Genomic DNA, 56,017 nt, shown 5'->3' with positions numbered 1-56,017 from the left:
TGTGAGACTTTTTCACTCAGCAGGCAGAGCATTTCCCACATCAGGGTTGCGCCTACCAGTGCAGTTGCACCGCTCGGATCAAAGGGCGGTGATACTTCCACCAGATCCGCACCGATCAGGTTAAGCCCCCGCAGGCCCCGTACCATTTGCTGGGCCTCAACAGTGGTCAGGCCACCGATTTCCGGGGTACCGGTACCCGGCGCGAAGACCGGATCAAGGCAGTCAACATCGAAGCTGATATAGGTGGCCTGATCGCCCACAACCTCTCTGGCGACTTTAAGTGCGCCGGCAACTCCCAGTTCGGTGAACTCTTCCATACGCATCACACGGATGCCCTGTTCCAGCCCCCAGTCATCATCGGTTTCACTGTACAGGCCACCGCGGATGCCGATCTGCACGATGCGTTTCGGGTCCAGCAGACCTTCTTCAATTGCCCGGCGGAACGGTGTGCCGTGGGTGTATTTACAGTCACCGAAATAGCGGTCCCAGGTATCGGTATGGGCATCAAAATGCACCATGCCCAGCGGCCCGTGCTTTTTCGCCAGCGCCCGTAATACCGGCAGGCTGACAAGATGATCCCCGCCGGCACCCAGCGGCATAATGTTATGTTCGACCATTTCGGCCACGAAGTTTTCGATCATATCCAGCGTGGGTTCAATCGCCAGCGGATTTACCGGCGCATCGCCAAAGTCGGCACAGCGGGCCAGCTTAAACGGGCTGATATTCAGTACCGGGTGAACTTTACGCATCAGGGCCGAGGCGTCGCGGATCTGGCGTGGCCCGTGGCGGGCGCCGGCGCGATTGGTGGTACCGCCATCCCAGGGGATGCCGTACAGGCCGATTTCGGCATCGGGTGCTTCGGCAATGCTGTAGTGGGGCAGGCGCATGAAGGTGGCAATGCCTGCATAACGGGGTACTGACTCGGATGCCAGTGGGCTGAAACGATTGTCCTGGGTAACTGACATATGAGTTCCTCACCTCAATGATCAAAAATTCACTGTAAGACGGGGACAGGTGTCGTTAAATGGCAATTATGACGGGTAAAGTTTCCGGTTTTGGAAACTAATCCGCCTTTTCAAATGCTCCCAGTAACGCAGCCCTTAACAGGTTTGGCCGGGCGTCACGGCGGACGATGATTTTAAACGGCACCTGATAACTGAGAGTTTCTGGCAACAGAGGACGCATCAGGCCTTTTTCCACCCACAGGGCAGCGTAGTGATCCGGCAGAAAGCCCACGTACTGACCACTGAGAATCAGGGTGGCGATGCCCTCAACCTGATAGGAGGTGGCGGCGGCTTTTAGCTGGGGAAACTGTTCTTTGAGGAGGAATGAGTGGGTATAGCCGGGGGCGATAAAATCATGCTGGCTGATCCGGGACATGTCGATGTCTGCTTCCGGCAGTTCAAACAGCGGATGACGGTTGCCGCAATAAAACAGTGACGTTTCCGCATGCAGGTTATGGTATTCGAGCCCGGGCAGGATGTGATGCTGGGGGATAATCCCCATATTGGCCCGGCCCTCAATGACCGCCCGTTCCACTTCATTCGGGGAGGCAACCTGCAGATTAATTTTAACTTCGGGCTCCTGCTGGTGGAATTTACCCAGTACTTCCGTTACTGCGGAATTGGCGTCCGTGAGCATGTTGTCGGTGAGGCCCAGAGTGAGCTCGCCGACTAAACGGCTGTGGACGGCATTCACATTGGCGCGGAATTTTTCCAGATCGACTAACAGTTCCTGCGTGGCCTTATACACCAGCCGGCCATGTTCGGTGAGCTGAAAGCCAGAACGTCCCCGTAAACACAGATGCATATCCAGCCGGGTTTCCAGATCAGACATTTGCCGGCTGATCGCTGAGCGGCCAATATTCAGTTCCACTTCGGCTGCAGAAAATCCGCCACATTCCACCACGGTTTTGAATACCCGTAACAGTTTCAGGTCGATATCGGCAATCTGTCCGGAGAGGCTGGTACGTTTCATGGCGGTCATAACTTAGCGGCTGAGGTTGGTCTTAGAGTAACCGAAAAAAGCCCTGCCGGCATGAGCCGGAAGGGCAATTTTACTTATGAAGCGAAGTTATAAAACCTAAGGATTAAACTTCGTCGCGGCCCAGCAGGCGCAGAACGCGGTTCAGTTTGTCCTTACCGCCAATGCTTTCATAGTGCTTAGGCCATACAGCTGTGGTGGCTTTTTCAATCCACTCTTTTTCACCGTTGGCAGGATCATTAATGATCATGCCTTTTTCGATCAGCTGCTGTTTGATACGGGCTTCGTTGGCGGTCAGGAATTCAGCGCTGTCTTTAGTCGCTGCTTTGCCGGCTTCAACGATGGCCTGCTGTACTTCAGGCGTTTGCTCCTGATAGACGCTTTCGCTCATGATCAGTGGCTCAATGGAGAAGATGTAGCGGATATTCGTTACGTACTTCTGCACGGTATCAAACTTCATAGCATCTACCGTGACATAAGGGTTGTCCTGACCGTCTACAACGCCTTGCTGAAGCGCTGTAAATGTTTCAGACCATGCCATAGGTGTCGGGTTACCGCCCCATGCCTTGTAGGTATCAATCATGATTTCGTTTTTCGGTACCCGCACGATCACTTGTTGCAGGTCTTCCAGTGTCTCGATTGGCTGCTTGGAGTTGGTCAGTACCCGAAAACCGGTATAGGCCCAGCCAACGATACGTACACCGGCATCTTTAACTGTGTTTTCCACCAGTTCTGCACCCACCTCACCCTGGGTTAGCAGCTGGGCTTCATCCAGGCTCTGGATGACATATGGCAGGGTGAAAATGCCCACGGTCGGGGAGAAGGGGGTGACGTTGTTAATGGCCAGAATTGAGAAGTCCAGGGTACCCAGACCCGCTTCAACAACAGTGTCCTGTTCGCTGCCTAACTGGCTGTTCATGAACAGTGTCCCGGTGAATTCACCGTTGGTTTTGGCTTCCAGCTGTTCCACAAATTTCAGACCAAATGCATGCTGTGAGCTGCCTTCGGAATCGCCACCGGCGATTTTCCAGTCAGTGGCTGCAAAGCTGCCGGTACTGCTACCAATGACCAGCGCGGCGGTCAGAGATACGGCTGTGGATATATTATTTTTATATTTCATACAAACCTCAGATAGTGGTGTTGGGCTCCGGAGACCTGCAGCGGTCTGGCCGCTATTTTCGGCAAGTCTGTGCTTCATCCTGCGGTAAAGATCCTTGTAGATAAATGCAAACATTCAGGTGTTTAGTTGCTGAAAGCGGAAACAGTGTGTGTTGTTTATATGCCTTATAAGAGCGTCGCCTTTTCCGTTGCTACCGTTACGGTCATGCTGTTGAAAGAACGGCTATTTCTCATTAGTGGGTCTGATATATAAAAAATAGTGGATCTTTTTAACGCCCAATATTGCTCTATTCTACCTCCATCAATCGGGTGCATGACAGCATAAATCTGACAGGAGGTAGCTGATGAACATCACGCAGGAAATTAAATTACAGCCGTTACCTGCAACGCAGAAGCCGATGAATGTATGGCGCCGGCTGTTACGTTTGTCGGACCGGTTTCTGCACAGTTATATGGCATATAAAGCTGCCGAGTTGCAGCGGATGTATGATTTGCCTGTTACAGAGAATGGCCGTAACCGGCAGCTCTGAGAACCTGTTCGCGTGTGTAGCGACTTTCCGGTGTGCCCTTCTGCAATTGAAGGCCACCGGTTTTTTTTTGTCTGTCTTTTTACTGCTTTACCTGACTACAGCTTCATAGTTTAGGCTCGCCGTTTTACACTGAGCTGAAAGGAAAAGATGATATGCCAGACACTATGTTGCAAGACGCCGACTTTATGACACAGTTTGAAGACTGCAGTTTATCACCGGCTCATTTTGATCACCGCGGCCATATCCGTATTGCCTGGCTGTATGTGGATAAATATGGTCCGGCGGTGGCGCTGGAAAAACTGGTTGCAGGCATCCGCCGTTATGCCGGCAGTCTGGGGGCGGATGATAAGTTTCACTACACCATTACCGCTGCGCTGTTGCAGATACTGGAACAGCGTCAGCGCGAATGTCAGGCGGCTGACTGGCAGACTTTTATTCACAGGAATACCGATTTACTGACCGATGCTCAGCAGTTGTTGCTGCGTCACTATCGTCAGGAAGTGTTGTTTTCAGAAGCCGCAAAAGCGGGCTGGGTTGAGCCGGACCTGCAGCCGTTTGCCGGCGTTTAACTGAAGCGGCTGCGGGACGTGCAGCCGAAAAGGAGGGGGTTATGTATACCGTTGGTGAACTGAGCCGCCGGTTTGGCTTATCCCGCAGCAGCTTGCTGTACTACGATAAAATCGGCCTGTTAAAACCTGGTGGCCGCAGTGCGGCGAATTATCGCCTGTATAACGGGCAGGATCTGCAGCGGCTGGAAGATATCTGCCGTTACCGGCAGGCCGGTCTGACACTGGAAGCCATTGCCCGGTTGCTGGAAAGTGAACCCCAGTCGGCGGGTAATATCCTGCAGCAGCGATTACAGCATCTTAATCAGGAAATTGCCGGGTTACGGGAACAGCAGCAAATACTGCTGACCTTGCTGGGCGATCCGGCGATGCAGGCACAGACCCGGGCGCTGGATAAAGATGCCTGGGTGGCGGTGCTGGAAGCCAGCGGAATGGATGAACAGGCGCAGCATAACTGGCATATCCAGTTTGAACAACAGATGCCGGAAGCCCATCAGGACTTTCTGGAGTCGCTGGGGATCAGCGCGGATGAAATCCGGCGTATCCGGCTATGGTCAGGAATGGCTGATCAGGAGGGTGGCTGAACAGACGGGAGTTTCGCGGTCAGTACTCTGTGCTAAAACAGAGGCCTGACCGCGATAACCCGGAGTGTTGCGTATGGGGGTTAGCCCATCAGGTGTTGCAGGCTTTCCAGCGTACGCTTGGTCTCTTCAGACAGCGGCATGACCGGCATGCGGCACTCTTCAGTGCACAGGCCTAACAGTGAGGCTGCATACTTAGGACCGGCAGGGCTTGGCTCTGCAAACATGGCATTGTGTAACGGTGCCAGCTTGTCGTGAATGGCCAGTGCTTCTGCAAAGTTACCTTCCTGACAGGCTTTGTGCATCTGTGCACACAGCGTCGGTGCAACGTTAGCCGTCACAGAAATACAGCCGTGACCGCCGGAGGCGTTGTACGCCAGTGCAGTCATATCTTCACCGGACAGGTAAGAAAATTCTTTGCTGATCTGCAGACGTTCCTGGCAGATGCGGGACAGATCACCGGTGGCGTCTTTTACACCCACTACCCGTGGCAGTTCAGCCAGGCGGGCCATGGTTTCCGGCAGCACATCGACAATTGCCCGTGGCGGAATGTTGTAGATCACAATTGGCAGATCAACACTGTCGTGCACCAGTTTGAAGTGCTGGTACAGGCCTTCCTGGTTCGGACGGTTGTAGTAACCGGCAACACACAGCAGGGCATCGGCGCCGGCATCCTGTGCATGACGGGCGTATTCAACCGCTTCCACAGGGTTGTTGGAACCGGCACCTGCGATAACAGGTACACGGCCGGCGGTTTCTTCCACAACGATTTCGATAACACGCTTGTGTTCCTGTTCGTTGAGGGTTGGCGATTCGCCGGTGGTACCGACAGGCACGAGGCCGTTGGTGCCACGTTCGATCTGCCAGTTCACCATTTTACGTAAGGCATCTTCATCCAGCTGGTTGTCGCGTAATGGGGTGATAATGGCGACATAGGATCCGCGGTACATGTTCAACTCCTGGGTTGTTATTGGCCACAGCACACAAGCAAAAAAAAACCGGTGCGCCTGCGACCGGTTTTCGTATGTGATTTTTTGCTGTCTTTCGCTACTTCACACGCACGCCGAATCGCCAGGAATTTTGCCCGGTTTATCGTTGCGTTTATCAAAAGAAGCGAAAGTTGCCAAAATTAAATCCGTGTTTACTATTGGAGCAGGAATTTAGCCGGTCTTAAGGCCGCAGTCAAGTTGTTCAGAGGCTTAGTTTGGGCTTCTGCGACTTTGGTATTTATATCCTCTGAAAAGCTGCTGCAGATCACGGTTTTACAGGCCTTACGGGCTGTTTCTGTATATTGTTCTGTATACAGTTTTGCGTGTTTCAGATAATGATAACGATGGTAAACCGGAGCTGGCTGTCCACTCAGTTGTCAGTATCAGGTGGGGTTTTGCTGCACTGGCCACAGTCGCGGCATTTTATGCCGTCATGTATCGGGAAAATGGGCAGGTCCAGTAACATGATTGAAAGGAAGGTCCAGCGGCGGCCAAACTGATAGTATTCAGTGTTGTGGCTATGGCAAGCCGGGCAGGGAGCTGTATCGCAGCCCTGTTCTTCTACCAGCGCGGCTTCATTTTCTTCTGCGAGAATTTCCAGTGCGGTTTCTGCCTGAGCCTCGGGTACCTGAAGCCGGACGCCTCCCATCGCATTGGAATATAACCATTGCATGTTGATGGTATGTTCATCTGCGATAAAAGGGGTCAGGCCGGCACATTCCAGTTTGGCCCGGGCAATGTGAGCTTCGTAGGGGAAAGAAAAGCGTGCGACGGTAATCATATCTGTTCTGCTCCCTGTTGGATGCCGGGCTTAGCCCGTTAGCGGTCTTCGCTGGGGCTGAGCTGAAACTGGTTACGGTAACTGCGGGTAAAATGCGGGGCTGAGCTGAAGCCGCAGGCGATGCCGATTTCAGCAACACTCAGGTGCGACTCCCGCAATAATTGCTGCGCCCGTTCCAGCCGGATCTGCATGTAGTAACCGGTGGGGGATTTATCCAGATGGCTGCGGAACAGCCGTTCAAGTTGCCGCACTGATAAATGTGCATGTTCCGCCAGTTCACTGGGTGAAAGCGGGTTTTCGATGTTGGCTTCCATCTTGGCCAGAACCTTTAACAGACGCGGGTGATGAATCTTAAGACGGGCTGCCAGGCCGATGCGCTGTTTGGCCGATTTTTGCCGGATACCGCTCTGGATAAACTGTTCGCAAACATTAATTGCCAGGTCATGACCAAATTCTGCCTGAATAATGTGCAGCATCATGTCGATGGCTGCCGTGCCGCCGGCGCAGGTAATCAGGTTTTTATCAATTTCAAACAGTTCGTTGCTGATTTCCACCCCGGGGTTATCTTCCTGAAACGCCGGAACAGCTTCCCAGTGCAGGGTAAAGCGCTGATTTCGCAGTAAGTTCGCGGCGGCAAGCACATAACAGCCGGTATCCATCGCACCAAGCACCGAACCTTTACGGTAGAGTTTTTTCAACCAGGATAAGGTGGTTTCATTGATGTATTTTTCCGGGTTAAAGCTGGCACATACAAACAGGTTTTTCGGGGTTTCGACATCCTGAATAGACTGGGTTTGCTGGATGGCTAACTGGTTACAGGCGTTCACGCTTTCGCCGTCATCCGATAACAGCTGCCAGCGAAAAATCTCCCTGCCCGCAAACCGGTTCGCGACCCGCAGCGGTTCGATGGCAGACAGTAACCCAACCATGGCGTACTCCGGCAAGAGTAAAAAAGAGATTGTAAAAATGCCGTCGTGGTCGGGCTTGAGGATCATAGGCGGATTTTCCGGTTGGTCAAACTGAACTCAGCGGTGACGGTGCCTGCAGCTTTTATACTGCTCACTGAGGCTGCGTTACCGAGAGTACCATATCTTTACAAAATATAACTTTACAAAAATTCCCTGAAAAAAGTGAACGTTTTCTATCACATAGCGTGTTTATGTCGTGCAGACGGCGGGTTTTGTCGTGGGAAGAAAGGTAGCCGGTCAAGGGATGGAGTGGTTTGTCTGCGCGGGTGAGCAGTGGGCAGGTTTCAGCAATCCCCCGGCTGACGCTGTCGGCGAACCTTGGCCCACCACAGGTTTAGCCATGTTCATGGACGCTGTGACCGTTAAGCTTGCCGCTAAGTTTTCATTGTGTTGCAACGGTATTTTACCGGTTATCAACATTTCATCGGATACCCTTTCTCAGTAAGTCAGTGGGTTGTAAAGGACAGGTTGAGAATGAAAAACGTTGCGGTATTTGTGCCTAATCGTGATCAGTTTGGCAATATCACCACGCAGATCCCCATGCTGTATGCACTACAGAAGCAGCACCCGGAGGTGTATATAACGGTGTATACCCGGTCCGGGAACAGTCAGGTGCTAGTGGATGCCGGTGTTGCTGATGATCTGATTAACTATCAGGGCTGGAATTTTCTTAAGGTACTCAAAAGTCTGAACCGCGGGGGCTACGACGCGGTATTCAATGTGTATTCCGGCTCAGAGAGAATCCACCTGGCAGTACTGGCTTCCCGGGTGCCGGATAAATATGCATTCAGTGATTCAGGCCTCATCCATAAACTCAGCCTTTATACGCAACACATGCTGGTAGATAAGGGCCAGCAATATATCGCGATCAATAATCTTGAACTCGCTAATGTGGCATTAGGCACTGACTTTGATACCACCATCATTAAAGAGTTAGGCAGGGGCGTTTCCGGAGAGAAAACCTGCCTTACCCTGGTGCCGGGGGGCGGTGCCGGGGCGTTTAAAGTCTGGCCGGTTGAAAAGTACTGTGAGGCGGCGAAACAAATCTTTGATGACGCGGATAACATCCGCAGGATTGGCGTTGTATTAGGCCCGCAGGAGGCTCAGAAAGCCGGACAGATCGGGGAGCTGTTGGCGGGTTATCCTTACGACATCATTGTGTCTCCGCCGGTGCGCGAATTAATTGATCTGGCGAACGTTTCGGCACTGACGCTCTCAAATGACTGCGGCCCGTGTCATATTTTCCAGATGATGAAGGTGCCGATGATCATGATCTGGGGATGGCAAATGAACCCGGATCAGTGCCGGTCGCCTTACCATACCCTCACAGACTGGTATCAGAACAGTGATGATTCCTGGTGCGTATTCCCGACAGAATCAGAAAAAAAGATTGCCACTATTTCGGTTGAGCGTGTGACTTCGTTGTCATTAATGCAACTGGCAAGAAACACGCTGACGGTTCAGCCTTAAACACCGGTGACGGATTATACGTGCTGGTCGAAACCGTCAGTACCGGTTGTCTGATTATCGACGAAATCATCCAGTTCTATCACATTGCCGTCCGGATCACGGATGAAAATTGCTTCCATATGGGGGATCTCAAAACTGCCGGTAACGGCAATGTTACTGGTTTTCATGAATTGCCGGGCGTCGCTGAGGGAATTGACGGTCAGGGCGATGTGGGTAATCCCGGTATATTTCTCCGGCAGGTCCATCAGGATATTACAGTCACCACTGATTTGCGGTGCCCCCAGCAGGTTGAGTACTACGCCGCTGGGGTGACGCATCACGACCGGATGGCCTTCATCAAAGCCGGTGTCGGTCATGAACTGGAATCCCAGCTGTTCATAAAAGCTGACCGAGCGGGACTTGTCGCGGATGCGGATACCAATATGATTAACGTTTTCAATGTGCAGCATACAGATTCTCCTTTGACGGCGGAGGTTTTTTTACGAACAGATGCTGTTAATAATAGTCGCCGCGAGGCTCAGGAGCAGGAAATCTGCCAGGGCAGGTTGTCGTCCGTTTGCACGGCAGGATGGTCAGCAAGGGGGGCGCTGCAGCGCCAGCCGGTCGCCGCCGGAATGCGCATACTGCGATACTCGTCGATACCGGTCGGCAGAATACCGGTGATGCCCAGTGATCCGCCATGCCGGGCCGCAGCCTGACTCAGCGCGGCGCACAGTTGTTCAGCAGATACTTTGCCGTGCCTGTGGGTCACATAAGGCGGTGCCGGCGCTTCGCTGCTGCGGTCAATAATGACAATGCCGTTGTCGGTATCCGCCTGACTGAGCAGGTTCCATGAATGGGCGTCGATGGCGGCATAGTCTGCCAGACCGTCGCGGATCAGCTGCAGGCTGGCTTCATGGGAACCGCTGATCAGATACTGGTCCGCCTGCCAGCCCTGTGCAGCAAACCACTCCAGCAAAGCGTTACAGCCGGAACGGGAGCTGGGTGAATTGACCACCAGACGTTTCCCCGACCGGGGTGAGGCAGCCGTGACGATATGGCTGAAATAATTGCCCGGCTGGCAGTCAAGATCGCTGAATACCGGCCGGGCAACGGGAATCAGTTCACCGGCATGCGGGGTAAACAGGTCCGGGCCGCAGCACTGGCTGATCAGCAGGTCCGGGCTTTGCCACTGGCTTTCCAGCGGGGTTGTCCGGTCCAGCTGCCGCGGTAACAGGTCGCTGCCTTCCTGCAGGTGACTGGCCAGACAGGCACGGGCCGTTCGCCAGAAATCATCTAGCTGCGGGTGGCTGGTGCTCAGGTCATACCAGGGCAGGCTGGCGATCAGTGTCACAGGCGTTTGGTCTTCCGGCTGAGAGTTGAGAGTGCTGATTAAGATGCGCTCTTAAAGGTATAGCTGCCGCGCAGGATACACCCTTCCCGCTGATTACGAAATAGTCAGCGTTGCTTCCCTGAGCCAGTCGGTAAAATGAATCACTTTAGCCAGCCCCTGCCGGTCATTGACGATATCCAGCCAGTAACCGGCGGGGCCGGAGACTTCGGTATCGCTGAACTGAATCAGGCTGCCATCGGCCAGTTCGTGGCTGATCATCTGTTTGTCGATGATGGCAAAGCCTGCGCCGCCTTTAACAGCATTGATGACCTGATCCAGCGTGCTGAATTCCATGCCCCGGGCAGGGTCAATCCGGTCCAGTAAACCGGCGGCCTGCAGCCAGTTATCCCACACCGGTAAACGCTTACCCTGATGCAGAATATGCAGCAGGTTATGATTTTCCTGCTCCAGATGCCGGGCCTGTTCCAGCAGTTGCGGTGCACACACCGCAATATGCTGCTCCAGCACCAGCAGCTCACTGTAATGCTGCGGACGGGCGGTCTGGCCAAAGCGGATCTGGCAGTCAAAGATGATCTGATCGTTAGCCTGATCCTGCACCGACAGTTCCAGTTCCCGAAACCGGTGATGGAAATCGCTCAGCCGGGGGGCCAGCCAGCGGGTGGCGTAGGTGGGGGGCACCAGTATATTCAGTTTTTGCCGCTGGTTCGGGTCACGCAGTTCCTGTACTGCACCTTCCATCAGGTTGAATGACTGTTCCAGTTTGCTCAGTAACTGGCGGCCGGCGTCGGTGAGTTCCAGACGGTGATGCAGGCGAATAAACAATGGCACCCCCAGATAATCCTCAAGCTGTTTTATCTGCCGGCTGACGGCTCCCTGCGTCACGTTGAGAACGTGGGCCGCCTGAGTAAAGCTAAGCTGTTTACCTGCTGCTTCGAATACCCGCAGGGCATTCAGGGGAGGAAGTGCGCGCATAGTTGTATTCTGGTCACTGACTTTTCCCTGAGATTAGCAGTTTAGCCATGTGGATCAAGTGGTTAATGTTCAGATACTGACCCATGTCGCATCGGGGTATGGTGTCTGCAGCGGAAATCATTAGAGTGATTGGCAGCAAGGTTAATCACTTTCCGACAGGAGTATAAAAGATGCAGACTCAGGCACTGATCGAAGCCTATTATGCGGCGTTTAACCGCGGTGATATGGATGCGTTTCTGGCGTTACTGACCGACGACGTACGGCATGGCATTAATCAGGGTGGCACTGAAGTGGGCAAAGAAGCCTTTGCCCGTTTTATGGATAAAATGAACGCCCATTACAAAGAGCAACTGACCGATATAGTTGTCATGGTATCCGCCGATGGCAGCCGGGCCGCTGCTGAGTTTGTGGTACACGGGGAGTACCTGAGTACGGACGAAGGTTTACCGGCTGCCAACGGACAGACGTATGTATTGCCTGCCGGGGCATTCTTTGAAATCAGAGAGGGTAAAGTCGACCGCATCAGCAATTATTATAATCTGGAAGACTGGATTGCCCAGGTGAACCTGTAATCTTTCTTTCCGGTTTCAGGAGTTAAGACAGGCATGGCAGAACTGACCATAGAGCGGTACAGCGGCGCTGCGTTGCAACGGTTCATTCCGGCAGTTGCAGCCCTGCGCATAGAAGTCTTCCGGGCGTTTCCTTATCTTTATGCCGGCAGTGAAGCCTATGAAGCGGAATATCTGCAAACCTATGTGGACAGCCCCGGCGCTGTGGTGGTGATCGCCCGGGACGGTAAACAGGTCGTCGGCGCATCCACCGGCCTGCCACTGGCGGCCGAATGTGAAGCCTTTCGCCGGCCTTTCGACGCGGCCGGTTACCCGGTGGATAACATCTTTTACTGTGCCGAATCCGTTTTGTTGCCGTCATACCGGGGGCAAGGTATCGGCGTGGCTTTTTTTGATCAGCGGATCGCCCATGCCCGGGATATCGGCGCTTTTGACTGGCTGACCTTCTGTGCGGTACAACGGCCGGAGGATCATCCTTTACGCCCGGCAGATTACCAGCCGCTCGACAGCTTCTGGCAGAAACGTGGCTTCACTCAGGCTGAAGGGCTGACCACTGAATTCAGCTGGCAGGATATTGATCAGGCGGAAGAAACCGCCAAGCTTATGCAGTTCTGGATGCGGAAAATGCCCGCAGGAGATACCTTACGAATGACAATACGTTCAGTTCAAATCGCTACCGCGCAGTACGATATCGGTTATTTTGAAAGCTTTGAGGCCTACCGTCAGAAAGTGATTCGCTGGGTGGAAGAGGCGCGGGAAAACGGTGCTCAGCTGCTGGTGTTTCCTGAATATGCCTGTATGGAACTGACCTCTCTGTTCGCTGAGCCGCTGCGGCAGAACATCAGCGATCAGCTAGTAGCCTATCAGGATCTTCATGATGATTTCTGCCAACTGTATGCGGAACTGGCTGTACAGCATCAGGTGTATATTCAGCCGGGTACATTTCCGGTGGCGGATGAAGCGGGAACCGGGTATCTGAACCGGGCATACCTGTTTGGCCCGCAAGGTGAAATTGGCTATCAGGATAAGCAGATCATGACCCGCTTTGAAGATGAACACTGGCAGATTTCACCGGGTAATACGCTGAAGGTGTTCGACCTGCCGTTTGCAAAGGTGGGAATTAATATTTGTTTCGACAGTGAATTCCCGTTACTGGCCCGCCAGCAGGTAGAGGCCGGTGCTGAGCTGATTCTGGTGCCTTCCTGTACCGATACCATGGCGGGGTATTACCGGGTGCAGACCGGTTGCCGGGCTCGGGCGCTGGAGAATCAGTGCTATGTCGTACAGGCAGCGACACTGGGCGAAGCAGAGTGGTCCCCGGCGGTGGACGAAAATCACGGTGCGGCAGCGGTATACACCCCGATTGACCGGGGATTCCCCGATGACGGTATTCTCAGCATTGGCCCGGTAGATGAGCCACAGTGGGTCTATGCAGAGTTGGATTTTGACCGGCTGGCCGCGGTGCGTAAGGATGGCCAGGTGCTTAACCACCGGGACTGGGATAAGCAGTTACTGAAGAAATTTATAGTTTAATAGTGTTGCGCAACGCGCTACACTGTATGAATGATAAGATCATTTAAGCACAAGGGATTGCAGATCTTTTTCGAAACCGGTATCACACGTGGCATTCAACCACGGCATGCTAAAAAATTAAGGATGCAACTTGCTGCAATAGATACCGCTCAGGTTATCGAAGATATTGATCTTCCGGGTTACCGGCTCCATCCTCTTAAGGGAACCAGAAAAGGAATCTGGTCTGTGACGGTTAACGGTAACTGGCGTCTGACTTTTAAGTTTGAAGACGGTCATGCCTTTATTCTGAACTATGAAGGTTGTTAATGAGAAAGAGGCACTGATGATTATGCATAACCCACCACATCCCGGCAGTTTTATTTATGCTACTTATATGGAACCGTATGGCATCAGTTGCCGGAATCTTGCTCAGCATCTGGATGTGGCAGCATCAACCCTGAACCGTGTTCTGAAAGGTAACAGCGGTATCAGTCCTGAAATGGCTTTACGGCTCAGTAAAACCCTTGGCCGCTCTCCGCAAAGCTGGCTGGAAATGCAACATAACTTTGATCTCTGGCAGGCGAGTACACAGGTTCGGCTGGAACGGGTACAAAAACTGGACTTGTCCGCTGTCTGATACCCTCCCTCAAAAGTCATCATCAATGGCTTCCTGCAGTTCTTCCGCCAGTGCCGGAAAGTCTTTCCCGTAGAAGGCTTTTTCCTGTTTGGTGAAATGGCCGCCTTCAATGTAATAGTCCCGGCTTGTAGTGCCGTTGCTGACAGTGACCCACAGGTGGGTCTGATAGGAGGTAGCGTCATCCGCCCGGGCAAGCACGTTCGCGGTACCACGCACGACCCAACTGACAGGCTGATATCCCAGCTTCCAGTCTTCTTCCCGTTTCAGGGCTGTCACTTTGATACTGACCGGCGCATCCGGTTGTTCTGCGGTGTAATAAATATCTTCCAGATGCCGGTTCAGGGCACGGATTTCACCGTTAAGCATTGAACGGGCCGACATTTCCAGCGCATCGGGGGAGTAAGTTACGGCGTGCACCCGGGTTTGTGGTTGTGGCGGCTGAGTATTCATACAGGCGCTGAGGAGGAAAACTGAGGTTAGGCTAAGTAACAGGCGCATGGTGTTATTCCGGCAGATATATACAGGCAGTGTAGATGTGACCTGCGGCCCGGGAAAAGATTTCATTCGCTGTTTCTGTAATGACACTGAAAATTGCCGGCGATCAGGTCGCCGGCCGGTACTGCTGCAAACGTGCGGGGGTGATTGGCAGGTGTATAAACGCAGCAAATAATCCCAGTGCAGCACTGATGATCAGCGCCAGATCGTATGAGCCTGTTGCATCAAAAATAAGCCCGCCCCACCAACTGCCGAAAAAAGCGCCGATCTGATGGCTGAACATCACAAAGCCAAACAGGGAGGCGAGATTTTTCGGACCAAAGATCCTCGCTACCGTGCCGCTGGTCAGTGGCACCGTTGATAACCACAACACGCCCATGATCACGGAGAACAGATAGAACAGAGTTTCACTGGCCGGCACCACTAACAGCAACATGATCAGACAGGCCCTTAACCAGTAGATCAGTGACAGTAACCAGGGTTTATGCCAGCGGTCACCTGCCCAGCCCGCCAGAATGACGCCGGCCACGTTTGCCAGCCCGATCAGCGCAATGGATTCAGAAGCAACTGATGCAGGCAGGCCGCAATAGGCTACGATTCCCGACATATGTACCGACAAGAATGCAATGTGAAAGCCGCAGACAAAGAAGCCAAGATTCAGTAGCTGATAATCCCGTACTTTAAAAGCTGCTCCGATACTGCGCCAGTCAACCGGCTGAGCAGCGGGCGCGGCGGCGGATGTGTCTGCCTGTGCAGGCGGTAACAGGGCCCGGGAAAACAATACGATCAGTATGATACTGCTGGCAAAGATCAGAAAAATTTCCGACCAGTTGAAGGCGGCATCTATCTGTCCCAGCGCAAAGGCGTAGAGAAACTGCCCCAGCGAACCGCCGGCACTGGCGACGCCCAGTGCAAAGGTACGGTTATGCTCGGCAAAGCGTTTACCCACTGCAGCCAGGGCTAACGGGTAAGTCGTGGCTCCCACGCCGACCCCGATCAGCAAGGCATTGCCCGCGAAGAACATCCAGCCGCTGCTGGCCAGCGCTGCCAGTACCATACCGGCGGCATAGAGCAGGGCGCCAACCGACATAACGCGGAACAGGCCGTAGCGTTCTGCCAGTAATCCGGCGAAGGGGGCAACGGCACCCCAGAGCAGATTTTGTATGGCAAAGCCAAAAGAGAGTTCTGCCCGGGGCAGGTTAAGATCCAGACTGATTTCCGGCAGCATGATGCCGGTGGTCTGGCGAATACCCATGTTAACGGCCAGTATGATTGCTGCTGCAGCAACTACAAACCAGGGGCTGGAGAGAATCCGGTTCATTGCTTAAGGCGTTCCTGAATCTGATGGTTGGGTTGAGTTGCTGGCTATCCTGACGCAAAGATGTAATGCTGACAAACGATTAATAGCCCCGTTACAGAATAGAAAATCTCTCTTATGAATACTGCGCCGATTAAAGCCATTCATTACTTCTGTGTGGCTGCCCGCCACATGAGTTTTAAAGCGGCGGCTGAAGAGTTGTCGGTTACTCCCGGCGCGGTCAGCCAGCAGGTGAAGGTGCTGGAGCGCTGGCTGGGGGCTGCGCTGTTTGAACGTGGCACCCGGGTGATTCGTCTGACCCGCATGGGGGAAGATTATTTCAAGCGGGTTGGTCACCAGCTGAATGAATTACTGGGGGTCAGCCATTCTATATCCCGTCAGTCCGGGCGGCGGCAGGTAAAGCTGGCATTACCGCCGGGGTTTGCTCAGCAGTGTTTTGCGCCGGCGTTAGCGGCGTTTTTCAGGCGTTATCCCCAGTTGGAGCTGCAAACCAATGTCTCTGTATTACCGGAGGCGCTCAGTGGTGAAAGTAATGAACTGGCGGTACGGCACCTGAGTGCGCCGGCCCCCGGACTGGTCTGTGAAAAATTACAGGACGTATGTCTGATGCCGGTGTGTTCGGCTGAATATCTGGCAACTCATCCCGGGCTGCAGGCAAAGCAGCAGCAAGTTGCAGAAGGGAATAACCGTTATCAGCCGGCTGATGTCAGCACTGACAGTTGCCTTATTTATAACCAGCAACAACCGGACTGGCATAAAGTGTACCCGTTACTGGGCATTAACCCGGACCGGGAACGGGCATACCACTGTAATACCAGCGTCAATGTACTGGATGCCGTGCGACATCATGTGGGCATTGGCCTGCTGGAAAGTTCGCTGATTGAACGGGAGCTTGCCAGTGGAGAACTGAGGGGCCTGTTAGCCAGTCCATTGCCTGCCAGCCGGCATATGTACGTGGTATACAGCGATCAGGTGCTGCTCAGCGATGAAGCGCTTATCGTGAAAGACTGGTTACTGGACACTTTTGGCCAGTATCCGCAGGTCTGAATGCCAGTTCGAAAAGTGCGTGTATAAAAAAAGGGGCCTGCATAGCAGAACCCCTTTACCCATTGGCAACCTTTAATCCACAGGCCTGTTTGCCCGTTAGCTCTTACCTTTCCATGGCACCAGACGGTCTTCGGCTTTACGCATCAGGATTTCGATGCTGTAACCGATGATGCCGATGATCACGATGCCCATGATGACGATGTCTGTCTGCTGGAACTTAGATGCGGCGATGATCATCTTACCGGCGCCTTTCTCGGCGGCGACCAGCTCAGCAGCGACTACAGTGCCCCAGCAAACCCCCATGGCGACACGGGCGCCGGTGAAAATTTCCGGTAACGAGTTTGGCAGTATGACTTTGGCCAGTACCTGACGCTTGGATGCTCCCAGTGAATAAGCGGCGTGTACCTTGGTGATATTCACCCCGGATACCCCGGCCCGGGCGGCAATCGTCATGATCCACAGGGAGGCGAGGAAGAGCAGGCTGATCTTGCCCTGTTCCCAGATACCGAACCAGATAATAACCAGCGGGATCAGTGCCAGTGGCGGCACCGGGCGCATGAATTCAACGATCGGGTCGAACCAGCCGCGCAGCCAGCCGTTCAGGCCCATGGCGAAGCCCAGCGGAATGCCAAACAGGCAGCCCAGCAGGAAGCCAATCACCACCCGGGTCATCGACCAGCCAACGTTCTGGGCCAGCGATACATTCTGATAGCCTTCTACCGCGATGCTGATGATTTTTTCAACCACGGCTTCCGGCGCAGGCAGCCAGATGGCTTCCATCTGCCAGCCCGGATCCGGTGTGAACGACAGACTGCCCTTGGCGGTCATCCTTACGGTGCCGTGATCCACATTCAGTGTGGCACCGGGGCTGATCGGCTGGCTGTCCACATGGGTGACTTTGTAACCCGGCTGATCACCGCCCTGATCATTTTTCTGCGCCTTAAGCAATTTACTACGGGAGACCGGTACGATGAGCTGATCATCGTTAGCGAATCCCTGCGCCGTGTTCAGGTTGAAGTTCTGTGCCGGGGTGTCGGCGTCTTTAACCTGTACATGCACAGTGGCCAGCGCGGTTTCGCCGTTGGCATTTTCTGCTGTGTAGGTGAAGCTGGTATTGCCGCTGTACGGGCCGGGCACATGCAGGGGCACAATTTTTGAACCGGTAAATACACCCCAGATCAGGAAGATGGTAATCACGGCCAGTACCGAGGCGACCCGGTTGGCGGTGACGGCACTTTCATCCCCGAAGGTGACGGTTTTTCGGCTGGTGAAATCTGCATGTTGCGGGCGGAACTGCGAGACCAGGCTGAACGCCATGTAACAGAAGCCGCTGATCCCCACATACAGGGAGAAGATGATTGCGATGCCGACCGCCAGAGACAGGGTGTCGGCGCTGAGTGCGAGAAATTCCTGCCACATATTAAGCCTCCTTACGGCCCATGATTTCTTCTTCCATATCCCAGATCATGCCGAGAATTTCTTCACGCTTAACGGCAAAATCAGGATGCTTCTTGACCTCACGCAGATCGGCGCGGGCGCCCAGTTCTGCGAAGGGTAGCTGATATTCTTTATGAATACGGCCCGGACGCGGCGCCATTACCAGCAGGCGTTCACCCAGTAAAAGGGCTTCTTCCACCGAGTGGGTGATGAGGATGATGGTCTTGCCGGTTTTCTTCCAGATATCCAGTACCAGGCTTTGCATTTTTTCCCGGGTCAGGGCATCCAGTGCACCGAGGGGTTCGTCCATCAGGATGACGTCCGGGTCGTTAGCCAGGCAGCGGGCCAGCGCGACCCGCTGCTGCATACCGCCTGAGAGTTCATAAATCATTTTTTCGCCAAAGGCATGCAGGCCGACGATTTCCAGCAGCTCGTCGACTCTGGCGTTAATCGTGGTTTCATCGGTGCCTTTCATCCGTGGGCCAAAACCGATGTTCTCCCGGACACTCATCCATTCGAACAGGGCGCCCTGCTGGAAAACCATGCCCCGTTCCCGGCCGGGGCCGAGCACTTCGGTATCAGGGGCATCGTCGTGGCTGAGGATGACATGCCCGGAAGTCGGGGCCAGAAAGCCCGCAAGAATATTGAGCAAGGTACTTTTGCCGCAGCCGGATGGCCCCAGAACGGACATCAGCTCACCTTTTTTCAACTCCAGATTGATGTTCTTAAGCGCTTCAACGGCGCTGCCATCTGGCAGATCGAAGGTCATGCAGACGGCATTTATTTTTAATCCTGACATGGTGATTTCACTTCTACAGATTCAACAGAGGGCAAGCCACGGTACTCAGTATCTCTGAGCACCGTGGCAGTACCGCTTGATCACAGCTGGCTGCTGGCATGCAGGTAGGATGCATCCACCGCTTCGTCATAAGACGCGCGGGCCTGCGGGATCGTGCCCTGTTTAGTGAAGAAGTCCGCGACTTCCTTGAGGAATACCTGCAGATCACCTCCCAGCCATGCCTGGCTTAGCTGCTGATCCCGGGCCGGGAAACTGAAGCCTGCCAGGGTACTGCTGGCAGAGGCATCATCCATGCCGGCGGCTTTGGCAATGGTCGGTAACATGGCGGCCGGTTCCTGCTTGTAACGGCTGTTCATGTCTGCGGTGACGTCGAGGAATTTAGCCACCAGTTCAGGGTGCTCATCACCGAAGCTGGCAGGAATAACCGTGGCGTCGAATACCTTGATACCGATGGCTTCTTTTTCCGCGCCGGTGAGCAGAACGTTACCGTGTTCTTTCATGCGCTTGAGCGCACCGCCCCAGCCACACACCATATCCAGATTGCCGTTCGCAAAAGCGGCTGCCGCATCAGGTGGGGCCATGTCGACGACCTTCATGCCCGCGGTATCCACGCCGAAGTATTCCATCTGTTTCAGGAAACCGTAGTGGGCTGCGGTGCCTATCGGTACGCCTACTTCTTTGCCGGCCAGTTCTTTGGCGTTGGTTTTGTCGATTTCCAGGTCTTCACGGACCACGCAGTTGTCATTTTCTGAGTAGGCAACGGCTACGTCGATAATTTGCAGATCCTGCCCGGCAGATGCTGCGACTACGAATGGCGGAATACCCTGTGAAAAGGAAATCTGAACGTCGCCGGATGCCATGGCAGCAGACATCGCCGTGCCGGAATCAAAGGCTACCCAGTTGATCTTTACGCCCATGGCATCTTCATAGGCCTGGGTGCTCTGGGCATAGAGGTTAGGCGTTGGCCACTCAAGGAAGTAAGCCACGGTGATTTCATCACGGGCCTGGGCGGTGGTGCTCAGGGCAGCAGTCAGTGCGGCACCCAGCAGGGTGTGTTTCAGTACGGTTTTGGTCTTCTGGTGTTGCATAGGTACTCCATTTTTAAAAGTGCAGATTCAGTGCCTACAGCGGGCTAAATCCGGTGTTATTGTTATTTTCAACTTCGTGTCTGGATGGTGTTATGTGCTCCTTCAGGTTGGGGTTGGGGTCTGTAAAAAAGGAAAAAACCCCGGCCGGGCCGGGGAATCAGGAGTTGCTCGGGTTATGCTTTCAGTCGGGCGTTGCTCGGGTCGTAGGCACAGCCTTTGATCCGGCGTGCCGGATAGGTGTTGCCCAGAACCTTCACGCTCAACTCAGCGTCTAAAGCGGAACGGCGTACATAGGCCAGTGCCAGGCTTTGCTGGATACGGTGGCCATAACCACCGGAACTGACCTGGCCGACAATTTCACCGTTGCAGTACACCGGCTCCATACCGGTGCTGGCGTCTACATCCGTGGTATCAATGCTCAGCAGCACCAGACGGTGCTCGTCGTCGCCACGGGATGCCTGCAGGGCCGCTTTGCCTTCAAACTCACGGCCTTCGGTTTTCACGAAGTAGCTGAGGTTGGCTTCACGGCTGTTGAATTCCAGATTCAGGTCGTGGCCCCACATCGGATAGCCTTTTTCCAGTCGCAGGCTGTCCATGGCGCGCAGGCCGAAATCGCCGATGCCGTGGGCCGCGCCGGCTTCCATCAGGGCATCGTACAGCGCCAACTGATGTTCAATCGGGTGGTGCAGTTCCCAACCCAGCTCGCCGACGAAGTTCATCCGCAGGGCGCGAACCGGTACGCCGGCCACTTCAATTTGCTGGCCGGTGAACCATGGGAAGCTGTCGTTATCCAGCGGTGTATCGGTCAGTTTGGACAGAATATGGCGGGCTTCAGGGCCTGCCAGCACCAGCGTGCCGTAGTCACGGGTGATGTTATCCAGCTGCACGGAGTTATCTGTTGGCAAGCGCTGGCGCAGCCAATCTTCAACCAGCAGTTCTGCGGCAGCAGGGGCCATGATGTAGTAGTGCTGATCCGCCAGTTTGGTGATTGAGTATTCCCAGGCAATGCCACCGTTACGGCTCAGCGGATGAGACAGGGTGATCGCGCCAACTTCCTGTGGTGTCTGGTTAGGGGAAATGGATTCCAGCCAGTTGTAGGCACCGCCGCCGCTGATCTCAAACTTGGTAAACGGCGACAGGTCGATGACCCCGGCGTTTTCCTGAACCCGGCGACATTCTTCAGCCACGGCCTCAAACCAGTTACCCCGGCGGAAGCTGTGTACTTCTTTGGCAGGCTGGCCGTCAGGGGCAAACCAACTGGCCCGTTCCCAACCGAAATAGGCACCACAAACCGCGTTTTTCTGTTGCTGACGCAGCAGGGCCGGCACGGATTTCTGATCCCGCATGGCCGGACGCATGGCGTATTCGTTGGCATAACCCAACTGGTATTCGTTGGCATACACTTCAGTGGCTTTGGCCACGGTGTATTCATGGTTGGCATAGTCACCGAAACGGCGCGGATCCAGTTCGAAGAAGTCCAGTTCCGGATGGCCGTCCACAATCCACTGGGCCATGAAGTGACCGGCACCGCCGCCCTGTACGATACCGAAGTTGAACCCGGTACAGACGAAGTAGTTGTCATAGCCGTGAACCGGACCGATCAGCGGGTGGCCGTCCGGGGTGTAGGTAATCGGGCCGTTCACCACGGTCTTGATACCGGCAGTGCCGATCATTTCGATCTGCTCCATGGCGGTACACATGATGTCTTCGATCCGGTCCAGATCCGGAGCCAGCAGTTCCTGACCAAAGGCAGCCGGTACACCGTCGGTTGCCCATGGGATCCCGCCCGGCTCATACGGGCCAAGGATCAGACCCTTACCTTCCTGGCGCAGGTAGTAAGACACGTCCGGGTCACGCAGCATCGGAATCATGTGATCCAGCTTTTCCAGTTCCGGCACGTTATCGGTCACCACAAACTGGTGTTCCATTGAACACATAGGTAACTGGTGGCCGACCATTTCAGCCACTTCGTTGGCCCGGAAACCGGCGGCGTTGACGATGATGCCGGCGTCGATGACGCCTTTGGCGGTGGTGACTTTCCAGCGGCCGTTCGGTTGCTGCTCGATGCTTTCCACCGGGTTCTGACGCACGATAGTTGCACCGGCGGCACGGGCACGGCTGGCCATGGCGTTGGTGATGGTGGTCGGGTCGATGTGGCCGTCATCCGGATCCCACATGCCGCCCAGCAGGCCTTCGGTATTCAGGTGCGGGTACAGTTCTTTCAGGCGGTCGGTGTCGACCATTTCCAGGCGCAGGCCGGCCAGCTCACCCATGGCAACGACCCGTTCAAATTCGTCCATACGGTCCTGGGTGTGGGCCAGACGAACTGCACCGGTCTGGTGGTGGGAAACACCGCCTTCGTTTTCCTGCTGCAGTTTTGCATACAGGCTGATGCTGTATTGCTGCAGTTTCATGATGTTGTAGCTGTTGCTGAAGTGGGGCAGGTTACCGGCAGCGTGCCAGGTGGAACCGGCTGTCAGTTCCAGTTTTTCGGTCAGCATGACGTCTGTCCAGCCCATCTGAGTCAGATGGTAGAGGGTGCTGACGCCGGCGATGCCGCCGCCGATGATTAATACATCAGTGGTGTTCTTCATTGTTATTTTAATCCTGTTTGTGGTGCATGGTCCGGTGGTTCGATAAAGCCTCTCGCCACTTGTTGACCGGATGATTCCATGCTAAATATCCCTTTATCTCCAAACAAACGATTTAAAACTTGCTAATTAATAAGCTCTTCTTATGGATAAATTACTGACTTCAAAAATTCAGCTGAACTGGCTGCGGACATTTGCCACCGTGGGCACCTGCCTGAGTTTCACCCGGGCGGCAGCCGAGCTGCATATGAGCCAGTCGGCGGTCAGTCAGCAAATGCAGTTGCTGGAACATCATCTGGGGCAGCAGTTGTTCATCCGGGCGAAGCGTTCGGTACAGCTCAGTGATGCCGGCAAGGCGTTTCTGCCGCTGGTGGAAGAGAATCTGAAACAGCTGAATATCGGGGCGGCAAAGATATTTTCCCCCCGGGAAAATGCCACGGTGGATGTCAGTGTGAACAGTGCCTTCAGTGTGCTGTGGATGGGGCCGAGGCTGCACAGTTTTACGGCGATTTTCCCGCAGATATCGATCCGGCAACTGGGGACCAACTGGTCCAGTGATTTTGAGATATCCACCGCTGAGCTGGAGATCCGTTATGGTTCGGGCAGTTGGGAAGGCTTTACCACTGAGCGCCTGATCACCCCACGGCTGCGGCCTTACTGCAGCCATGAGAATGCCCGCTGGATACGTCAGCCGGAGGACATTTTGTCAATGACATTGCTGGATGTAATCGGCACGCCCAAGGGCTGGGAAGCCTGGTGCGAAGGGCATCAGCTGGATATCCGTCAGGCCCGCAGCCTGCAGTATATGGACAGTCACGGCACTGCCGTCTCGATGACTGCGAATGGGCTGGGAATGTGTCTGATGTACGATGAGCTGATGCAGCACGGAGTACTGGCACAGCAAATGACGGCCCCGTTTGCCGACAGCATTGCTACCGAAGGCAGTTATTACCTGTGCTACCGCAGCGGTAAGGCATTGTCTGAAGGGGCGCGCTATTTTGCCGACTGGCTATTGGAAGAAATCAGCTATCCTTCCCGCTATCCCCGCTAAGGGCTGCCTGTGCGGCGGCTTTGTCAGAGCGTTTTTTATGGTAATAGATGCCCATGCCGGCCAGCGTCACCGCGGCGCTCAGCAGCTGCACGCCGGAGAGCACTTCATCCAGCAGCAGGAAGGCGAAGATCATGGTGAATAACGGCTGTAACAGGGTGATATGCACAATCCGGTTAATGCCGTGCTGGTTGATGATGGCAAACCACAGGTAGTAGCCGATAATCGATGAGAAAATTACCATGTATACCACGGTAAGCATCACCGGCAGGGTTATCTGTGAGACCACATCCATGCTGTGACCGGCGAGGTAATAGCCGAAGAAACACGCCGGCGCGGTGATGAGTCCGATCCAGAACTGCAGGCTGAGCAGGGGGACATCTTCCAGTCGGCGGATGATGATATTGGTCATTGCCCAGCAGATCATCGACGTAACGATAATCAGGGTTCCCAGGGTTAAATCCACTGAGCCGGTCAGCATCAGCGGGATAGCCGTGCCGGAAAACGCAATGGCGATGCCGGTGACCTGTTTCCGGCTGAGCTTTTCCATCTTCAGCAGGTAGGCCAGTAAGGATGAAATCGGTGCGCCGGTAATCACGATGATGACCGTGGTGTTACTGCTGACATAACTGGTGCCCAGGCTCAGCAGATAGAAGTGACCGACGCCCATCAGCAGGCCGATCAGCATGACGCCGGGCAATTTGTTCCAGGGAATCCGGGCGAACGGCAACAGCAACACTGCCAGCAGGGCAAAACGCAGGGTGTTCAGCAGGCTGGGCGGGATTTCGGTGACGCCGATTTTCAGGGCAACAACATTCAGCCCCCAGATAGCGGTAACGCATACGGCGGCCAGCAGCGGCATTTTAATTTGCATTGTGCGTCCTTGTCAGATCAGCCCCGTCAGTTCGAAAACGGGGGGAGCGGTATTATAGGGCCTGATTCGCCGGTAGCTATCGTTTATTTTGTCTGCGCACTGATGCTCTTCCGGGCTTTTTTGCTCAGGGTATTCAGGGCTCTGGTATAGCTGTCGTTGATCAGTATCTGCAGGTAGTCATCCGGCAGTTGGGCAACATGCACGATGCTGATCCAGTGAAAGCGGTGCATATAACGGGCGGGTTTTATGCCGGGCTGATCAGTGAGTTCAAGGTACTGTTCCGGGGTGACTTTGAGGCTGAAACGCCATTGCTCCGGTTCGCTGGTTTTGAAGTAGGCAAACTTTTTACTGCCCACTTTATACGTCAGGATATTGGCCGGTGGGCCTTTTTCGGTGGCTTCGCTGCCGGGTAATTCACTGCAAAATTGTTTCACGTCTTCCGTGTTCACGGCAGATCTCCGGTCACTGACTAATGGGCTTCATTTCAGCCTTCAGGCTGGTTGGCAGCGTTAACTGCACTATATTGATATTCGGAGCAGTTTGCATTTTAGATTTCCCGTGCTGCAGTGCAGATGCGCTCAAATATAATAAATAAAAGAAGCCAGCAGTACATAACTGCTTTGGTTTCAAGGAGTTGTTGTTATGTTATCCCGTCGTCGCTTGCTGCAGGCAGCCCCTTCCGGTCTGATTCTGAGTTCTGTGCTGGGCAGTGCTGTTGGCACTGCCATGCTGCCGCGCCGGGCACGGGCATTTTCAATTCCGGTTTCCGGAGTGGAACGGCTGACCCGCATGCTGGTGGAAACACCGCGGGCTGAGCTGATGCCGTTGCTGGTCACCAAGATTAATCAGGGGATTTTCCCCCGTTCATTACTGGCGAGCCTGACCATGGCAGCGGTACACCATGTGGAGCCTTACCCGGATGTGGGGTTTAAATACCATGCGGTGATGATGCTGTCTTCGGTGCATAACACCTTGCGGCATCTGGATGAGTCTGAGCAGTGGCTCGGGATGCTGTGGGCGGCAGATACCTTCAAACAGGCGCAGCAGCGGGATACCTTTAATGGTGACTGGCAACTGGCGGACGCGATTGACGCCAACAGTAATGATCCGCTGGGGGATTTTATCCGTGCCATGGACAGCTGGGACGGTGAAGGGGCAGATATTGCAATCAGCCAGTTAGCCGGCGAGATGGATCTGGATGAACTCTTTGCTTTGCTGTTTTATTACGGTGCCCGGGACTTCCGGGATATCGGCCATAAGACGATCACAGTGAGCAACAGTTACCGGCTGTTACGGTTATTCGGCGATGCTTATGCACAGCCAGTGCTGCGTTCTACCGTGTATGCGCTTCTGAATCATGAAGGGGAAAGTAATCCGTCCACCAGTGACCATCCGGCGGATAAGCCATGGCGGGCAAATCTGCATTTTGCCACGCTGTTTCCCCTGAGCTGGGAAGAGGGTAAGCCTGATCCTTCACTGGTGCCGGAAGTGCTTACCGCATTGCGCAGTGCCCGGGCGGATGAAACCGGTTCGCTGGTGGTGGATATGCTGCAGCAAAGTGTTGCACCACAAACCTTATGGGATGGCATTATGCTCAGTGCCGGCGAATTGCTTATCCGGGTGTCGGGCATTACCAGCGTGCATGCTAATACGTCCATAAATGCCATGCATTATGGCTATAAACGGGCGGATGATGATCAGACCAAAAGGATGCTGCTGTTGCAGGCAATGTCGTTTGTGACCCTGTTCAGGGACTTACTGGGGGACCGGCGCAAAGGCATGATGATCGATAACATGGAGCCTCTGGAAACCCTCCCTCTGGAAAATGAACAGGACACCTTCGCGGAACTGTTTGCCAGTATCAGTACTGACCGCCGGGTTGCCTCACGGCAGTTGCTGCATATTCTGCAACAGGGGGGCGAAGCGAACCGTTACCGGGCGCTGGGGCGGTTATACACAATGCAGCAGAATGCCGGATACCACGATTATAAGTTCACCGAAGCAGCCTTTGAAAACAGCTATGCCATCTCCCCGGAATGGCGCCACCGTTATCTGGCTGCCAGTGTGTATTACATGAACGGCTCCGGGGATAAACTCAATACGGTGGTCAGTGAGGCCCGCGAATTATTGCAGGCCTGACAGTACGGTTTTTAATCATCACTTTTCGTGGTTTTTTGTGTTAGATATTCTCGGGTGACGCTTTAGCGGATATCCGCTTAAATAGCCGTTTTTTACCTCTTCGGGAAACTGACTGCATGGAAGGGTTAAACGCGGAATTCTGGGGCATGACGCCACTGGTCATCGGCTATCTGTTTGCGGCGGGCATTCTTTGCGGTGCGATTAACGCCGTAGTTGGCGGAGCAACTCTGGTGGGGTTTCCGGTGCTGATCAGTGTCGGGCTGCCACCGAATGTGGCCAATGCCAGTAATTTTCTGGCCACGGTGCCGGGCTATGCGGTCGCGATCCCATTTTATATGCATGAACTGCGCAGGATGGGCCGGCGGGCCCTGCTGATCATTGCTGTCAGTGTGATCGGTGGCGGGCTTGGCTCGGTCATTCTGATTGTCAGCCCCAGTGAAATATTCATCACTCTGACACCTTATCTGCTGCTGGTGGCGACCTTGCTGTACGCCTTTGGTGGCCGGATCAATCAGTTTTTCAGTCAACGCCGCAACGGTGAAGATATGAAAGACAGCATGATGGGGCGGGTGTCGATTTTTACCTTTTCCATTTATGGCGGGTATTTCGGTGCCGGGCTGGGGATCATAATTCTGTCGATTCTGAAGATTATCGGGTATCACGATTATCATGAATCCAATGCGATCAAGAATCTGATGATTACCGCCGTCTCCCTGCTGAGCATTGCTATTTTTATTGCCGGTGGTCTTGTTTCCTGGCCGGAATCCATTGTGATGATGTGCGGGTCGGCACTGGGTGGAATAGGTGCTGCAAACTATGCCCGGCGTATTCCGCAGGATATGCTGAAAACCGCCATTGTGGTATTGGGGCTGAGCTTCTCTGCGTATTACTTTCTGAAGTAGCGGGGGCTTTCATGGCCGCAACGGAGCGGGTTTATTGCAAGGGTAAATAGGCCAGTGCCTGTTCGGTATCCTGAAAATCTTTAATCTGCTGATGATGCCGGGTGCGGTTCCCCACCAGAATGAAATTAAAGTTCAGCTGGCTGCAGGCCTGTTTGTCCCACTCGCCGTCACCGAAATAGCTCAGGCTGCCCGGCGTGTTATCGGTGCAGGCCTGTTCAAGGGCGTGCTGCATGATGACAGTGCGGGCGTGATGGTCGTTGCTGGACGCCAGTGGAATGCCAGTGACATCAATCCCCGCCGCCGCCAGTTTCAGCCGGGCGGTTTCTTCCCAGCCACCGGTGGCCAGTGACAGCCGGATGTGTGGCTGATCCTGCAGATACCGGATGAAAGCCGCAGCGCCGGGAATCTCCTTGATCCGGGTTTGTTGCAGGTGGGCGCTGATCATTTGGGTGAACAGGGTTTTCACCTGATCGTGAATGCCTTCAAAGCGGTGCTGCATACCTACCTCAGTCAGAAAATGCTGCAGCACACCGGCATCGGTGACGTGTGGATAAGTATGCCAGTCCGCGCTGAGGGTGTGGCCGGTTATTTGTTTCACTGCACGGATATAACAGTGCTCATCAAAGGCGCAGGACTCGACCAGTGTGCCGTCGATATCAAACATGATGTGGTGCATTTAAGACGCCCTGTAGGGTGAAGAGGAACCTGTTTAAGTGTTGCACAGTTTTGTGATACCTGTGTTGCAACTTTGATGGTGTGAACCGCCTGAAGAGACGGATTTTGGGGAAATGATGCGGTGTTGCTCCGGATCAGGTCATGAAACCCCTAAAACCCCGTGGATTTCGTGGCGTCAGAGCGGCGGATAGATTAGCATCATACCCTGCAGAACATTTTATTTACGGGTAGTAGTTTTTTATGGCAAAGCGCGAAGACAATGCCGCCGGTAACGGGGCGCAGACTGATCAGTATACGACGGATGTAGTGCATTTTGACCGTCGCATGGCGAATGCCAATGGCACGATTCACAGCCCGGTACATCCTTCTGTACAGTACACCTTTGAAAGTGTTGATCATCTGATCGGTGCCTTTCAGGGGCGCATTAAGGGTAATTCACCGTACGCCCGTCAGGGCACGCCGAGCACAGCTGCGCTGGAAGCCAAACTGGCCAGCATTGAAGGGGGCGTAGGGGCGGTCAGTTTTGCCACGGGTATGGCGGCAATTACCGCAGTATTTCTGACCCTGCTGAAAGCCGGCGATCATCTGATCGTATCCAAGTACCTGTTCGGGAATACCGCCAGCCTGCTGGATACGCTGGCAAACTTCGGCGTGGAAATTTCCCGCGTTGATGGCACCGATGTACAGAACGTGATTGATGCCCGTCAGGACAACACCCGTATGGTGTTCGTTGAGTCGGTGGCGAATCCGGGTACCCAGGTGGCCGATATGGTGAAAATCGGCGAATTCTGTCAGCAGGAAGAACTGGTCTACATTGTGGATAACACCATTCTGTCTGCCTGTCTGTTTAAGCCGAAGGCTGTCGGTGCGTCGATGGTTATTCACTCTCTGACCAAATCTGCTGCCGGTCAGGGCCAGGCACTGGGCGGTGTAGTGATTGATACCGGCCTGTACAACTGGGAAAACTATCCGAATATCTTTGCTAACTACCGCTCTGGCGACTCAAAAATGTGGGGCCTGATGCAGGTCCGCAAAAAAGGCCTGCGGGATATGGGCGCAACCATGAGCTCCGCGACGTCTCACCAGATCAGTCTGGGCCTTGAGACGATGGCGCTGCGGTTAGGCAAAAGCAGTGAAACCGCGCTGGCAGTGGCAGAGTTTCTGGAAAGCCATCCGCAGGTGGCGAAGGTGCATTACCCGTTCCTTAAGAGCCACCCGGCGCATGAACTGGCCACTGAACTGTTCAGCTCCGGTGCTTGGTTACTGTCTTTTGAACTGGCGGATGCCGACAGCTGTCTGGAATTTGTAGATGCCCTGCAAACCATCATGAAAGCAACCGGTCTTGGAGATTCCCGCAGCCTGATCATTCCGGTTGCGCATACAATTTTCTGGGAAATGGGGCCGGAAAAACGCCAGCAGATGAACATCGGTGACGGTATGTTGCGTCTGTCGGTGGGGCTGGAAGACAGCCAGCACCTGATCGCTGATCTGCAGCAGGCGTTTGATTCAGTCGCGTAAGATACTGCGAAGATTGTGCTGTTAAGAAAAACCGGTTGTGGGTCACAACCGGTTTTTTTGTGCCCTGAAGCTGCTATTACGGCTTAAGTACCTTAGCGCCTGAAGCGGTGAGAAGTTGTTTTTGTGTAAGGGCCAGTATGGTTGACCGTTTACACTGACAGACAATTATCAGAGGCTCAGGGTTTCAAAAGCTACAAACCTGTAATGAGAAATCAGCGGCTGATTTTAGGCTCTACGCTAACCGCCCGTTTTACTCCCTGTGAAGCTGACAGGCTCTGGCCGGCTTTTCGCATCCACCAGTCGATATTACTGATCTGCGGTGCCAGGATGATGTCTGTCGGCAGATAGCCCAGTGTTTCCGTTCCGTCAGAGAACAGAATCCGGCAAAGGGTATCATCAGGGCGAGCCCCTTTTTTGTTGCGAAAGGTTCTGCGTTGCGTAAGGCTTTTCAGGCCTCTTATATCGGTTTGAAGTGGCATAGATACATTCCCTGTAGACGTGGTTGTGAATATGTCGGTTGAGTTCACACAAGGAAAACCGGCGTGTGAAAGTAACCGTCTTTATTGTTCTGAACTGAGAAAGCAGCAATACTTCTGCGCCGTATAAAACGTGTTGCATAAGAAAAGATAGCTGAACATTTTTAAGTTGCAAAAACTCAGCGCTGGAATTGGGGAATTGTTCAGCACTTTACCGGTCTGAATACCTTAAGGCGCATGAGGCACTGCACCATATCCGGAACGGAACATCCATGCTTATATCTATCGAGTTGTAGCGATTACAGGCAGTAACATACGACATATATTGCAGTATAAATACCAGCACGGTAGTCGTTATATATGAAGGTGAACAGGTTAGCAGTACTGAACAATAGTCCGGGTGAATCTGACTGCAAGACGCACATGAAATCGTCCGGCCTGAAGGGAATGACGAAAGATACTCAGAGAACTTCATGCCGGCAGAAATTCTTTAGTGTTGGGTGCCCTGAGGTAATAGCAAAGGTTGTTCTTCAGGATCAGGCCGGTTGCGCCTTTGGGGAGACTGATCCGGACATTTATCCGGAAAGCATGCCGTTAAGCCTCTCAGCAGCGGAGCCGGTTTGATTACCTGCCTGACATACACAAACAGCAAGGATTGCTGTAACCCCGGACAAGGAACTGTCGATGGCTAAATACCTGAACACTATGGGCACCTCATATATGTTTGAGGGCATTATTACCAAAGCCACCAGGCATGTGGTACTGATCAGTCCGTATCTCAGTCTCAACAAACGTATTAAAGCACTCATCAGTGAAGGTATCCGTAACGGTGTACGTTTTTACATCATGTATGGGATACAGGAGCTGAAAAAGTCTGAAAAAGACTGGTTACTCACTCAAAAGCAAATCACTCTCTATTACAGTGAGGATGTGAATGCCAGATGTTATCTCAATGAGAACCACTGTTTACTCAGCAGCATGAGCCTGAATAAATACGCAGAAGCCCAGCTTACTGAAATGAGCGTTTTCCTGTCCAAAACGGAAGACAGGGCCAGTTATCAGGCGGTGGTAAAAGATGTTGCCCGGTTGTTTCGCAACGCTGAGAAGCAAAATATTCAGATGTTCAGTATAGATTTCCCGCCGGTGTTGCCGCCGGATCAGCAGGTAGAAAATCCCCCTGCGTCACATAAGATTCTGCAATCCTTACATGTGAATAAAGATGGCCTGTCTGATACCGGTAAAGTACATACCGCTATGCTTGCTGCCCGTCATCGCAGCACCGTTAAACAACTGATGAAGTTCTTCCGGCGTGCGGGGCTGACTCAGGAAACAGAAGGCAAAGTCTCCCTGACGGAAAAAGGCCAGGCTGCCGGCGGTGAACAATATACCGGCCAGCAGGGTGATTACTTTCTGTGGCCGGAAGATCTGGATATTGAGTTGCTGGTCAGTGAGGCTGGGTGAGAAGTACTGCGGTTAAAAGCCCTGCAGAGATCACTGCGTGCTGAAATATTACCCGGATTGTAAAACTTGAATGATGTATCACAGGGAGTCGTGATGAACAGTAATGAGCCTGATTTAGGTTTGAACAGGAAGGCAAAAACCGGATTCTTCTTTCTGGCGCTGGGGGCCGGGTTTATTTGGTACGGACTTACCACTATCGGTATCATTCTTTGCGTGCTGGGTATGACTGCGGCAATTGCTTCTCAATTGGAAAAATAATGGCCGCCGTTCCCTTTTAAAATGAAGACAGACACTTCTGTACCACATCTGATTTGTCCATATCGTCTTGCCGTGCCATTTTCCCGGCACTCAGCTGTGAAGCACGGGAGAGTAGCGTCCAGGGTATAACTGAAGGATGCGAAAGCCCGGGGACTTCGGGATATCTGCTGTATTTTTTGGGTTATTTACTCTGACGGAATTGTGAGTGTTTAAGTTGGAATTATAACTATTTTTGGTAAGTTCTATTCTGACAATAAATGATACTATGAGGGCACATAAGGCTTAGGAACAGAGCCGGTGTGATCACTGTGTTTATGTTTACCGGGCCGGTTCGCCGGATATCTTAGTTTATACATAATCGTGTGATCAGTGACTACTGTTCTCAGTAGGTTGTTTATTTGTTCCCGGTTACTTCCGTCAGCATGATGTGTAGATTTGCCCAAAGGGGTATCGAACCTGCTTGTCTGGTGGCTACCGGTGTCAGGATTCAGATATCTGTCTGCTGTTTAGTAAACAGATCAGTGGACGCTGTGCCCTGAGCAGAGACTGTTATACCAACAGATAGCGTAGCGGCAACCCCCGAGGCTTGTTACAGACAGCATTCCGGGTGCCCGGTTCACTGAAGCTGGCTTTAAAGAATATCAGCACGGATGCGTGTGACAGGCTAATCAGACGATGAGCAATATACAACAAGATAAAGAGCACGGCTTTACTTTATTAGAAATGCTGGTCGTTATGGCTGTTATGGCGGTTATTGCCGCACTTGTGGTGCCGCGTCTGACGAACCGTCAGGTTGCTGAAGAATTAAATGTAGTGACCTTCCTTGATGCAGCCAGACAAGTGGCTATTAAAGAAGGAAAGCCGAATCAGGTAGTGGCTGGGGAGGAAGGACTGTTAAATGTGCTGACCGGTGAAACCCTTGCGTTTGAAGGTGAAAATGCCTACCGGCAGTTGTTTAAAACAGAGGTCGATCTCCCCTACAGGGAATTGACCCGTATATACTCAGATGGTACATTCACCGCCGTCAAATTTGTTTGGAACGTGCCACAGGACGGCGAAGAAAGCACCCGCTTTTCTGTCACATTGAGCCCTTTTCGGGCTGATCCAGTTGTTGTGTTAATGGAATAATATACATGAATTCTCGCAAAGCAGACTTCCGCTCTAAATCCCATCGTGGCTTTACTCTGATAGAACTTTTGATCGTCATGGCGATTATCGCCCTGTTGGCAGCCCTTGTTGCGCCACGGCTGATTGGCGCCCTGGGATCATCTCAGACTAAGCAAAGTGAAGCGCAGGTCGCGCTGCTTTCTACTGCACTGGACAGTTACCGCCTGGATGTAGGCCGTTATCCGAGTAGTGATCAGGGGCTGGCAGCACTGATTGATGAAGAAGTGGCCGACAGTAAGTCCTGGCGTGGCCCTTACCTGCGTAAGAAAGAGTTGCCAAAAGATCCCTGGGGTAATGCCTATTATTATGCTTATCCTGCTGAAGCCGGTGGGCTGGATTACGACGTCTATTCCTACGGTGCAGACAGCCTGGCAGGCGGCGACGGTGAGAATGCCGATATAGGTAACTGGTAACACTGGAGTATCGCTGTGAATAGTCAGGCACAACTTCTTCAGTTTAATTTACAGCGGCATTTACTGGATGATGGTGTAATAACTGAAGAGTTATTTTCCAATATTCATAATATCTCTGAAAGTGAAGCGGTTCCTTTATTAATATCATCAGGTGCGGTGACTGAAGATCTGATCTGCAGTATTTATGCAGAGAAACTGTCATTAACTGTATGGCAGGGTGACGGTGATATTTGTGAAACGGATTTATTCGAAGATAACTATCTGGTTTTTAATAATATACTGCCTTTAGTTATCGACGAAAAACGGTTTTATGTGGTTGCCGATCCGTGGGATATTGGCTTAATAGATATTATCCGCCGGCTGGATAAAGATGCCCAGGTGCTGGTTGGTCCTAAATCTGAAATAGAGCACCAGCTTAAAAAACATTTTGGTTTTGAAAGCACGGAAGAACTGACGGAAGCCGGCAGTTTTTCTGCAACACACCTTAAAGATATCGCTTTAGAGGCACCGATCGTTCATCAGGTAAATGACCTGTTGAATAATGCGGTGCGTCTGGGGGCGTCTGATATTCATTTAGAGCCATTCCGCCACCATATTGAATTACGTTACCGGGTGGATGGCGTGCTTTCCCAGCGGACCGCCCCGGCGCTGGAAGATTATCCTGGCGTGACGTCACGGATCAAGCTGTTGGCTCAGTTAGACATTGCAGAACACCGCCTGCCACAGGATGGGCGTATCCGTATTCATTCGAATGGCAGAACGGTTGATATCCGTGTCAGTACAATACCCACAGCGCACGGTGAAGATATTGTACTGCGTATACTGGATAAAAAATCCAATACCCAAAGGTTAACGGAAACCGGCCTGAGCGATCATGTTATCAGCGGTTTACGGGAGAGTCTGACCAAGCGTCAGGGCATTGTTCTGGTGACAGGCCCGACAGGCTCGGGTAAAACCACCACATTATATTCCGCACTTCAGGAGCTGGTAGACGGTAAGCGCAAAATCATTACTGTTGAAGATCCTGTGGAGTATGAAATTAAGGGGATCACACAGATCTCTGTAAACGATGCCATTGGCATGTCTTTTTCAGCGGCTTTGCGTTCCATACTGCGTCATGACCCTGATGTGATTTTTATCGGTGAAATCCGGGATCTGGAAACGGCAGAAATTGCTATTCAGGCTTCACTGACCGGCCACCTGGTCATTTCCACCCTGCACACAAATTCTGCGATCGGTGCCATTACCCGTTTCCTGGATATGGGGATTGCTGATTATCTGCTCGCCTCCAGTATGAGTGCGGTAACCGCCCAGCGACTGGTACGCAAACTGTGCGATAAATGTAAAACGGAAACACCGGTGCCAGTTGCCATGGCGCACCGCTTTAATATTGATCTGAATGCCAAGGTATATATCCCGGCAGGCTGCAGTCACTGTGGCAAATCAGGCTACAAGGGGCGTGTGCCCATTTCCGAAGTTAAACCCATCGACAATCATGTCCGTCAGGCAATTGTAGATAACCCCTCGCTGGATAATCTGGAAAAAGCCGCAGACCGCAATAAGGCCGGTTCAATGCAGGATGATGCCATTGCAAAGGTTTTGCAGGGCGAAACGTCTTTTGAAGAAGTGCTGGGTGTTATCTGATAATGAGCAGTTTCTTTTATCAGGCTATAAAGCATGACGGCACAGAAATATCAGGCAAGCTTGATGCCAGTGATCATGATGAGCTGGTGCAGTTACTGCGTCGCAAGCATTTGGTTCTGGTTTCGGCGACGGTTGAAAAAAAGCCCCGGTTAAAGAAACAGGTAATCTCGTTACTGATCGCAGAGCTTTCAGATCTGATCGCCAGTAAGATTCCGGTTGAGCGCAGCCTGCAGATTATTTCTGAAGATAACCCGGTTGCTGCGGTGAGTGAACTGGCCGCTAAGTTACGTGTGGCTTTAAAAGAAGGTGCCTCTCTGTCGCAGGCATTTGAGCAAACGGTTGTTACCCCTAAGCTGGTTGTGCCGATGTTAAAAGCCGGCGAACAAACCGGGCAGCTGGGGGAAGCGTTGGTCAGTTTGAATGCGCATTTTCAGGCCGCCAAAGAGTTCCGCTCTGAGCTGGTCGGTAAGTTGGCTTACCCGGCGATACTTTTCTTAGTCAGTATTTTTTCTATGATTGCCCTGGCGGTCTTTGTTATACCGGTTTTTAAAGATATTTTTGACGGTAACAATGCGGCCCTGCCCACCAGTACAGCCATGATCTTTGCGTTCAGTGATTTTATGCTGGCGAATGGCATTACTATGCTGGTGGTATTGATGGTCGCCGTGCTGGCCGGGATACTGCTCTATGGCCATTCCGCCCAGGCGCAGGAAGTTATGCAGCGGTTTATGCTGAAAATTCCGTTTATAGGTAAGATTATCAGGCTGGTCGAGGCTGAACGGTTAACCGGCATTTTGGGAATTTTGCTGAATAACGGCATCTCGCTGGCTGAGTCGTTAGCAATCTGTAAGGAAATTACCGCTAACCGGCAGCAAAGTCAGGGCGTTCAGACGGCCATTGATCAGCTGACCGGTGGTGCATCCATTGCGGAAGCCATGGCGAAGATCCCCTTATTACCGCCGATCGGCAAACGTTTGCTGCAACTGGGTAATGAGAGCGGGGATTTAGCCGCAGCGGCTGATAAAGCCCATTTTCTGATCGCCAGAGATACGCGGAATTTATTAAGAACCATGGTGTCCCTGATTGAGCCAATCATTATTGTAACGATGGGCTTTGCCGTGGGTTTTGTTGTTATTTCGATGTTGCTGGCCGTCTTTGATTTAAGCTCAATTAACCAGTGATGCGCAGACAGTCGGGCTTTACATTACTTGAACTCCTGATTTCGGTAACCATTGCCTCAGGGATTATCGTGTTACTGACACTGGTGATGCGCACCGCTTTGCACAGTATTGCCGGCGCGGAAGGTGATGTGGACAGTTGGCAGGCGCAGCAGTTTGTTCGTAAGCAGGTTGCCGCGCGGCTCAGCGCTGATGCCTTTTTACTGGCAGACAGTACCGAGCTGGCGTTTGTGACGAGTCTGAGTGCCAGATTTGGAGATATAGGGCCGCGGGTAATGGTGCTGTATCAATATGACAGAACAGAGCAGGCACTGAGTTACCGGGAAATAACGCTCCCTCCGGCCTGGGAGGAAACTGACGTCACCTTCAGAGAATACCTGAGCAGGCTGAAGGCTGGCCAGGGAGAGGGCTGGCAGGATAAGATTCTGACGGACTTATCTGAGTTTCAGTTTTCGTATCAGATCGCTTCTGAAGGGCCGCGGGGGTTATGGGAGACGGGTTTGCCGGTGCCGGTACCTGATATAGAAGGGATTCGCTTTGAAATGCACTTCTCCAATGAACAGGCTGCAGAATGGATAGTAGACAGTCAGGTTTCATACTGATCTATACCTTATGGGTGCTGACAGGCATTAGTCTGGTAGTGGCCGCATATTCGACTAAAAATCCGGTCAATTTAACAAGCTATCAGCTTCAGGAATCACTGGAGTATGCTGAGTTGCGCGAATTGCTTGGTCATATCACACGGTTCAGTGTTGTGCAGTCAGTGAATATTGATGAGCGTCTGGTACTTCATGAAGAAGAAGAAAAGGAAATCAGGCAGGCTTCAGCAGATGAAAGGGTTGAGTTTTTAAAAAGTCTGCTGAGCCAGATGGGAATGGAATTAAACATCGATGCGCCGACGCCGGGTGTATCGGTGACCTCAGAGACTGAAGAGAAAACCGAGGCTGTCGAGAGTGATATACCTGCCGGGATGCGGGAAACCCGTTTAGAGCCCGTTTATTTCCCTTCGAAAGAAGGCTGGCAGGTTGTCTTGGGGGACCGTGAATATCTGGTCTCGATCGATCCGGTAAATGAGCGGCTGAACCTTAATCTGCTGCCGGAAGAGGCGCTGATGCGTTATTTTCGCGACATTCTGGCGTTTACGGATGAGCAGGCGCAAACCGTGGCGGCACGCATTGCTGACTGGCGGGATGAAGATTCGCTGTTAAGGCAATATGGCGCTGAAGCCTCTGACTATATAAACCGTTTTGATGATGTTACCCCTGCGAACCGGGAAATAAACAGCTGGCGGGAGCTGAGTTATTTATTCGGTGCTGATCCCTATTTGCTGGAGTTACTGCAGCAACATTTTAATCTGTTTGGCAGTCGTCATATCTACTGGGATAAGCTGGAAGCGCCGGGCCTGGCGGCGCTTGCTGATGTCAGTACGGATATAGCAGAACGTTTTCTGACTAACCGGCGTCTGCCTCCTGAAGATGTTAAACCGGATGATCAGGTGTTGCTCAGTGAGGACCTGTCACGCATTGGTAAGGTTGTCAGTTTTCAGAAAGATTACTCTTTCTGGCGAATCAGCCTGAAGGGGAAAGCTGTCAGGCTGGCGGCGGTATTCGATACAGACCGTTTAAAGGTGCATGACCTGAAGCGCTTTTAGGCTCAGTGCATATTTGCTTTATGGTGCATCTTCTTAAGCAGTTCAAACTGCTTTTGGCTGCCCTGAACAAGGCTGAGCAGGTGGGTTTCCGGGCAGGCTTTAACCCATAGCATGTCGGTGTAATTCTCGATATTCCCGGCATCTTCCCAGGTTGTAATCAGCGTATTGATGCCGATGTTGTCGCTCATGACCGCTTCAATCTCTTCGGTGCTCCAGGCTTCAATGATATCAATGCCGACTTTCTCGAGAAGCGCGCTTTCGTGGCTGAGCCATTGCTGATTGTCTGATGCCAGCATAATGCCGTCGGTAAATTCGTTAAATTCACCGTTATCGAGCAATTTAGGCAGGGTGATCCGGGCGGTGGCACCATTGCCCGGCCCGTCTGATAAGAGTGTCAGATCACCGCTGTGGGCCAGTGTGATCAACTGGGAAATACACAGGCCAAGCCCGCCGGCACCGTCGCTTTTACTGGTAAAGCCAGAATCGAATGCCCTGTCCAGCATGTCCGGTGAAAGCCCGACGCCATTGTCGGTAAATTCGATCTGAATATCGTCACTGTACGTGTGAATGATGATTCTGATGGCTGGCGCGTCAGCATCTTTACAGGCGCGGATCGCATTCACAAGCAGGTTCATCAGCACCCGTGAAAGCTGGCCGATATCGCCGCTGACCAGGACCGGTTCGTCAGGGTGCTCAAACTGTATCCGGATATTGTGAAGATTCAGTTCGGCCTCGTTAAGCATGAGGGTTTCTTCAACCAACTGAACTAAGTTGATGGAAGATATGTTCAGAATCCCCAGCTGATTGTCCGCACTTAAACTGGATACCAGTGCCAGAGCGCGTTCAACACCCAGATCGATCGTATCAATCGAGGCATAGAAGCTTTTGCTGTCGTGCGCTTCAAATGCTTCACGTGAATGGGCGGAAGAAGAGCGGATAGCAAAGGAAAGGTTCTTAATATCATGGACTAATAGCCTGCCGGTACGCTGCAGGGTGAAGATTGCATCGGTGACTTCCTGACGCCGCCGCTGGTTAACCGCTTCGGTCACGTCTTTCAGAAGGATATGATAACCGCAGGGGTTTTCATCAAAGCCATAGCGGAAAGCAACCATCACTTCTAATAATAATGACGGCCGTGATTCACGTTTCAGGGTGATGATTTCAGTGCTTTTTTCGAGGGTAACGCGGTTCAGATCCCTGACGGTCAGTTCCGGCAACAGCTTGTTCAGGCTTTTGCCGGAAAAGTCAGTATCGCTTTCAAATATATCTGCAATGGCCGGGTTCACCTGTTCTATGTAACCGTCATAATCGGTAAAAACCGTGCCGATGTGGCTGTGCTGTATCTGATACTTGTTGATTCGCTGGGCCTGAATCAGCGACTGATTCAGCTGCTTCAGTTCAGAAATCATTTCTCTGGCGTGGACGATACTGTCGATATCGTTATCGCTGGATATGTTGCCAATAATGGCAAAAAAGCGGCGTAAACTCTTCCCCGGAATGTGGCCGCCTTTGGCGACGCAATACATCAGGTAAGGCGTCATTATCAGCAGTGGAACGACAAAACTCAGCAGGTAAGCGCGGTACTCTACGGCAAATTTATTGCTGCCAATATCAAAGCCTGATTCGAAAATGCCGGACAGGCCGAAATAAATCAGTCCGGAGGTGATGCCGCTGGTTGTCAGTAAAAACCAGACAGGGGCTCTGTTTAGCAGATAGTTAGCAAACAGTCCGCAGCAAAGAAGTGCAATGATAAAGGCTGCCAGTGCGGCGGTGTGGGTGCGTGTTGCCAGTTCGAGCACGTGCCCCATTGAGATTATGTCAGACAGCAGCTGACCGTATTCAGACAGCAGCCAGCCAAGGGTAGACGCCATGACCAGTGTGTAAACCGTTGCCCAGTAAGTTCTGCCGCCATCAATCATATAAATGATGGTGGTCATCAGAAATATGCTTGGGATGATAGCGGTTAGCGGGGCTTCTACGGGGGAGGGGAGGTTAATCCACCATCCGACATAACGCATGTACCACATCGCAATGATCAGCGATGCGGCTAATGCCAGCAGTGGGCCAAGGGTAATTCTGTTACGCAGAAAGTGTGTTAAGAGCAGCGAACAAAGGCTGAAAAACTGTAAGCCGAAAAAAAGGGTGTACGCCAGTGGTTCGCTGTTCAAGGGTCAACTCCGTCTGCCGAGCCCCTTTTTCTGCTTAATCGCACGAATCTGAACCCGTATTGTATGAATGCTGCGGCATAGCTTGTCAGCAATGGCTTTGTCAGTCATGCCTTCGCGGAGCAGAGTATAAACTTCCCGTTCTTTCGGGGATAGCAGATTGTGTTCCTGGAAGGCTTCAGTCAGGGGGACGAATTTCTTCTGGGTCATATCCCAGGTGGATTTTTCACTCAGGTGGCGGGCGGCCTGTATGGCGTCATGAAGGCAGGAAGGTTCAACATGTTTACCCACGAATGCCAGGCTTGAGCAGCCTTCAAGTGCGGTAGCGATTTCATCCGGGTCTGACAGCCCGGAAAACAACAGGGTATTTACCGTGTGCAGGTTCTTTCCAGACGCGCATTCTGTAGCGCGGAGGGTGCCAAGGTTATAATCAAGGAGAACATGATCAACCCTGTCGACCAGGTCAATACACTCGTCACCGAAGCTATCGGAGCACAGGATCTCATAGTTCTTTTCAAGAATGCTGGTGATGCTGCGTAAAACAAGCGGATGATCATCAATGACTAAGACTTTTTCCATGTGTGTGGTACTTCCATTATCTGTCGCACAGTTATTTATTGTTATAGTGTTGTCTGAAATCAATCTCAGTGATTTGCATCTGCGGTAAGCCGCCGCAATGAGCGGTGCCCGCAACAACTTCATTGACTTTCTGAAGCATGGCCTGCGGTACATCCACATTCAGAATCTGAGGGCGTACCGGTTCCGGAATATTGATAACACGCACATCGCTGTGATAACTGACTTCAGTGATGAATATGCATTTATCCTGTAAGAAACCTTCGAGGGTAACTGTCAGTTGCACACCGTAGCGATCGGTGCTCAGGCGTTGAATGTCTATCTTGGGTGTAATGTTAGAGGTGATGGCTTTGTACTGCTGTTTGTCCGGCAGGGGACCAAACGGGTTCTCAAAGGATAAATCTTTTACAAAACCGCTTTCAAACTCAAAACCAACCTTGGGCTGTTGTATTGCTGACACGAAAACTCTCTTATTCTACAAATATTCATTCCGTGTTCATCCGGTATGAATAAGATAACCTGGGCGTATTATATGCGTGCTACAGCTATTTGTATCATTCTTTTTGAAATTCCGTATATACCTAAATCTAGTTAAAAGGCCGTAGCTGGCATGTGCGCTCACACAGACAGTATCAGTGGTTATTTTTCAAGCAGTATTTTTTGTTTGAATTTATGGTTTTTTAGAAATGCAATAACTAAAAATAATTAAAACATAAGTATTGAAAACTTGTTTGAAATTAAGCGCTTTTTCGCTTTTTGTAGCACAGAAGTTTGTATATAATTCTTCGACTATTAGCATTGTTCTTCCGTTATGGGATATAGCGAAATATGATTAAAATAAGAAGTTTGAAAATGGCCGGGATGCTATTTTCAGCAGTTTTAATGGCCAGTAGCATCTTGCATGCGGCGGTGCCTGTGCCGGCCACAATGCTGGTGACCGGTGATATCAACGGTGGCAGTGTATCAGTAAAGAAGAACGCAGAAGTAATTGCCGTGGAGCCGGGTACAACGGCTTCCGTTGCTACCGGGGTGGTGCTTGATAATTCGGGTACCTATTCCGTTGAAATTTCCAAAACCACTGACTTTAACGGCACCCAGCTCACGCTGATTTATTCCACCGGCGGTAACCGTTATCAGCTGCTCAGTGACGGCGAGGCGCTGGTATTCAGTTTTAATGGCGGGCTGTTGCCCAGCCGGCGTACATACGGGCTGACCATAGGTGCGCTGATCAGCAGCAGTAATGGTGGCGATAATGGCGGCTCCGGCGGCGATTCCGGTGGCGGCGGTGGTACTGCTGACGCAAGTTTTGATCTCAACGGTGACGGTAAGGTTGATACGAAAGACACCGCGCTGATTAAGCAGCACGTAGTATCCAATGCTGCGTACCTCGCCAAATATGATGTGAACAGCGATAAACTGATTAATACCCGCGATATTATTGATGTGATTAAAGCGGCGCGGGCAGCAAGCCTGGATCGCTGACAGCGTTTTTACCTGACCCGTAGCAGCCATCTGTTACGGGTTTTTTTGTGGGCGAGTGTTTTTGGGTGATGTTTTTAGGTGAGTGAATGGTACGGCAGGCAGGTTTTACATTACTGGAGCTGATGATCACCCTGGTCATTGTGTCGGCCAGTACAGCAATCATTCTGGCACAGATTCAGGGGTTTACCGGCCAGCGGATTCAGGTTGAAGAGCATTACTCAGCCGCCACTGCGGGGCTGAATACATTAACCCGCTTTAAGCTGTATAGCAGCGAAATTCAGGATGTGGAGCTGCGGGATGACCGTTTGCAGGCCGCACTCAGTGTTGATAACCAGCCTGAGATTGTGCTGGATGTATTTAATTATGAGGCAGGATTTACCCGCGAGCAGCTGCGCCGTGAAAAAGAGGCTGCAGAACTGGCGGGAGGGGCAGTGTCTCAGGCGGTCCCGGCCGTTTCGGAACAGCGTGAGCGCTGGGCAAGTGTGCCGGTAACCAAGGCGCATACCGCCAATCAGCTGTACGTACTTGACGGAGAGTTGGGTTATCGGGCCAGTTTGTTACTGCCGGCGTTGCCGCCGCCCTGATTGTTTATTTGCATGTAAAAAAGGCTGCCAGTGGCAGCCTTTTTTGCGTTCGTGCTATCAGTTTGGTCGGCTCAGTTTAGTCGATCTAAGTTCTGCAGAGAGGCTATCTGGCTGTGCAGCAGCTTCATGATACCGCTTTGCTGATACTGGCTCAGAGTTTCTGCAGGCAGCTTATTCAGCTTTTCTTCGTCGATCAGTTCCACGACCGGCTCAAAATTCTCTTCCTGGCCATCGGCCATACGCTTAAAGCGGCGGCTGGTTAGCAGGCCGTCTTTACGCAATTGTTCAACCAGGCTGCCGGTTTGTTTAATGGCGCGGTTAAAGTTTACCAGTTGTGACTTAATGCCTTCCAGGGTTTCGGTGCTCTGGCCATCGTTAGTGAACAGGCGTTTACCTTTGCCGGCAAAGTGCGGGGCTTCACTGTCGTAGTTTACCGCTTTGGTACCGTCTTCCAGATTGCTCAGGGCGAAGGGATAAATGTTCAGGTACGCAGGTGTGGCGCGCATTTTCCAGCGGTATTTGCTGTCCAGTGCGGCGCTGTTATCGTTCAGGCCCAGCATGACATGGGGCATGCTGTTGTGGGACGGCAGAAATACTACCGGCAGCTCCAGCGCCAGGCTGGGGATTTCTTCATAGCTGACAGGAATCAGGCGTACGCCGGCGGCGGCTTCATAGCTCTTAACCGGCTTATAAGTCAGGCCGTTGGCCTGTTCTGAGTCGAGAATACGTGGTGCTTTAAACATGTTTGGGTCCTTGTGTCGCGTGTTCAGGCATTGGCTAAAGGTCAGGGTAACTGGCCTTTAGCCAATAGCTGAGGAAAAAAAAGCCACTCATATGAGTGGCTTTGTGGGGAACTGCGGTTTACTTGAAGGTAAAGCCGCTAGTGTCAGTTGCGAAGTGTACGAACAGTGCAGAACCTGCTTCCAGCTTGGTAGAGCTGTCTGCAGAATCGCCACGGAACCATGCTTCAGTAGAACCGGACAGCAGGATCACAGCGTCGATGTTGCCGTGAGTTGCAGCCAGAGCAGATACAGTTGTATCTTCCTGGATAGTGATCAGAGACCAGCCAGCCTTCATGTCAGATACCGGTGCAGCACCAGTAGTCGGGATGAAGATGTCTTTCAGGCCAGTAGCGTCGTCCAGGTTACGACGAGCTTGTGTAGATGCACCGCCGTGTTCCATTGCCGCAGGACCCTGGTCGTCATAAGCAATCGCCAGACCGCCTTCAACTACCAGACCGTTAACATCGTTGTCGCCCAGCTCGTAAGACAGAGTCATCTTGTTGCCAGCCAGAGAGAACGCCTGATCCTGTTCAGAACCGTCGTAACCCCAGTTGGTAGAAGGTTCGCCGTCAGTCTGATCAACAGTGATCATCAGGCGGGCCATGTTAACAGCTTTGCCTGCGCTTGCAGCGTTACGTGCAGGTACGCCTTCCAGGCCAACCAGCTGCCAGCCAGAAGCGTTGCTGATGTCGCCTTTCGCTACGTTGTCCAGGTTGATGTTGTGAGCAGTAGGCTCGCCATCGCTGTTCAGGTCAGCCACGAATGGCATGTAGCTGGTGAAGGTTTCTTCAGCAGTGTTGGTCAGAGCCCAGTCGCCGTCAGAATCTTTAGCAGAAACCAGTACGAAGGTGTTGCTGAACTTCTGGTCGATAGACTTATCGCCTTTCTCCAGTTCGTCTTCGTTCATACCAACAGTCAGTTGGTACTTGCCAGCGTCTACGCGGCCGAAGGCGGTATCCAGTACTTCAACGTACTTAGTTTCAACTGCATCCTGTGCCAGACGAGGCAGAGTCAGGTTCAGGTCGCCGCTCAGTGCGCCCAGGTCGCTGTTGTTGTTGCTCAGGCTACCGTTGTTCAGGCTCAGCTGAACAGCAAAGTAAGTGGTGCCGTTTTCTGGCTTGTTGTCGGTAGACTTAACCAGAGTCGCAGTGTGACCTACAGCAGCATTGCCGTTGCCGTCGCCCTGAGAACCGGACTGAGCATCTTTACCGTTACCGGTAGTCAGTTCAACGATCAGGTTCAGCGTACCGCCAGCGGAAGAAACGTCCAGATCGCCTGAACGGCCAGCTGTATCTTCATACGAATCACCGATGTTACGGGTGATGCCGTAGTCTGCAGCCAGTTTGGCAGATGCTGTTTCCAGCTTCTTGAATGCGTTCTTAGCAGCTGAAACGTTACCGTTAGCCAGTGCTTCATCCTGCTCTTCAATTGCAGCGTTCCACGCAGCGACAGCTTTGCCGTAGTTCTCCAGATCAGTTGTAGTCACTGCTTTGTTGTGCAGGTATACAGTCTGCTTCAGAGTAGCAGCATCGTTCAGAGCAGTGTTGGTTTCTTTGTCGTCGATAGAGCGGATTTCGATTTCGCCGTTACCAACAACAGCCTTACGGGCAGTTACTGCTTCTTCAGTAACGGTGCGGATGCGTACAACGTCTGCACGAACTGCGCGACCGTTTGGAATCGCTTCACCGTCTTCCAGAGCAGAACCCAGTACTGTCATGTTGAACAGGTTGCTGTTGTTGCTGATGGTACCGAATTCGTATTCAACTTTTGCTGTGTCAGCATCTACAGCTGCGGCAGCAGTATTTGCCAGAGTTTGGCCGCTATACAGGTCGCTGCCACCGGCAATGTCTTTGTTGCTGTTCTGCAGGTAGTTCAGCGCGCCATCGTTGTCGATTTCAGCAGTAGTTGCTGCTTCATAGTCAACCCATACTTCAGTGGTATCGGTTGGCAGGCCGCCGCTTACGCCAGCGTTTGGCAGGGTCAGGGTTACAGACTTAGGATCAGCGTTAACGCCGTCCATGCCGATAGCTACATCAGAACCAGCAATTACGAACTGGTGGTATTCAGTCTGAGAACCGCCAAATGCGTGGTCAGCACCAACCTTAACACGTACAACGAACATGCCGTTCAGATCAGTAGCAGTGGCGCCTGTTGGCTGCTCAACTGCCTGGTCGAAGGTAGCAACAACAGTCTGGTAAGTGCCGTTGATTTCAACCGCTTTAACAGACTTCAGTTCCGGCGCAGACAGAGCAGGCTCAGATACGACGTTGTCTGCTGCAACCGGGCTAACGGTCAGCAGGTTTTCTTCAGTATCTTCTGCCAGGCTGGTAGAGCCCAGAGATACGGTCTGATTCATGACAGTGCCAGGAATCTTGGTGATTACAATCTCGTCACCGGTTACGGTTACAACCGGGCGGTCACCGATGTTTGCATTCAGGTTCAGGATATCCGCAGGAACGTCGTTGAAACGGATTTCGTTGTTGGCGTCCTGAGTGGTGTTTCCGAATGGAGCAACCAGGGAAACGTTTTCAGATACGGTCAGGGTAACAGAACCGTACTCTTCACCGGTTTCAGGTGCGTAAGCAGCTGCCTGGATAACCGGACCAACACCGTCTTCAGAGATGTTGTTGTTTGCCTGGGCAATTGCTGGCAGTTCCATCTTCGCGCCGCTGTTAGCAGCATCCCAGATGTAGGTGAATACGTTACCGTCTTCAGCAGCAACTTCAGCAGACAGTGCCAGGTTGCCAGCAGTATCGCCAGTACCCAGATCGTCTTCTGCAGCGTCCTGGTCAGCCTGTTCGTCAGCAGTACCGTTACCGTCCAGATCCAGCTTGCCTGCATCAGTAACAGTGTTGTTCAGAGCAACGGTAACAGTGCCGGCAGCTGCATCAGCAGTTGCAGAGTAGTTAGCTGCGCCCAGGTCAACAATTGCAGTGTTGCTGTTCAGTTTGAATACGGAAGTTGTGCCAACAGTGATTGGTGCAACGTAGTTAACGGTGTAGCCGTCAACAACGCCAGCGCCATCAGCGTTGTGAGTGTTTGCTGTAGAAACTTCAGGAGCAGAAGGATCAAAACCGGCAAAGGCATCAACAGCTGCGGATGCTGCGCTCAGTTCACCGCCCAGAGCAGTTTGCAGTTCGTCACCAGCATCAACCAGCAGGCTGACTTCTACGTCGTTACCGTCTTCCTGCAGCTTACCAGTTGCGCGGTCGAAGGTCAGAGTGCCGGTCAGGCCGTTAATAGCGACTTCAACAACGCGAGAAGTAGCGTCGTTTACAGATGCGATGTTGGCATCAGTACCGTTGATGGATACTTTGAAGTCATCAGCGTTTGTCGTTGCTGCATTCATGTCAGCGTTGAACATTACGCTGATAGTAATGGTTTTACCGGTTGCATCTACGCCAGTGCCATCCCACAGTGCTACTTCATCAGCGGCGCTCAGACCGGAAATGGCTGAAGTGATTGCTGCCTGAGTACCAGCTGTGCTCAGCAGAGCTGGAGAAGGCAGGTTGTCAACAACAATGCCGTTCAGGCCAGTTTGCTGAACAGCTTCGTTACCCGCAAGGTCGAATACGGTCGCATCAGTGGCAGCGTTACCAACAGTAGGGTCGAAGTTAAAGCTGGTTACAGCTTCGTCGAATGCAGTGGCGCCAGTATCGGTTACTGTTACAATGTTAGTGTCCGCACCGGCAGTAACGTGGGCTGCAAAGTAAGTAACACCGTCATCGGCGGCGTTAGCAGAAGCCGGGTCAGTTGTCAGACCTGTCAGGTCACCTACAGAACCACCGCTCTGTGTGGTGTTATCATCTGCGTCTGCAGTGATGATCTGAGTGTTGTACTGCAGTTTAAAGTTAGCAGGCGTTGTGGAAGTTTTGTCTGTTGTGTAAGCAGCAGTTGCTTTTGGACCAGCGTAGTCATCAAATGCAATAGCGTTGCTTGTACGCAGAGTAGCAGCCTGAGTAGCAATTGCCAGATCAGCTGCGCCGTCGTCCAGAGAAGTGCCCAGATCAGCAACAGAGATAGTTGTGTCAGAGTTCAGAACAACAACAGCGTTAGTTGCAGCGATACCGTTGATTGTTTCGGTGCCACCGTTTGCCTGCAGAGCCATGATCACAACTTCGTCGAAAGTTGCAGCGCCAGACAGGTCGAGTTCCTGTGCGGCATCCAGTTGGCCAGCGCCAGCGCTCTTGATAACTTCAACAGCAGTACCGCCGTTGAAAGTAACAGCAACCCAGTGGAAGTTATCAGTCAGGCCGTCATCGCCATCCATTTTAACGGACAGTTTAGTTTTACCGATCAGAATGTTGTTAGTACCGAATGCTACCGGGTGAGATTCTCCCTGAGCAGTCTGATCAGTGTGCAGGTCAACAGAGTTTGCTGCATAAGCAGAGCCTGCCGTCATGACGCCGGCAACGGCAACTGCCATCAGCGACTTTTTGAACATTGTTTGAGACATGTTTCTATCCTGTGTTATGTCGATAAAATCCTGAGCACGTTATGAGTATGCTTCTAGGTAGGCTTTACTTTAATGCCGGGGGAATAAATCGAAATAACCAAAAATAAGTAAAATAACGTGCTGCAGATTCTGCAGACGGCTGTCGGTTAACTACTTGTTTTCAGGGATAGCTTGGCCGTGCGGGGGCTGCAGCCAGATTACTCTGGCTGTGTAACGGTGACTGACAGGCTGGCTTTGAAAAAGGTGCTGTCTTTACCGGCGGAGGTTTCTTCCACCGTGAGCTGGTTTGCAGGTAACCAGTGGTCCGGGGTTTGTCCCCAGCCTTCAAAGCTGAGCAGTTGCGGATCGTCGTGGCTGATCCGGGTGATCCGGGTGCCCTGTGGCACATTTTGCAGCAGTTGTTGCAGCAGGATCTGTGCCCCCAGGCTGTTGGGCTGAAAATGCTGCTGGGAGATTTCCAACAGTGCCTGAGCATGGCGGTTAAAGGTATTGGTCTGATTCAGGCGTACGGCCTTGCTGCTGATGCTGCGGCTGTAGGTGTGATTTTGTGCCTGATATTCGTGATACAACTCTACCGCGCTGAATGCGGTAACTGCGGCCAGCAGGGTGCATATACCTCCCAGTGACAGCAGATAAGCGTGCATGGGCTTGAGCCGCTGGCTTTTGTGGTAAAGGCTGTAGGTTTTTGGCTGCTTCTGCCAGTGTATAAAGCTTTGCAGAATGGCGTCCGGTTGCGGGTCGGATACCAGAACGGCCTTGTAGGCGGCAGGGTTTTCCGGCTGGGCCAGGGTGGTGAGGCTTTCTTCGTCAAAGAAGAACAGCTGGCCCTGTTGCTGGTGGTGGCCAAAGCATACTTCGCCTTCGGTCTGCCCGGCAAAAGGGAACAGGTCATTGGCGAGCAGCTTTAGTTTGCCGGCCGGCAGTCGCCCGGCGGCAGCGGCTGAGAACGCCCGCCGGAAAGGCAACTGACTGTCGCTGATCAGTACGCAGTTACCTGGCTTCAGTTTTGCCGGTGGCTGGCTGTCCCGTATCCGGAAGCGGCCGAGCCAGTCCATGCTGATGCGATAGAACTGGCTGCTGCCATCGGCGTACAGAAAGCGGACGTTTTGGGTATACAGTGCCATATTGCTTATGATCCGGCACCGTTATCGGCGACAGATACCGGATACAGTTGTCCGGAGAGTTCTTCGCTGATGGTGTTCAGTTGCAGCTGGCTGACCAGTTCCGCCTGGGTGTTGTTGGCTACCAGTCGCGGGGTAACGATCATGATCAGTTCAGTACGCTCGCCACGGTTGTCGGTGTTTTCAAACAGCTTGCCCAGATAGGGTACTTCTGAAATGCCCGGCACATTGTTTTCGTTCAGCGAGTCCTGCGACTGCATGATGCCGGCAATGACCATGGTCTGGCCGCTGACGGCCACCAGATCGGTTTTAATTTCCCGTTTCTGGAATATCGGCTGGCCGTTGGAGTCGGTGCCGCCGTCACGGCTGTCTTTTAATTCCAGTGACAGTTGGATCAGGCCGTCCGGGCCGATGGTTGGCGTTACCTGCAGGCTGATCGAGACGTCTTTACGCTCAAATTCCCGCTGGGTGCTGGAGCCGGATGTGTTGGTGGTTAACGATGACTTCTCAATGGAGATCTCTTTACCGACGTTGATCAGGGCGGTGGTTTCATTTTTCACCAGGATTCTCGGATTGGAGAGAATGCTGAAGTCGGTTTCGCTGCCCAGCAGTTCAATGGTGAGGAACTGATCTGAATTTAACTTCACCAGACCGGTAGACAGGCCGGAATCCAGATTCTGGCCCAAGTCGATATTGGCGTCGGAGACGATGCCATTAGAGGTGTTCTTCAGGAACCATTCCACGCCGTAACGCATCCGGTTGGTGAGGGATACCTCGGCAATGGTGACGTCGATATGGGCCGCAAACGGGCGGTAATCAAGGCGTTCAATCAGGGTTTTGATACCAACGTATTCTTCCGGGGTGGCAATGGTGATCAGGCTGTTGGATGCTTTGTCGGCAACAATCTTGATCGGGCGCTCAAGTCCCTGGTACATACCGGTCACTACCCCGTTAATGGTGGTGAGCAGTTCGGCAGCCTTCTGGTTAGACAGTACATACTGGAAGGCTTGCGGGGTGTTGCTGTCGGGCCGGTCGGTTTCCTGCAGGAAAGTTTTCATCAGGCCCAGTGAGTAATCATTGGAGCACACCAGTAACAGGGCGTTGCGGCCTTTGATTTTTTCCGCTTCGAACATCAGGTTCGGGGTCTTCTGAGCGGTGCCCAGTGTGGTTTCATACCGCTTGATCAGCAGGCTGAGTGCATCCGGTCCCAGGAAGCGTGGCTGGTAGATAATGACCCGCTTATCCTTAAAGTAGCGTTTATCAACGGTACGTTTCAGGCTTTCAAGCGCTTCAATTTCCAGGCTGGAGCCGTGTACGACCAGCGTGTTGTAGTCGTCGACGATTTGCAGTTTTTTGCCGTCATCCACCAGGCGGCGGGCCAGGTTGATAAAGTCATTGACGGCGATGTTGTGCAGTTTGATGGCGCTGAACGAGCTGCCAAAGGCACCGTTATTGCCACTGTAGTTCTGGGTGTCGGAAGCACTGGTGATGCCGATGAACTGGCCGGTATCAATGATTCTGACACCATAGAGTTCCAGAAAGCTGACGATGACCGTTTCGAATTCATGCCGGGTGGCCTGGTCACGGTAGGTAAAGCTGACCTTGCTGTCTTTGAAGCCCGGCAGAATGGTATAGGAGGTGTCGAGATAGTCCTGGAAAAAGACGTTGACCAGGGTGCTCAGGTCAACATTCTTGAATTCAATATTGACCGGGATCAGCGGTTCTTCCGGCGTGTTACCGGCGGCGCTTTTGTTGCGGCTTAAGGATGAAAAACCGTATTCAGAGAGAATGCCGCCTTTATTGCTGGCCGGTTGGCTGATGGCTGCATCACCACGGCCAAAGATTGAACCGGCCTGCAGGCTGTTGCTGTCCAGCTGTTTGCGAATTTCATCGGCTTTACGCGCTTTGGCTGCCACGGCTTCCTGCGCGGCCAGTTCTTCAGGGGTAGGGCTCTGCTCTGTTTGCAGCATTGAGCAGCCGCTGAGAAAGATTAAGGACCATGCCAGTACTAACGGGCGTAAGGGGGTACTAAACTTCACGGGGTGTCCTCTGTAAGCCGAAAGCCATACTGTTCCAGCCGTTGCTGGCGCTGGCGCTGATCTTCGTCAGTTTTCAGCTTGATGGTTACATTCTGATTATTCTTATCGGTGAGCCGGATGTTGTCCTGCTGAATGGTGTTCAGCGTCAGCCCGTTAATCTGATCACCGTTTTTATACCGCTGTGTGTCTGTTATCAGGCGGTTAAAGCTGCCGAAAACGATGATGCCGTCAATTTTGTTTTTATCGAGTGTCTGCTGCTGTTGAGTGCTGGCAGGTTTTACTTGAGCCGTCTCGGTGACGGGCTCGGCCCAGTGTTCACCGTTGGTGGCAAAAATGTTCCGTTCCTGCTGCAGTTTTTGCGAGTAGTCTGCGAACCGGTATTCGGTTTGCGGGCTGCGGCGTATTTCAGACAGCCGCAGTTCCGGCTGATAATTCAGCTGGGCAGCAAACAACAGGCCTGCCGTGGAGGCCAGCAAAAGAAAACTCAGGCAAATGAGCCCGATGACAGGCTTTGATGCGTGCATTATTCTCTTGCCTCGATGGCTAAAGCGGTGAACTTGCCGCTGAATTCGATTTGCTGGTCAGCTTCGTCGCCCCGGACGGTAAAGTTTTTCCAGTCGATACCTGCTCTGGGCTGGCCGATGGCTTCGATCAGTTGCAGGATGCAGCTTTGCTGCCGGGCGGTGAATTTGATTGTGCCTTCCTGCTGGTAAACGCCATCGGCTTTTTCTACCTGGCTTTCAAACCGGATATCCGGGTCCTGATTGCCACTGCATGTCAGAGCCTGATTGATGAACACCCGTAAGCCTGAGTCAAACTCGGCAATGTCCAGTGTGAAGAACAGAAACTCCGAGGAAACTTCCGCATACAGTGGGGCGAGCAGGCCGTAATCCCGTTGTATGTTGGCTTCGTTCGCCACCAGTTGATAGGCGCGTGCCGGAATCAGAGGCGGTGCGCTGTTGTCTTCTTCCGGCTGGTAATAGGTATCGAAAACCACTGCTGCCAGCAGTACGAGAAGTAATACCGGTAACAGTTTTTTTCTGTTATCCGGTGTGATCATTTACGCAGTACTTCCTGTACGTTCAGCCGGGTCAGATTAGCGTCGTGGAGGAAATCAAATTCAGCGGTGTAAGGGGTTGGCTGGGTCAGCGGGATCTCTGCAAGTTTTGCCTGAGAGTGGTCCTGTTTATAACTGAAAATAACGAGATTCTGTTTGTCTGCGGAAATGGTCAGAATCGTATTGGCATTATCGCTGTTAAGGGTAACGGCTTTCAGGCTGGTAACCTGTCTGTTTTCAGAATCTTTCAGTTCATAATTAACAACAATGACTTCGCTCAGATCAAACGGTTTACGCAGATGCTGATTCGCAGTTTTATTAATTAAACTGCTGTCGTTAAGTGTTTTAATTTGCGGAGTGATGACTGGATCTGTTTTGCTGCACGCGGAGACGGCGAATACGATCAAAACAGTAGCGATTAACCGATACATAATTCCCTGAAATTCCTTTAAAACCGATTTTACTTCCAACGGACCTTCGTGGTCAGCGGCCGATAATAACACTAAAAACATAAAAATCACTACGCAGCACATAAAATATGTGCTGTTTAATTTTGACCCGGATTATTAATCAGGCGTGTCTTTTATACTCATATATACGGGGTAAATACGCTTCGGTTTGTTTTTATCGAAAATGTTCGGACACAGGGAAGTGAAGCGCGATAGAATATTGTCCAATGTATGGCTGATGAATGCTTTCGCAGATCACATCGGTCACTGTGCGCAAAGTATTATCGATGACAGGCTGAGTAAGCCTTTGGTAACAACAGGTTAGAGTTTTACGATGGATATTGATCATATCAGGCGGGAATATTTACAGGACGGTCTGAACCGCGAGCAGCTGGCGCAGAGTCCTTTCGAACAGTTTAATACCTGGCTGCAGCAGGCGGTGGATGCCGGCATGCAGGACCCGACGGCCATGACGCTGGCGACAGTGGATGCCGACGGGCAGCCTTCGCAGCGGATTGTGTTGCTTAAAGGGGCGGATGAAAACGGTTTTGTGTTCTATACCAATTACGGGTCACGTAAGGCTGAGGATATTGCGGCAAACTCAAAAGTGAGTTTGCATTTTCCGTGGCATGCGCTGGAACGTCAGGTGAAAATTTGCGGTGAGGCGGTGAAAGTACCGACCAGTGAATCACTGAAGTATTTTGCGTCCCGTCCGGAAGAGAGCCAACTGGCCGCCTGGGCGTCGCAACAGAGCCGCCCGGTTTCATCCCGGCAGTTGCTGATGCAGCAGTTCCAGTCGATGAAAGAGAAGTTCTCCAAGGGTGAGATTCCGTTACCGGATTTCTGGGGCGGTTACCGCATCGTGCCGACCACCATTGAGTTCTGGCAGGGCGGTGGCAGCCGTCTGCACGACCGCTTTAAGTATTATTTACAGGCGGATGGCAGCTGGAAGATTGAGCGTTTGGCGCCGTGATCTGAATGATTCTGGCTGAACCGTTGTTGACCGATACCCGCCGTATGCGGGTATTTTTTTGCGCGGAGTGTCTGGCCGTATCTGCCTTCGTCTATTTGTGGATAAGTAAAAAAGCCATCGGGTGGGATGGCTTTTCTGTGAGCTGATCAGTCGGCTATTTAGTCGACGCTTTAGTCAGCAACTGTGACGTTATGCTGACCATTGCTGTTAAGCCAGCGCCGGACAAAGCCGTTGCGTTTCTGTTCGCGCACGAAGTCCTGCAGGTATTCCTGCGCGATACAGTTGTTGCCGCAGAGCACTGTTTTCGGTACGCACATGGCTTGATCAATGGTCATGAAGTTTTCGTCCAGAACCTTCAGGTCAGGGTTGTCCGCCGCGATCTGGGTGAGTGACTGGCGCACGCCGGCGGCGGCATCCAGGCCCTGTTCCAGAAAGATTTCCGCAGCGGTTTTACCGTCTTCCGCGCGGACCACTTCTGCCTGTACCAGATTGCGGCTCAGGTGCAGATCGTAGGCGGCACCTTTGTTGACGCTGACCCGCATGCCGGGCTGGTCCAGATCGAGGTTAGTGTTGATGTCGCTGTCTTTGCGCACCAGATAACAGCCTTCAATGACCACGTATGGTCGGGTAAAGCCGATGGTTTCGCCGCGCAGCGGGTCACGGGCAAGGAATGCCAGATCCCAGTGGTCGGCAGGGTTATCGCTGTCGAGTGCTTCCACAACCTTGCCGGCTGCGTCGTACTCGATAATTTCCATCACCAGCCCGAGCTGCTTAGCCAGCCGCTTGGCGAGTTCGACGGATATTCCCTGAGGTTCGTCAGTGTGGGGGTTACGTTGTGCCAGTACCGGGTTGCCGAGATTAATTGCTACCCGAAGACGGCCGCTTGGCGCCAGGTGCCGGCCGACAGAATCAAAATCGTATGGGTTGAGCATGACGGTTCTCTTGTTGTTTTTTACAGCCTATCCTGCGACCTGGTACAACAACAGTTTTCGCGCATATAGACTGTAAAGTTCTTTAAGCACTTTTTGAACATATTGTTTATGTTCAGGGTTTTTTATAGCAATAGATTCAAAGCATTGCCATAGGGTGTTGGCATAAAGGTTTAATCTTTTCGGGTTTGGCTGTTTTTTGAACAGTTTTTGCCTGTAGCAAGTACTTTACGGGTTAAGCCGGTACTTGCGTTCCGGCCTGCCAACGCTGCCGTAACTGACTTCAGCATGCAGCTCGTCGCTGCTGACCATATATTCCAGATAGCGCCGGGCAGTGGTGCGGCTGGCATTGATATAGTCGCCCACTTCGCTGGCATTGAGGGCGACGTCTTTGTCCTGCAGCACCTGACGGATCTTGTCCAGCGTAATGCTGTCGATGCCCTTGGGCAGGCGTTGTGGCTGCGGTGTGGTTTTGGGAACCTGGCCCCGGGGTAACATGGTATCGACGTTTTGCTGATCCAGTGATTGCAGTGCCTGAAGTTTGTTCAGGTGTTGCCGGTAGTTGTGCAGGGTTTCCTGCAGGCGTTCAAAGACCAGCGGCTTGAGGATAAAGTCAAAAACACCGCCATGCAGGGCTTCACGGAGGGTATCCACTTCTTTGGCGGCGGTGACCAGTATGACATCGACACTGCTGTTATCGGCCCGCAGTTTACGTAGCAGATCCAGGCCGGTGCCGGTGGGAAACTGTACGTCCAGCAGGATCAGATCCGGTTGCATGATTTCCACCAGATCTTCCGCTTCTTCCAGACCGTGGGCCATCCCGACCAGCTCAAAGCCTTCAATTCGCTCCAGAAAACGTTGCTGGATGGCGGCAATCTGGCGGTCATCTTCGGCAATGATTACCCGGATATCAGTCATGGCTCTGTACCTTCGGTATATAGACGATAAAGCGGCTGCCGCTGTTATCAGCAGGTTCCAGGGTGATGGTGCCGTCCAGATCATCCAACAGTTTCCTGACCAGATAAAGGCCAATGCCGTGGCCACTGCCGGTTTTGCTGGTGACACCTTTTTCAAATATACGTTGCTGCCGGTCGCCGCTGATGCCGGCACCCTGATCTTCTATTTCAAAGATTAGATCATTTCCCAGATCCGTCATGGACAGCTTTACTTCACCGCCGGCCCCCCGGTGGCTGCGGGTGGCTTCAAGGGCATTAT

At 52.5% G+C, this 56,017-nt stretch carries 56 protein-coding genes (2 of these 56 only partly in view); 24 read left to right on the top strand and 32 right to left on the bottom strand.

The window, feature by feature from the left end; all coding sequences use genetic code 11:
• From speB to PCI15_RS19635, 3 genes are all read right to left on the bottom strand, one after another.
• Positions 1 to 965: the 5' portion of an agmatinase gene (speB, locus tag PCI15_RS19645; RefSeq protein WP_271271609.1), read on the bottom strand. The gene continues 16 nt to the left of window position 1, outside the view; only the first 965 of its 981 coding nucleotides appear in the window; its start codon is at positions 963 to 965; the stop codon falls past the left edge of the window.
• A gap of 97 nt (positions 966 to 1,062) precedes the next feature.
• Positions 1,063 to 1,977, bottom strand: coding sequence for a LysR family transcriptional regulator (locus tag PCI15_RS19640; protein WP_271271608.1), 915 nt, complete (start codon positions 1,975 to 1,977; stop codon positions 1,063 to 1,065).
• Between the two features lie 112 nt (positions 1,978 to 2,089).
• On the bottom strand, positions 2,090 to 3,103 hold the full coding sequence (locus tag PCI15_RS19635; protein ID WP_271271607.1) for a TRAP transporter substrate-binding protein: 1,014 nt from the start codon (positions 3,101 to 3,103) through the stop codon (positions 2,090 to 2,092).
• A 343-nt stretch (positions 3,104 to 3,446) separates the two neighbouring features.
• Here PCI15_RS19635 and PCI15_RS19630 point away from each other — a divergent pair, with 343 nt between their 5' ends.
• From PCI15_RS19630 to PCI15_RS19620, 3 genes are all read left to right on the top strand, one after another.
• Entirely contained in the window at positions 3,447 to 3,632 is a 186-nt protein-coding gene (locus PCI15_RS19630) for a hypothetical protein (protein WP_271271606.1), read from the top strand.
• A 152-nt stretch (positions 3,633 to 3,784) separates the two neighbouring features.
• Entirely contained in the window at positions 3,785 to 4,201 is a 417-nt protein-coding gene (locus PCI15_RS19625) for a hypothetical protein (RefSeq protein WP_271271605.1), read from the top strand.
• Positions 4,202 to 4,242: 41 nt separating this feature from the next.
• The gene (locus PCI15_RS19620) at positions 4,243 to 4,782 is read left to right on the top strand and encodes a MerR family transcriptional regulator (RefSeq protein WP_271271604.1); all 540 of its coding nucleotides are present in this window, start codon (positions 4,243 to 4,245) and stop codon (positions 4,780 to 4,782) included.
• Between the two features lie 80 nt (positions 4,783 to 4,862).
• Here the strand turns inward: PCI15_RS19620 and dapA are convergent, their stop codons facing one another.
• From dapA to PCI15_RS19605, 3 genes are all read right to left on the bottom strand, one after another.
• Entirely contained in the window at positions 4,863 to 5,729 is an 867-nt protein-coding gene (dapA, locus tag PCI15_RS19615; RefSeq protein WP_271271603.1) for a 4-hydroxy-tetrahydrodipicolinate synthase, read from the bottom strand.
• A 409-nt stretch (positions 5,730 to 6,138) separates the two neighbouring features.
• Positions 6,139 to 6,549: a putative signal transducing protein gene (locus PCI15_RS19610; RefSeq protein WP_271271602.1), complete on the bottom strand. Its 411-nt coding sequence runs from the start codon at positions 6,547 to 6,549 to the stop codon at positions 6,139 to 6,141.
• Between the two features lie 38 nt (positions 6,550 to 6,587).
• Positions 6,588 to 7,544: a GlxA family transcriptional regulator gene (locus PCI15_RS19605; protein ID WP_271271601.1), complete on the bottom strand. Its 957-nt coding sequence runs from the start codon at positions 7,542 to 7,544 to the stop codon at positions 6,588 to 6,590.
• A 447-nt stretch (positions 7,545 to 7,991) separates the two neighbouring features.
• Between PCI15_RS19605 and PCI15_RS19600 the strand changes: the two genes are divergently transcribed.
• A complete protein-coding gene (locus PCI15_RS19600) occupies positions 7,992 to 8,987 on the top strand; it encodes a glycosyltransferase family 9 protein (protein ID WP_271271600.1) in 996 nt (331 codons plus the stop codon).
• 14 nt (positions 8,988 to 9,001) lie between these two features.
• Here the strand turns inward: PCI15_RS19600 and PCI15_RS19595 are convergent, their stop codons facing one another.
• The 3 genes from PCI15_RS19595 to PCI15_RS19585 all read right to left on the bottom strand — a co-directional run bounded on the left by PCI15_RS19595 (position 9,002) and on the right by PCI15_RS19585 (position 11,292).
• Positions 9,002 to 9,436, bottom strand: a complete 435-nt coding sequence (locus PCI15_RS19595; protein WP_271271599.1) for a VOC family protein — start codon at positions 9,434 to 9,436, stop codon at positions 9,002 to 9,004.
• A 68-nt stretch (positions 9,437 to 9,504) separates the two neighbouring features.
• Positions 9,505 to 10,320: a phosphate/phosphite/phosphonate ABC transporter substrate-binding protein gene (locus PCI15_RS19590; RefSeq protein ID WP_271271598.1), complete on the bottom strand. Its 816-nt coding sequence runs from the start codon at positions 10,318 to 10,320 to the stop codon at positions 9,505 to 9,507.
• Between the two features lie 93 nt (positions 10,321 to 10,413).
• Entirely contained in the window at positions 10,414 to 11,292 is an 879-nt protein-coding gene (locus tag PCI15_RS19585; RefSeq protein ID WP_271271597.1) for a LysR substrate-binding domain-containing protein, read from the bottom strand.
• Positions 11,293 to 11,462: 170 nt separating this feature from the next.
• On the opposite strand from PCI15_RS19585, the gene PCI15_RS19580 reads away from it, so the two are divergent.
• From PCI15_RS19580 to PCI15_RS19565, 4 genes are read left to right on the top strand one after another with little or no spacing between them, the layout of a single operon-like run.
• Positions 11,463 to 11,864: a ketosteroid isomerase-related protein gene (locus PCI15_RS19580; protein WP_271271596.1), complete on the top strand. Its 402-nt coding sequence runs from the start codon at positions 11,463 to 11,465 to the stop codon at positions 11,862 to 11,864.
• Positions 11,865 to 11,897: 33 nt separating this feature from the next.
• Entirely contained in the window at positions 11,898 to 13,394 is a 1,497-nt protein-coding gene (locus tag PCI15_RS19575) for a carbon-nitrogen hydrolase family protein (RefSeq protein WP_271271595.1), read from the top strand.
• Positions 13,395 to 13,424: 30 nt separating this feature from the next.
• Positions 13,425 to 13,700 carry a type II toxin-antitoxin system RelE/ParE family toxin gene (locus PCI15_RS19570; RefSeq protein ID WP_271271594.1) on the top strand — a complete coding sequence of 92 codons (276 nt, stop codon included), beginning with the start codon at positions 13,425 to 13,427 and terminating at the stop codon, positions 13,698 to 13,700.
• A gap of 16 nt (positions 13,701 to 13,716) precedes the next feature.
• Complete coding sequence (locus PCI15_RS19565) at positions 13,717 to 14,010, top strand: HigA family addiction module antitoxin (protein ID WP_271271593.1); 294 nt, start codon at positions 13,717 to 13,719, stop codon at positions 14,008 to 14,010.
• Between the two features lie 9 nt (positions 14,011 to 14,019).
• Here PCI15_RS19565 and PCI15_RS19560 read toward each other — a convergent pair whose 3' ends face one another.
• Both PCI15_RS19560 and PCI15_RS19555 read right to left on the bottom strand, forming a co-directional pair.
• Positions 14,020 to 14,508 (bottom strand): hypothetical protein, encoded by a 489-nt coding sequence (locus tag PCI15_RS19560; RefSeq protein ID WP_271271592.1) that lies wholly within the window; start codon positions 14,506 to 14,508, stop codon positions 14,020 to 14,022.
• 103 nt (positions 14,509 to 14,611) lie between these two features.
• Complete coding sequence (locus tag PCI15_RS19555; protein WP_271271591.1) at positions 14,612 to 15,826, bottom strand: MFS transporter; 1,215 nt, start codon at positions 15,824 to 15,826, stop codon at positions 14,612 to 14,614.
• A 114-nt stretch (positions 15,827 to 15,940) separates the two neighbouring features.
• On the opposite strand from PCI15_RS19555, the gene PCI15_RS19550 reads away from it, so the two are divergent.
• Positions 15,941 to 16,870, top strand: coding sequence for a LysR substrate-binding domain-containing protein (locus tag PCI15_RS19550; protein ID WP_271271590.1), 930 nt, complete (start codon positions 15,941 to 15,943; stop codon positions 16,868 to 16,870).
• A gap of 96 nt (positions 16,871 to 16,966) precedes the next feature.
• Here the strand turns inward: PCI15_RS19550 and PCI15_RS19545 are convergent, their stop codons facing one another.
• The 4 genes from PCI15_RS19545 to PCI15_RS19530 all read right to left on the bottom strand — a co-directional run bounded on the left by PCI15_RS19545 (position 16,967) and on the right by PCI15_RS19530 (position 22,788).
• Positions 16,967 to 18,289, bottom strand: a complete 1,323-nt coding sequence (locus PCI15_RS19545) for an ABC transporter permease (protein WP_271271589.1) — start codon at positions 18,287 to 18,289, stop codon at positions 16,967 to 16,969.
• A 1-nt stretch (position 18,290) separates the two neighbouring features.
• A complete protein-coding gene (locus tag PCI15_RS19540) occupies positions 18,291 to 19,106 on the bottom strand; it encodes an ATP-binding cassette domain-containing protein (protein ID WP_271271588.1) in 816 nt (271 codons plus the stop codon).
• Between the two features lie 80 nt (positions 19,107 to 19,186).
• Entirely contained in the window at positions 19,187 to 20,194 is a 1,008-nt protein-coding gene (locus PCI15_RS19535; RefSeq protein ID WP_271271587.1) for a taurine ABC transporter substrate-binding protein, read from the bottom strand.
• Positions 20,195 to 20,367: 173 nt separating this feature from the next.
• Positions 20,368 to 22,788, bottom strand: coding sequence for a GcvT family protein (locus tag PCI15_RS19530; RefSeq protein ID WP_271271586.1), 2,421 nt, complete (start codon positions 22,786 to 22,788; stop codon positions 20,368 to 20,370).
• Between the two features lie 142 nt (positions 22,789 to 22,930).
• On the opposite strand from PCI15_RS19530, the gene PCI15_RS19525 reads away from it, so the two are divergent.
• Positions 22,931 to 23,836, top strand: a complete 906-nt coding sequence (locus PCI15_RS19525) for a LysR family transcriptional regulator (RefSeq protein WP_271271585.1) — start codon at positions 22,931 to 22,933, stop codon at positions 23,834 to 23,836.
• Here PCI15_RS19525 and PCI15_RS19520 read toward each other — a convergent pair.
• Together PCI15_RS19520 and PCI15_RS19515 are read right to left on the bottom strand one after the other, a co-directional pair.
• A complete protein-coding gene (locus tag PCI15_RS19520; protein ID WP_271271584.1) occupies positions 23,808 to 24,707 on the bottom strand; it encodes a DMT family transporter in 900 nt (299 codons plus the stop codon). The two genes, PCI15_RS19525 and PCI15_RS19520, sit on opposite strands and share 29 nt — an antisense overlap.
• Before the next feature lie 83 nt (positions 24,708 to 24,790).
• Entirely contained in the window at positions 24,791 to 25,156 is a 366-nt protein-coding gene (locus PCI15_RS19515) for an MmcQ/YjbR family DNA-binding protein (RefSeq protein ID WP_271271583.1), read from the bottom strand.
• A 193-nt stretch (positions 25,157 to 25,349) separates the two neighbouring features.
• Between PCI15_RS19515 and PCI15_RS19510 the strand changes: the two genes are divergently transcribed.
• Complete coding sequence (locus PCI15_RS19510; RefSeq protein ID WP_271271582.1) at positions 25,350 to 26,846, top strand: hypothetical protein; 1,497 nt, start codon at positions 25,350 to 25,352, stop codon at positions 26,844 to 26,846.
• 116 nt (positions 26,847 to 26,962) lie between these two features.
• Positions 26,963 to 27,748: a sulfite exporter TauE/SafE family protein gene (locus tag PCI15_RS19505; RefSeq protein ID WP_271271581.1), complete on the top strand. Its 786-nt coding sequence runs from the start codon at positions 26,963 to 26,965 to the stop codon at positions 27,746 to 27,748.
• A gap of 31 nt (positions 27,749 to 27,779) precedes the next feature.
• Here PCI15_RS19505 and PCI15_RS19500 read toward each other — a convergent pair whose 3' ends face one another.
• On the bottom strand, positions 27,780 to 28,424 hold the full coding sequence (locus PCI15_RS19500; protein ID WP_271271580.1) for an HAD family hydrolase: 645 nt from the start codon (positions 28,422 to 28,424) through the stop codon (positions 27,780 to 27,782).
• A 239-nt stretch (positions 28,425 to 28,663) separates the two neighbouring features.
• Here PCI15_RS19500 and PCI15_RS19495 point away from each other — a divergent pair, with 239 nt between their 5' ends.
• Positions 28,664 to 29,941 (top strand): cystathionine gamma-synthase family protein, encoded by a 1,278-nt coding sequence (locus PCI15_RS19495; RefSeq protein ID WP_271271579.1) that lies wholly within the window; start codon positions 28,664 to 28,666, stop codon positions 29,939 to 29,941.
• Between the two features lie 212 nt (positions 29,942 to 30,153).
• On the opposite strand, the gene PCI15_RS19490 is transcribed toward PCI15_RS19495, so the two are convergent.
• A complete protein-coding gene (locus tag PCI15_RS19490) occupies positions 30,154 to 30,420 on the bottom strand; it encodes a hypothetical protein (protein ID WP_271271578.1) in 267 nt (88 codons plus the stop codon).
• A 681-nt stretch (positions 30,421 to 31,101) separates the two neighbouring features.
• On the opposite strand from PCI15_RS19490, the gene PCI15_RS19485 reads away from it, so the two are divergent.
• The 8 genes from PCI15_RS19485 (at position 31,102) to PCI15_RS19450 (ending at position 38,189) form a co-directional block, all read left to right on the top strand.
• Positions 31,102 to 31,878, top strand: coding sequence for a phospholipase D-like domain-containing protein (locus tag PCI15_RS19485; protein WP_271271577.1), 777 nt, complete (start codon positions 31,102 to 31,104; stop codon positions 31,876 to 31,878).
• A gap of 93 nt (positions 31,879 to 31,971) precedes the next feature.
• Entirely contained in the window at positions 31,972 to 32,136 is a 165-nt protein-coding gene (locus tag PCI15_RS19480; protein ID WP_271271576.1) for a hypothetical protein, read from the top strand.
• Positions 32,137 to 32,811: 675 nt separating this feature from the next.
• Positions 32,812 to 33,264: a pilus assembly FimT family protein gene (locus PCI15_RS19475; RefSeq protein WP_271271575.1), complete on the top strand. Its 453-nt coding sequence runs from the start codon at positions 32,812 to 32,814 to the stop codon at positions 33,262 to 33,264.
• A gap of 5 nt (positions 33,265 to 33,269) precedes the next feature.
• Complete coding sequence (gspG, locus tag PCI15_RS19470; protein ID WP_271271574.1) at positions 33,270 to 33,716, top strand: type II secretion system major pseudopilin GspG; 447 nt, start codon at positions 33,270 to 33,272, stop codon at positions 33,714 to 33,716.
• Positions 33,717 to 33,731: 15 nt separating this feature from the next.
• Positions 33,732 to 35,360: a GspE/PulE family protein gene (locus PCI15_RS19465; RefSeq protein ID WP_271271573.1), complete on the top strand. Its 1,629-nt coding sequence runs from the start codon at positions 33,732 to 33,734 to the stop codon at positions 35,358 to 35,360.
• A 2-nt stretch (positions 35,361 to 35,362) separates the two neighbouring features.
• The gene (locus PCI15_RS19460) at positions 35,363 to 36,541 is read left to right on the top strand and encodes a type II secretion system F family protein (protein ID WP_271271572.1); all 1,179 of its coding nucleotides are present in this window, start codon (positions 35,363 to 35,365) and stop codon (positions 36,539 to 36,541) included.
• Positions 36,541 to 37,140, top strand: a complete 600-nt coding sequence (locus tag PCI15_RS19455) for a type II secretion system protein (protein WP_271271571.1) — start codon at positions 36,541 to 36,543, stop codon at positions 37,138 to 37,140. The genes PCI15_RS19460 and PCI15_RS19455 overlap by 1 nt, the downstream gene beginning before the upstream one ends.
• Entirely contained in the window at positions 37,110 to 38,189 is a 1,080-nt protein-coding gene (locus PCI15_RS19450) for a type II secretion system protein GspK (protein WP_271271570.1), read from the top strand. The genes PCI15_RS19455 and PCI15_RS19450 overlap by 31 nt, the downstream gene beginning before the upstream one ends.
• Before the next feature lie 2 nt (positions 38,190 to 38,191).
• On the opposite strand, the gene PCI15_RS19445 is transcribed toward PCI15_RS19450, so the two are convergent.
• The 3 genes from PCI15_RS19445 to PCI15_RS19435 are packed head-to-tail and all read right to left on the bottom strand — an operon-like array spanning position 38,192 to position 41,390.
• Positions 38,192 to 40,357 (bottom strand): sensor histidine kinase, encoded by a 2,166-nt coding sequence (locus PCI15_RS19445; protein ID WP_271271569.1) that lies wholly within the window; start codon positions 40,355 to 40,357, stop codon positions 38,192 to 38,194.
• 3 nt (positions 40,358 to 40,360) lie between these two features.
• Positions 40,361 to 40,933, bottom strand: coding sequence for a response regulator transcription factor (locus PCI15_RS19440; protein WP_271271568.1), 573 nt, complete (start codon positions 40,931 to 40,933; stop codon positions 40,361 to 40,363).
• Between the two features lie 31 nt (positions 40,934 to 40,964).
• On the bottom strand, positions 40,965 to 41,390 hold the full coding sequence (locus PCI15_RS19435) for a protein-export chaperone SecB (protein WP_271271567.1): 426 nt from the start codon (positions 41,388 to 41,390) through the stop codon (positions 40,965 to 40,967).
• A gap of 422 nt (positions 41,391 to 41,812) precedes the next feature.
• Here PCI15_RS19435 and PCI15_RS19430 point away from each other — a divergent pair, with 422 nt between their 5' ends.
• Positions 41,813 to 42,412: a dockerin type I domain-containing protein gene (locus PCI15_RS19430; protein ID WP_271271566.1), complete on the top strand. Its 600-nt coding sequence runs from the start codon at positions 41,813 to 41,815 to the stop codon at positions 42,410 to 42,412.
• An 86-nt stretch (positions 42,413 to 42,498) separates the two neighbouring features.
• Positions 42,499 to 42,996, top strand: coding sequence for a type II secretion system protein (locus PCI15_RS19425; protein ID WP_271271565.1), 498 nt, complete (start codon positions 42,499 to 42,501; stop codon positions 42,994 to 42,996).
• 71 nt (positions 42,997 to 43,067) lie between these two features.
• Here the strand turns inward: PCI15_RS19425 and PCI15_RS19420 are convergent, their stop codons facing one another.
• The 7 genes from PCI15_RS19420 to PCI15_RS19390 form a co-directional block, all read right to left on the bottom strand.
• Positions 43,068 to 43,739: a SapC family protein gene (locus tag PCI15_RS19420; RefSeq protein ID WP_271271564.1), complete on the bottom strand. Its 672-nt coding sequence runs from the start codon at positions 43,737 to 43,739 to the stop codon at positions 43,068 to 43,070.
• 118 nt (positions 43,740 to 43,857) lie between these two features.
• On the bottom strand, positions 43,858 to 48,234 hold the full coding sequence (locus PCI15_RS19415; RefSeq protein ID WP_271271563.1) for a beta strand repeat-containing protein: 4,377 nt from the start codon (positions 48,232 to 48,234) through the stop codon (positions 43,858 to 43,860).
• 197 nt (positions 48,235 to 48,431) lie between these two features.
• Positions 48,432 to 49,358 (bottom strand): hypothetical protein, encoded by a 927-nt coding sequence (locus PCI15_RS19410; RefSeq protein ID WP_271271562.1) that lies wholly within the window; start codon positions 49,356 to 49,358, stop codon positions 48,432 to 48,434.
• Positions 49,359 to 49,363: 5 nt separating this feature from the next.
• Entirely contained in the window at positions 49,364 to 51,394 is a 2,031-nt protein-coding gene (locus PCI15_RS19405; RefSeq protein ID WP_271271561.1) for a type II secretion system protein GspD, read from the bottom strand.
• Positions 51,391 to 51,918 carry a hypothetical protein gene (locus PCI15_RS19400; protein ID WP_271271560.1) on the bottom strand — a complete coding sequence of 176 codons (528 nt, stop codon included), beginning with the start codon at positions 51,916 to 51,918 and terminating at the stop codon, positions 51,391 to 51,393. Before PCI15_RS19400 ends, PCI15_RS19405 begins: the two co-directional genes overlap by 4 nt.
• Positions 51,918 to 52,454 carry a hypothetical protein gene (locus PCI15_RS19395; RefSeq protein ID WP_271271559.1) on the bottom strand — a complete coding sequence of 179 codons (537 nt, stop codon included), beginning with the start codon at positions 52,452 to 52,454 and terminating at the stop codon, positions 51,918 to 51,920. Before PCI15_RS19395 ends, PCI15_RS19400 begins: the two co-directional genes overlap by 1 nt.
• The gene (locus PCI15_RS19390; protein ID WP_271271558.1) at positions 52,451 to 52,882 is read right to left on the bottom strand and encodes a hypothetical protein; all 432 of its coding nucleotides are present in this window, start codon (positions 52,880 to 52,882) and stop codon (positions 52,451 to 52,453) included. The genes PCI15_RS19395 and PCI15_RS19390 overlap by 4 nt, the downstream gene beginning before the upstream one ends.
• A 358-nt stretch (positions 52,883 to 53,240) precedes the next feature.
• On the opposite strand from PCI15_RS19390, the gene pdxH reads away from it, so the two are divergent.
• Positions 53,241 to 53,873: a pyridoxamine 5'-phosphate oxidase gene (gene pdxH / locus PCI15_RS19385; RefSeq protein ID WP_376787848.1), complete on the top strand. Its 633-nt coding sequence runs from the start codon at positions 53,241 to 53,243 to the stop codon at positions 53,871 to 53,873.
• 170 nt (positions 53,874 to 54,043) lie between these two features.
• On the opposite strand, the gene PCI15_RS19380 is transcribed toward pdxH, so the two are convergent.
• The 3 genes from PCI15_RS19380 to PCI15_RS19370 all read right to left on the bottom strand — a co-directional run.
• Positions 54,044 to 54,805: an ABC transporter substrate-binding protein gene (locus tag PCI15_RS19380; RefSeq protein ID WP_271271556.1), complete on the bottom strand. Its 762-nt coding sequence runs from the start codon at positions 54,803 to 54,805 to the stop codon at positions 54,044 to 54,046.
• A 225-nt stretch (positions 54,806 to 55,030) separates the two neighbouring features.
• The gene (locus PCI15_RS19375) at positions 55,031 to 55,720 is read right to left on the bottom strand and encodes a response regulator (RefSeq protein WP_271271555.1); all 690 of its coding nucleotides are present in this window, start codon (positions 55,718 to 55,720) and stop codon (positions 55,031 to 55,033) included.
• Positions 55,713 to 56,017, bottom strand: the 3' end of a protein-coding gene (locus PCI15_RS19370) for an ATP-binding protein (RefSeq protein WP_271271554.1). 1,315 nt of this gene lie beyond the right edge of the window; 305 of the gene's 1,620 nt are visible here — the last part of the coding sequence; its start codon lies beyond the right edge, outside the window; it ends in the stop codon at positions 55,713 to 55,715. Before PCI15_RS19370 ends, PCI15_RS19375 begins: the two co-directional genes overlap by 8 nt.

Source organism: Aliamphritea hakodatensis (assembly GCF_024347195.1).
Classification (GTDB): Bacteria; Pseudomonadota; Gammaproteobacteria; order Pseudomonadales; family Balneatricaceae; genus Amphritea; species Amphritea hakodatensis.
The sequence above is the reverse complement of the archived record's forward strand: the minus strand, read 5'-3'. Positions and strand labels throughout refer to the sequence as shown.

Excerpts from the sequence above, each read along its gene's own strand:
- PCI15_RS19610 (WP_271271602.1), bottom strand. The coding sequence starts at position 6,549 with ATGATTACCGTCGCACGCTTTTCTTTCCCCTACGAAGCTCACATTGCC.
- PCI15_RS19380 (WP_271271556.1), bottom strand. The coding sequence starts at position 54,805 with ATGCTCAACCCATACGATTTTGATTCTGTCGGCCGGCACCTGGCGCCA.
- PCI15_RS19505 (WP_271271581.1), top strand. The coding sequence starts at position 26,963 with ATGGAAGGGTTAAACGCGGAATTCTGGGGCATGACGCCACTGGTCATC.
- PCI15_RS19595 (WP_271271599.1), bottom strand. The coding sequence starts at position 9,436 with ATGCTGCACATTGAAAACGTTAATCATATTGGTATCCGCATCCGCGAC.
- PCI15_RS19600 (WP_271271600.1), top strand. The coding sequence starts at position 7,992 with ATGAAAAACGTTGCGGTATTTGTGCCTAATCGTGATCAGTTTGGCAAT.
- PCI15_RS19455 (WP_271271571.1), top strand. The coding sequence starts at position 36,541 with ATGCGCAGACAGTCGGGCTTTACATTACTTGAACTCCTGATTTCGGTA.
- PCI15_RS19635 (WP_271271607.1), bottom strand. The coding sequence starts at position 3,103 with ATGAAATATAAAAATAATATATCCACAGCCGTATCTCTGACCGCCGCG.
- PCI15_RS19530 (WP_271271586.1), bottom strand. The coding sequence starts at position 22,788 with ATGAAGAACACCACTGATGTATTAATCATCGGCGGCGGCATCGCCGGC.
- PCI15_RS19605 (WP_271271601.1), bottom strand. The coding sequence starts at position 7,544 with ATGATCCTCAAGCCCGACCACGACGGCATTTTTACAATCTCTTTTTTA.
- PCI15_RS19480 (WP_271271576.1), top strand. The coding sequence starts at position 31,972 with ATGAACAGTAATGAGCCTGATTTAGGTTTGAACAGGAAGGCAAAAACC.
- PCI15_RS19540 (WP_271271588.1), bottom strand. The coding sequence starts at position 19,106 with ATGTCAGGATTAAAAATAAATGCCGTCTGCATGACCTTCGATCTGCCA.
- PCI15_RS19475 (WP_271271575.1), top strand. The coding sequence starts at position 32,812 with ATGAGCAATATACAACAAGATAAAGAGCACGGCTTTACTTTATTAGAA.
- PCI15_RS19390 (WP_271271558.1), bottom strand. The coding sequence starts at position 52,882 with ATGTATCGGTTAATCGCTACTGTTTTGATCGTATTCGCCGTCTCCGCG.
- PCI15_RS19415 (WP_271271563.1), bottom strand. The coding sequence starts at position 48,234 with ATGTCTCAAACAATGTTCAAAAAGTCGCTGATGGCAGTTGCCGTTGCC.
- PCI15_RS19460 (WP_271271572.1), top strand. The coding sequence starts at position 35,363 with ATGAGCAGTTTCTTTTATCAGGCTATAAAGCATGACGGCACAGAAATA.
- PCI15_RS19565 (WP_271271593.1), top strand. The coding sequence starts at position 13,717 with ATGATTATGCATAACCCACCACATCCCGGCAGTTTTATTTATGCTACT.
- PCI15_RS19550 (WP_271271590.1), top strand. The coding sequence starts at position 15,941 with ATGAATACTGCGCCGATTAAAGCCATTCATTACTTCTGTGTGGCTGCC.
- PCI15_RS19535 (WP_271271587.1), bottom strand. The coding sequence starts at position 20,194 with ATGCAACACCAGAAGACCAAAACCGTACTGAAACACACCCTGCTGGGT.
- PCI15_RS19450 (WP_271271570.1), top strand. The coding sequence starts at position 37,110 with ATGGATAGTAGACAGTCAGGTTTCATACTGATCTATACCTTATGGGTG.
- PCI15_RS19640 (WP_271271608.1), bottom strand. The coding sequence starts at position 1,977 with ATGAAACGTACCAGCCTCTCCGGACAGATTGCCGATATCGACCTGAAA.
- PCI15_RS19490 (WP_271271578.1), bottom strand. The coding sequence starts at position 30,420 with ATGCCACTTCAAACCGATATAAGAGGCCTGAAAAGCCTTACGCAACGC.
- PCI15_RS19430 (WP_271271566.1), top strand. The coding sequence starts at position 41,813 with ATGGCCAGTAGCATCTTGCATGCGGCGGTGCCTGTGCCGGCCACAATG.
- PCI15_RS19525 (WP_271271585.1), top strand. The coding sequence starts at position 22,931 with ATGGATAAATTACTGACTTCAAAAATTCAGCTGAACTGGCTGCGGACA.
- PCI15_RS19440 (WP_271271568.1), bottom strand. The coding sequence starts at position 40,933 with ATGGAAAAAGTCTTAGTCATTGATGATCATCCGCTTGTTTTACGCAGC.
- PCI15_RS19500 (WP_271271580.1), bottom strand. The coding sequence starts at position 28,424 with ATGCACCACATCATGTTTGATATCGACGGCACACTGGTCGAGTCCTGC.
- PCI15_RS19570 (WP_271271594.1), top strand. The coding sequence starts at position 13,425 with ATGATAAGATCATTTAAGCACAAGGGATTGCAGATCTTTTTCGAAACC.
- PCI15_RS19400 (WP_271271560.1), bottom strand. The coding sequence starts at position 51,918 with ATGCACGCATCAAAGCCTGTCATCGGGCTCATTTGCCTGAGTTTTCTT.
- PCI15_RS19630 (WP_271271606.1), top strand. The coding sequence starts at position 3,447 with ATGAACATCACGCAGGAAATTAAATTACAGCCGTTACCTGCAACGCAG.
- PCI15_RS19555 (WP_271271591.1), bottom strand. The coding sequence starts at position 15,826 with ATGAACCGGATTCTCTCCAGCCCCTGGTTTGTAGTTGCTGCAGCAGCA.
- PCI15_RS19410 (WP_271271562.1), bottom strand. The coding sequence starts at position 49,358 with ATGGCACTGTATACCCAAAACGTCCGCTTTCTGTACGCCGATGGCAGC.
- PCI15_RS19485 (WP_271271577.1), top strand. The coding sequence starts at position 31,102 with ATGGCTAAATACCTGAACACTATGGGCACCTCATATATGTTTGAGGGC.
- PCI15_RS19425 (WP_271271565.1), top strand. The coding sequence starts at position 42,499 with ATGGTACGGCAGGCAGGTTTTACATTACTGGAGCTGATGATCACCCTG.
- PCI15_RS19520 (WP_271271584.1), bottom strand. The coding sequence starts at position 24,707 with ATGCAAATTAAAATGCCGCTGCTGGCCGCCGTATGCGTTACCGCTATC.
- PCI15_RS19545 (WP_271271589.1), bottom strand. The coding sequence starts at position 18,289 with ATGTGGCAGGAATTTCTCGCACTCAGCGCCGACACCCTGTCTCTGGCG.
- PCI15_RS19560 (WP_271271592.1), bottom strand. The coding sequence starts at position 14,508 with ATGCGCCTGTTACTTAGCCTAACCTCAGTTTTCCTCCTCAGCGCCTGT.
- PCI15_RS19375 (WP_271271555.1), bottom strand. The coding sequence starts at position 55,720 with ATGACTGATATCCGGGTAATCATTGCCGAAGATGACCGCCAGATTGCC.
- dapA (WP_271271603.1), bottom strand. The coding sequence starts at position 5,729 with ATGTACCGCGGATCCTATGTCGCCATTATCACCCCATTACGCGACAAC.
- PCI15_RS19395 (WP_271271559.1), bottom strand. The coding sequence starts at position 52,454 with ATGATCACACCGGATAACAGAAAAAAACTGTTACCGGTATTACTTCTC.
- PCI15_RS19495 (WP_271271579.1), top strand. The coding sequence starts at position 28,664 with ATGGCAAAGCGCGAAGACAATGCCGCCGGTAACGGGGCGCAGACTGAT.
- PCI15_RS19510 (WP_271271582.1), top strand. The coding sequence starts at position 25,350 with ATGTTATCCCGTCGTCGCTTGCTGCAGGCAGCCCCTTCCGGTCTGATT.
- PCI15_RS19620 (WP_271271604.1), top strand. The coding sequence starts at position 4,243 with ATGTATACCGTTGGTGAACTGAGCCGCCGGTTTGGCTTATCCCGCAGC.
- PCI15_RS19420 (WP_271271564.1), bottom strand. The coding sequence starts at position 43,739 with ATGTTTAAAGCACCACGTATTCTCGACTCAGAACAGGCCAACGGCCTG.
- PCI15_RS19585 (WP_271271597.1), bottom strand. The coding sequence starts at position 11,292 with ATGCGCGCACTTCCTCCCCTGAATGCCCTGCGGGTATTCGAAGCAGCA.
- PCI15_RS19625 (WP_271271605.1), top strand. The coding sequence starts at position 3,785 with ATGCCAGACACTATGTTGCAAGACGCCGACTTTATGACACAGTTTGAA.
- PCI15_RS19580 (WP_271271596.1), top strand. The coding sequence starts at position 11,463 with ATGCAGACTCAGGCACTGATCGAAGCCTATTATGCGGCGTTTAACCGC.
- PCI15_RS19575 (WP_271271595.1), top strand. The coding sequence starts at position 11,898 with ATGGCAGAACTGACCATAGAGCGGTACAGCGGCGCTGCGTTGCAACGG.
- gspG (WP_271271574.1), top strand. The coding sequence starts at position 33,270 with ATGAATTCTCGCAAAGCAGACTTCCGCTCTAAATCCCATCGTGGCTTT.